This window comes from Brevibacterium sp. CFH 10365 (assembly GCF_009299785.1).
Classification (GTDB): Bacteria; Actinomycetota; Actinomycetes; order Actinomycetales; family Brevibacteriaceae; genus Brevibacterium; species Brevibacterium limosum.
Map to the genome: position 1 here is coordinate 1 of NZ_VIGO01000011.1, position 57,671 is coordinate 57,671.

Here is a 57,671-nt window from a genome sequence, read left to right on the forward strand (position 1 = left end):
TCGCGATGCGATCCTCGCCATCCCCTCGACACATGCGCAGCAGAGTTCGGCGGACGGGCCGCAGAAGCCGGCGACTCATACGCAGGCCAACCCGACCGGAGCGACCCCGATCGCACCCGCGTCTCCGACCTCGCTGGCCGACCACCGCGAGTCACGTCGTCGCTCATGGCTGCCCTATGCGGCCGCCGCGGCCGCGCTCATCGTCGCGGCCGGCTCCGGAGTGACTATCTGGCAGCAAACACAGCGTCAGAACCAGCTCGAGGAGGACCTCACCACCGCGCAGCAGCAGCTCGACGATTCCACACGGCTGATGCAGGCCGATGATCTGCACACGAGCACGGCCGAGCTTCCGGAGGGAGGAACGGTCACGGTTCGATCCTCGGAGTCCGAACAGCTCATCCGGCTCAGTCCCGACGATATCGGGCAGCCTCCGGCCGGGAAGTCGATGCAGATGTGGGTGATCGGCGATGACGGCCCCGCAAGCGCCGGACTGATGACCGGTGAGCCGGTGACGATCGCCGGCCACGAGTTCTCTACCGACAGCGTCTTAGGTATCACCGTCGAACCGGAGGGCGGATCCGACCAGCCGACCACGGACCCGGTCGTGGCGATCGACCTGTAAGGCCCGAGGTCGACCTCGACCAGGCCCGCGCAGCCGACTTCGACCATTGCCGCGAGAGCTCGTCCACATCTCATTCCGAACACTTGTGGATGGGTCACCAACTGTCAGATCCTATGACGCACTGCAGCCCCCTGCCGGCCTCATCCCCCGGAGGCACAGGAGAACCCTGCACCGCACGGACGCAGTGAAGAGCACTTCACGAGGCCCTTCCAAAATGGCGATAGCTCGCGCGGAAGTTGTGCCGCGTGCCGCGGGGCCGGCATCCCAGTGAGGGTCGCACTCAAGGGGGCCAAGTGATTCACCGGGTTCGCAGGCACAGAAGCGGCGTCCTTCGCTTTGATCACCATCGTGACCAGCGTGCGGCCGTCGTTCTTGACTACGGTGTAGGCGCTCATATTCTCGCCTCCATTGACCGTGGACTTCGCAAAATGGCCGCCGAGGCGGGCAGCTGCGACGTACTTCCACGCTTATGCCGTGGGAGCGCCTACGCATGTGTTCGTCCCCTGAACTTCTGTTGGTCGACGCGGTTGATTCGCGACGCGGCTGGGCACCGAGATTTCGAGCCGGATTCGCTAGTCTTGTACTGACTAACCACAGCCGATGAAGAGGAGCCGAGTGGCCACCCAGCGGGACATCGACAAGCTGCAGACGCAGCAGCGCATCGTCGACTCAGCGCTCGAGCTGTTCGAAACCGCCGGCTACGAAACGACGTCGATGGTGCAGATCGCCCGGCACGCTGAGACGAGCAGGGCAAATCTGTATCTGCACTTCACCAGCAAGTCGCAGATCGTGCTGCACCGCATGCGCCAGTTGGAGTCCGAGGTCCTCGGACTGTACAGCGGACTCGACGGTGTGGAAACCACGGTCGACGGTGTCATGACTTGGCTGGAGACGGCCGCACAGCTGTGGAAGACACATCGCGCCGAATTCGACGCCATCTCACGGGCAATGACCGTCGATTCCGCAGTGTTCGACGAATGGCTCGAACTCCACCGACGGATCACGCGCTCACGGTCCGCGACCCACGCTGGGCCCCGGACCGGTGACGACCGCGATCAGTGGGAAGCACACCTCATCACGCTGATGATCGGCCTGGAGCACAACTTCTACTTCCTCTACGTGCGCGGACAGTCGATTTCGGAGAAGCTCATCCTGCGCAGCCTCGCCGAGCAGTGGTCAGCCTTCCTCGACTGAGACATCATTTATCGAGCACCAACAGCGGGCAGGTTCCCTGAGCGCGGGAGACGCAGATCATCATCGTCTCGTTCGCCGCCTGCTCGGAGGTGCTGAGAATCGAATCCCGGTGATCGACATCGCCGGACACCACACGGGTCTCACACGTGCCGCAGGTGCCTTCCTCACACGATGAGATCACGGGGAGACCCGCCTCCGCGGCCGCCTCGAGGATCGTCTGATCCGATCCCACCTCGACCGACACTCCACTCGCCTCGAACCGCACTTCGAAGGGTGTATCCGGCTCGGTGCGCTCGACTGTCTTGGGAGCGAATCGTTCGAGTCGAAGCGCATCATCGGGCCATTCACCCATTGCCTGTTCTGCGGCATCCATCAGCGATTCGGGCCCGCAGACGTACACCAGGCAGTTGTCCTGGGCATGCTCGAGAAGTCCGGACAGGGACAGACGCCGACCTTCGTCGCCCGGATAGAGGGTGACACGATCCCCGAACTCCGCGAGCTCGTCGAGGAAGACCATGGTTTCGCGCGCTCTGCCCGCATAGTGCAGCTCCCACTCCGCGCCGGCAGCATTCGCCTCTCGAATCATCGCCAGCATCGGCGTGATCCCGATTCCGCCGGCGATGAAGAGATACTTCTGCGCCCCGGACAGCCGGAAGTTGTTGCGCGGCCAGGACACAGTCACCTCGGACCCCGCCTGCAGCTGCTCATGGGCAAGCTTCGAACCGCCCCGCCCGTCGTCCTCGCGCAAGATCCCGATGCGATACCGCGAGGCCTCGGCCGGGTCGGATGACAGCGAGTACTGTCGCACCAGCGGTTCTCCGTCAGCATCGGCCAAGGTCACATCGATATGCGCGCCCGCCTTCCACCGCGGAAGGACACCGCCGTCCGGATGCTCCAAAGTGATGGCCGCCGCCGAGGCGGTCAGCTCGGTTCGCTCGGCGACCCGAAGATTGAGCTGCCGGATTGTCTGCGTGCGATTGCGGTGCACATCCGTAACGTCCCAGTGCACGTGCAGCGAGCGACGGACCGGCAGCAGCGGCAGCCGTGCGAAGTCGAGCTCGTGAATGTCATCCGGTCGCAAGGAGGGCAGCCGTTCGAAGAGCACTCGCAGACCCGTGGCACCCTGCACCCGGGCAAGCGGATTGCCCAAGCAGGTGTGACGCCCCGAGGTGAACGCGAGATGGTCGGTCGGGACCGGTCTGTGGATGTCGAACTCGAAGGGATCGCGCACATAGGTCGGATCCGTATTGGCCGATGCCAAGCCGACGAAGATCATGTCACCGGGCGGGATCTCGACACCCGAAAGAGTCACCGGGCGGGTGGCCTTGCGGGAGGTGAAGGTCGAGGACGGGCGACGACGAACGGTCTCCTCGAAGACGTTCGACCACAGCTGCGGCTCCACCAGGGCGTCTTCAAGAGCTTCGGAATGCTGCGTCACGAAGAGCACGGCATTTGTCATCGCCTGTGCGGTGGTGTCGGTTCCCGCTGCCGAGAATTCCGAGATGTGCAAGCCGATCTGTTCCGACGACAACGCGAATGATCCATCGGAGTTCCGTGACGAGGCCATCACCGAGATGAGGTCGTCGGCCTCCGAATCGCGTCGCTGGTCGATGATCTCGCGGAGAACTAGATTGGAGTCGACGAAGCGGTCCCAGACGACGGACTTCTCGGGTTCGTCCATCGGCGCGTGAGCCGAGGAGAGGATGGCGAACAGGTCGTCACGGAGTTGGCGCAGCATGCCCTCGTATTCGTAGTCCAATCCGAGCAGCGCCATGATCGTCTGTGTGGTCAGTTCGAGGGAGTACTCCTCGAGGAGGTTCGCCGACCCCTGTTCCTCGAAGCGGTCGATGATGCGGTTGGCACGGGCCTCGATCTCGGGTTGGAGTCGATCCATCCGGTCCTTGACGAAGCCCTTCTGTGCCACCGACCGTGCCAGCGTGTGGTCGGGCGGATCCATGCCGACGATCATCTTGGCCACCAGTTCCGGAGGGTAGACGCTCCGGTGTCGTTCGGGGACATCCGCTGCGGAGTTCGACGCGGAGGAGAACGTCTGCCAGTCCGATAGGACTTCGAGACAGTCCTCACGCGTGGTGACGATCCAAGCATGCAGGGGCTCGTACCAGAAGACCGGAGTCTGCTCTCTGTATTCGGCCAGGTGGACCGCGGGATCCGTGTAGTAGGCGTCGCCCATGACGTCGAAGCCGTGCGCGATGGGGCAGCGACCGACCGGGTGTGAGTCGTGAGACGTGGTTGTCATAGTGGTCGGGATCTTCCTCTCTGAAGTCCGTTTGGTTCGGTCAGTCGATGACCGCTGAGGCGACGATTGATGACAGACGTTGGAATCTGGCCACGTTATCGGCCTCATCCATAACGCCGCTCGACAGGAAGCAGAAGCTGACATCTGAGACCGGGTCGACCCACAGAAGGGACGAACCCGCGCCGTAGGAGCCGAATGTCCGCGGCGACACGAACGGGCCGAAGAAGCGCGCATAGGTTCCGGTGCCCGCCAGCGCCATTCCGAGTCCCATGTTGCCCTCAGGAGCATCCCAGTGCCGTGCCGCTGCGACCATGCCGTAGAGGTCGTTGATCTGATCGCCGGTCTGTTTCGTGGTGGCGAAGTCGAGCACCGTCGGACTGAAGAGGAGTTCGCCCGAGGCGGAGCGGCCCCGATTCCGCAGCAGCTCGGTGAACGTGAAGACGTCATCGATCGTGGAGACCGCTCCGACCCACGGCATCTCTGCGTCGGGGCGGGCGATGACGTCATTGAGCACTTCGATGTCCTCGGGCTTCAACCAGGAGTCGTTGGCGACGATCACCTCGAGAGGGACCGCCCGGTCCGTCCAATCCTCGGGCAGGCCGAAGCGCGTCGTGTTCATTCCGGCTGGTGCGAAGATCTTGTCGTGCATGAGGTCTCGGAATGAGGCTGCGCCGTAGGCCCTGCGCAGCATCTCGCCGATGAGTGCGTGGTTGATCGCAGCCGAGTAGTTGAGGTTCTCTCCGGGCTCATTGACCACATCCACGGAGCCGAGGGCGTCGATGACGTCTGCAAGCACCGCAAAGGACTCCGGCCCCAGCCCTGGGTTGGGCGTCGCAGGCATTCCCGCGCGGTGGGTGAGCAGGTGCGCCAGATTGATGCGCTCTTTGCGCGCTGCCCGGAACGGCTCGGTGCCGAAGAATTCCGGGATGAGGTCGACGACACGGGTCGACAGCATGATCCGCCCCTCGCTCAGTGCGCGGTAGACGAGGGCGTTGGTGAACCCCTTGGACATCGACAGGATTCGGTAGACGTCATCGGGGCCGGTGGCACGACCTCGGTGACGATCCGATTGGCCGTACGTTCCCTTCAGCGCGATCTCGCCGCCCCGGGCGACGACCACGCTGGCTCCGTAGTAGGACTCCGTCTGCAGGTCTTCTGCGATCGCCTCGTCCAGACGGCTGATGAAGCGAGCTTCCATGCCGGCGATGTCATTGATGACGACGTCTCTGTGCATATCCATCTGTCTGTTCCTTTCGCTGGGGAGGTTCACATCATCACCGCGCCGCCGGAGGGCGACAGCGTCTGACCGGTGTAATGTCCGGATTCCTCGGAGGCGAGGAACAGGACGGTCTTGGCGATCTCTTCCGGTTCGGCAACGCGTTTGAGCGGCTGCAGTGCCAGCAGAGCGTCCATGTGCTCGTCACCGGAGGCGGCGAACATCGCAGTGTTGATCCCCGCCGGGGCGAGAGCGTTGACACGGATATCGAAGGGGGCGAGCTCGGCCGCGATGGCCTTGGTCATCCCCACGATCGCGGCTTTCGAGGCCGGGTAATAGGCGGGCATCGGCAGACCCATCAGCCCCGCAACGGAAGCGAAGTTGACGATCGATCCTCCGGTCTCTTTCATCAGCGAAGCAGCTTCCCTGATCATGAAGAAGGTGCCGTTGAGGTTGATGTCGATGACTCGACGAAAATCATCGTCGGTGGTGCCTGAGAGGAAATCCGGGTGGTATTCCCGACCTTCCTTGGCCGCATTGATCATCTCGTGGTTGATGTCGTCGACCCAGCGCTGTTTCTCACTGTTCGGGGTGGAGACGCCCGCCGCGTTGATCAGCACATCGAGCCGCGACTGTTCATCCTCGACGCGGCGAAGAGCGCGGGACACCGCTGATGAGTCGGAGATGTCCAGGGCGATGGTCCGGACCGATGCCTCGGATTCGAAAGCCTGGAGAAGCGGTTCTTCACGCAGATCGATCGCGTAGACCGTTGCGCCGTTTCGGACCAGCTCCTCGACGGCGGCTCGCCCCATACCTGATGCCGCTCCTGTGACGACGGCAACCTTGTCTGCCAGCTTCATTGCTCTGCCTCCTTGGTGTGATGTAGGAAACAGTCTTTAGCTTCAGTAGACACATGTCAAGTGAAATTTCTTGGCGCTACCCGCCCCGCGTCACGACGACCCTCGTCTTCGCCCCGACTCCAACATCCCTCAGCCTCAGCCCTGTCATCGGTCGCCGAGCACGGCCGAGGCGAGCGCCGCATGGATTTCGGGTGAGTCGAGCAGCGCCACATGACGGCTGGGCACGGAGATGCTCACAGCCGCCACCGCGGTGCCGTCGTCATCGCGTACAGCCATGCCGAGGGCCGCCACACCCCGCTCGGTGCGTTCGCGGTTGAGGGCCCACCCGACCCGGCGGATGGACTCCAGTCGCCTGCGGAACCGGGCGAAGGCCGCGTCATCGAGGAAGTCGCCCGAGGTGCGTGCGGAGTTCGACCGATAGAGGCTCTCGAGTACGGCCGACTCGAGCTCGGCCAACAGCACCTGTCCCCCGGAGGTCAGGGACGCCGGAAGGATCTCACCTGCCCGTGACCCGATGCCCAGCCGGTCAGCGCCCTCGTGGCTGTCGAGGAACCGCGTGGTCGTGCCCACCCGCACCATGAGGTTGCAGGTCTGGCCGGTGACCTCGGAGAGCTCGGCGAGCCTGGGCCGCATCCTCAACAGCACACCGCGATGCGACGACTGCGCCTGCGCATTCGCGACGATTCCCGGGCCGGGATGGTAGACCCGCGACTCGTCCCTGACCGCGAACCCGCGATAGACGAGCATGCTCAGCAGCCGATGAGCCGTGGAGACGCTGATGCCGAGTTCACGAGCGGCATCGGTGATCCGCAGCGCACCCGTGTCCCGCAGGATCTGCAGCAGCCGCAGGGCATTGTCGACCGAAGCGAGCAGATGAGTCGGCTTCTCAGCAACCACACGGCGTTCCATGGTTCGACTCTAGTCGTTTTCCACTGTGCAGAAAATGCTTGCATCGACCTCGGGATGACGCGACGGTGATCGAGAGCACGTCGCCGATCAACGACGATTCCCAGACGATTGGAGCACCATGCAGTTCTACCTCGACGGATTCCGTCCCGGAGATCCCGAGATCCGCCCCGCCGCACCGACGGCCGACCGCGAACCCGCCGAGGTGGCGTCCCCCGCTCCGGACACCCACCCCGCGAATTCCGCTGAGACTGTCGACGTCCTCATCGTCGGCACGGGCCCGGCCGGGACCGTGCTCGCCGCACAGCTGGCCGAATTCCCCGATATCACCACCAAGGTCATCGAACGCCGAGGCGGCCCCCTCGAACTCGGTCATGCCGACGGCGTCGCCTGCCGCACCGTCGAGATGTTCGACGCCTTCGGCCTCGCCGACCGGCTGATCCGCGAGGCCTATTGGGTCAATGAGACGACGTTCTGGGGACCCGATCCCGCTGATGCCTCCCACATCGTGCGCACCGGCCGCATCGATGACGTGGAAGAGGGCCTGTCCGAATACCCGCACGTCATCGTCAACCAGGCCCGCATGCAGGACTTCCTGCTCGAGCACATGGCGAAGTCCCCGACCCGCCTGACACCCGACTACGGTCTCGAGGTCCAATCCGTTGACATCGATGAGACCTCGGATCACCCGGTCACGGTGACCGTGCTCCCGACTGGCACCGGCGACGAGGAGGCCTCGCCCCAATCGACCGAGACAGCCGCCCCGACGACAGTCCGGGCGAAGTACGTCGTCGGCTGCGATGGTGCCCGCTCGGCTGTGCGTCGCAGCCTGGGCATCGAGATGACCGGCGATGCGCGGAACCATGCCTGGGGTGTCATGGACGTCTTCGCCGTCACGGACTTCCCGGACATCCGCCTCAAGTCAGCCATCCAGTCGGCGACCGGCGGCAGCGTCCTGCTCATCCCCCGCGAGGGCGGCTACATGGTCCGCCTCTACGTCGACCTCGGCGATCTCGATCCGACCGACCCGGCAGCCCGCGGTCGGTTCACCTCGGATGAGATCATCGCCGCCGCACAGCGCATCTTCCACCCCTACACGCTCGAGATCAAAGACATCGCCTGGTGGTCGGTCTACGAGGTCGGCCAGCGCATCGCCGAACGCTTCGACGACGTCGTCGAGGCCGACCGCGGCACCCGGCATCCCCGCGTCTTCATCACCGGCGACGCCTGCCACACCCATAGTGCGAAGGCTGGACAGGGCATGAACGTGTCGATGCAGGACGCGTTCAACCTCGGCTGGAAGCTCGCCTCGGTGCTGCGCGGACTCAGCCCGGAGAGCCTGCTCGACACCTATGCCGAGGAACGCCACGCGATCGCCCAGGAGCTCATCGACTTCGACCTCACGTGGTCGGAGGCCATGGCGGCCAAACCGGCCGATCCGAATGCCCCAGAGGCAGGAGGAATGAGTTCACAGGAACGACAGGAGATCTTCACCGCGGGAGGACGATTCACCGCAGGCTTCGCCACGGACTACCCGCCGAACATGATCACCGGCACCGACGAGCACGAGCATCTGGCCACCGGATTCCCGATCGGCGAGCGCTTCCACTCGGCACCGGTCATCCGCCTTGCCGACGCGAAACCGCTCGAACTCGGCCATGAGGCGAGCGCCGATGGTCGCTGGCGTCTCTACCTGTTCGCCGATTCCGCCGATCCGCAGTCTCCGGATTCGCCCATCGCCGAACTCTGCCGCTTCCTCGCCGAGGATCCGAACTCCCCGGTACTCCGCCACACTCCGGCAGGAGCCGACCCGGATGCCGTCTTCGATGTGCGTGCCGTCTTCCAGCAGGGGCACCGTGATCTCGCGCTCGAGCGAATGCCTGACTTCCTGCTGCCGCACAAGGGGCGTCTCGGGCTGGTCGACTACGAGAAGATGTTCTGTGCGGATCTCGCCGCAGGCACCGACATCTTCACGCGCCGCGGCATCGACCGCGGCCGCGGCGCAATCGTCGTCGTCCGACCCGACCAGTACGTCGCCCACGTGCTGCCGCTCGACGCCTACGCACAGCTGGCCGAGTTCTTCACAGCCATCATGTGTCCGCAGCGTTGAGCACACCCACGACAGGACCGATCGCGGCGAGGGCGAGAGGAAAAGGACGCTGTGAGCTGTCCTCGATCGAGCTTGTGGCGTCTCGCCCGGCAGAGCCGGCGTGAACGGAAGCGTGCATCTGCACACTGCTAATTCGCTGCGTGTACCCGTGCCTGGTCGATGACCGTAGAAGCGATGTCGTTCGGATGTGATTCCGGGAGCCAGTGAGACGCACCCTCGAGAGGGACAAAACGAAAGAGCCCTTCGACGTAGCGGGCGCTGAGCTCTGCAGTTCTGCGGGAAAAGGCAATGTCCTCGCTGCCCCACACGAAACTGGTGGGCACTGTGATGGGAGTGCTCCGCGTCCGATCACTGCCATCCATCGCCTGGTAGTACTTGAGCACAGACAGGAAGGCACCCGGCTCACTGAATCGACCAACATTGGAAGCTGCGAGATCGTCGGGGACGACTCCGCCATAGAGATCGACCAGCCGCTTGCCGTCATTGCGCAACAATGCTCGAGCAACTCCCTCCGGGTGGTCTTGGATCGAACGCATATAGCCCATTCGCTCGTATTGATCTTCGTCCGTCTTCAGCTGTTTGCCGAGAGCGATGGGATGCGGGGTCGACACGACGGTGCAGGTCCTCAGACGCTGCGGGTGGTTCGCGGCAAAAGGCCAAGCGACCAGTCCGCCCCAATCATGACCGACGAGGTGGAATCGTTCGAGCCCCGCCGCGCGGGAGACTTCGTCGAGGTCGGCGACCAGGCGCGCGATTGCGTACTGCCCCACTGATTCCGGACGCACCCCCGGCGAATATCCTCGTTGGTCATAGGCGAACACACCCATTCCCTGTGCGAGGAGCAGCGCAGCGGTCCTCTCCCAGCAAGAAGCGTATTCCGGCCACCCGTGCAGAAGGATCGCCTCGCCGAGGTCAGGATCCGGGCGCGTTGGCGACGCCCGGAAAGCGGCGAACTCCCCTTGATCAGTGGACACCGCCAGCGCCTCGGCTTCGGCGGTTGTCGGCAGCTCCGCCAAGCGCCCGGCCACCGACGCGTTGTCGAACGGGGCACCGCTGTGGGGCTGAGACATCGTCGGTGTTGTCATGGGCCAGCCTCCTCGCTGATCACGGTCCCTTGACTATCGGCTCTGGTCACCGGTCATTGCTGAGCACCGGGTGCCTGAGGACTGCGACGAGACCCGTCGGTGGGAATGCCCAGCGCGTTGACCCACAATTTAGTCGCGGTCTCCACAAGCAATTCGTCGCTGCCCCAGTCCGGTTCCTCGACCGCATATTTGAAATACGCCATCCGTCCGACCATCGCTGACAGCGCCCGGGCGGACATGAGAGGGTCGAGGCTCGGGTCCACATACCCTTCGTCCTGAAGCTTTTTGATCCACCGGCAATTGCGTCCGGAGAAGGCCCGGGACCGGTCGAGACGCAATCGACGGAAGTTCGCGTCGATCGCGGCAACCTGTTCGAGCAGGAGCATCAGCTTCGCATTGCGCTTATACGACTCGACGTAGGCACGATGTCCGGCTCGCAGCTGCTCGATGACGGTGCGTTCTTCGTCACTGCTGTGTGGCGGGCCCGGATGGAGCATGTCCTCCTGAGCTTCGTTGAGCACGGCTGCGAAAGCCTGCTCTTTGCTGTCGAAGTAGGTGTAGAACGTGCCCGTGGAGCACTTGGCCTCTTTGGTGATGTCGGTCAGCCGAGAATCGATGAAGCCATCGCGTTCGAACACGACTCTGGCAGCGGCGACGAGGGCTGCCCGGGTGCGGACTCCTCGCGTGGTCGTCGGGAGATCGCGCAGAAGCGCGGTATCCACGAGCGTGGGAGGATCCTCAGCTGAGTCTTCGGTCGTCGACATGACAGCCAATCCTACAATCCATTTCTCGGGCACACCCAAAGTGCATGCTCATGATGCCAGCCCGCTCTCCCGCGCAACAGCCCATCCCTGATCAATGATCGCCTGGATGTCGCGGCCCGTGGGCACTCCGTGATCAGCGGCGTTCTCAGGGTTGTCCGCAACGCGGCGACGGATGCCCTCGGCGATGATCGCGATCTTCCACAGCCCCAGTGTGTGCCAGAAGCCGAGTGTTCGCCCGCTGCGACCCGAGGCAGCCAGGTATTCGGCAGCAATCTCGGCCCGGGTCGGGAATCCGTCCACTGCGGTCGGGGCCAGGGGGTCATTGGGCATCTCGCCCGGCTGGGTCCAATACGCCAGCGAGCTGCCCACATCTGCCAGTGGGTCACCCAGCGTCGCCAGTTCCCAATCGAGAACCGCTCGGATGTTACCGGTGGCGTTGTCGATGATGACATTGCGGATGTGGAAGTCGCCATGGACCAAAGTGATCTCACCAGGATCGGGCAGGTGCTCGGTCAGAACCGTCGTGAGAGCGTCGAGATCGGGGCGGTCCTGGGTCCGGCTCTCCTCGAGTTGGCGGCTCCACCTCTTCAGCTGCCTCGGCGCGTAGGGTTTCCGAGAGGCCAGGTCCCCCAAGTCCGCAGCGTCGATGTCGACTGCGTGGATCTTCGCCAGGGTCCGAGCAAGTTCGAGGCCGAGACGTCTGCGCGCCTCGGGGCCGAGCTTTCGGGCGGCCTCCTCATCGTCGATGACGGTTCCCTCGACGTGTTCCATGATGACGACAGGAACATCGGCGACTGCGGAATCCTCACAGACACCGATGGTGACTGGGACCGGCACTCCAGTTGGCTGCAGTGCGGAGATGATCCGGTGCTCCCGGGCCACGTCATGGGCCGAGGCGAGAAGATGTCCCAGCGGGGGACGACGGGCAATCCACGACCGGCCCGCCTCATCGTCGATGCGGTAGGTGAGGTTCGACTGCCCATGACCCACACGGACCGCGCGGAGCGAACCTATCACCGTCTCGCCCGCGTCCCGTATCCACCTCGCCAGGCTCGACAGATCGAGTTCGACGCTCATCGAGACTCCCGTGCGTTCTTCCTCCGTCGCAGTTCACGCCGCGCGATCGAACGTTTGTGAACTTCGTCGGGACCATCGGCCAAACGCAGTGTGCGCTGATGAGCGTAGAAGCTGGCCAACGGAAAATCGTCTGTGACCCCTCCGCCGCCGTGGACCTGGATAGCCCGGTCGATGACAGTCAGCGCCATGTTCGGGGCCTTGACCTTGATGGCCGCGATCTCCGTCGCCGCCTCCTTGTTGCCGACCGTGTCCATCATCCACGCAGCCTTGAGCACGAGGAGGCGGGTGGCTTCGATCTCGACGCGAGACTCGGCGATCCAATCCTGGATGTTCGCCCGCTCCGCCAGCGGCTGTCCGAAGGTGACTCGTTCCCGGGCACGGTCGATCAGAAGGTCGAGGGCCCGTTCGGCCATCCCGATCGAGCGCATGCAGTGGTGGATGCGGCCCGGTCCCAGCCGTGCTTGGCTGATGGCGAATCCGTCGCCTTCGCCGGAGAGCAGAGCAGTCTTGGACACTCGCACATCGTCGAAGATGATTTCTGCGTGGCCTTCCCGGTCGAGGTAGCCGAACACCGGCAGTCCCCGGACCACGGTGATGCCGGGGGTGTCTTTGGGGACGACGAGCATCGACTGCTGTCGGTGGGCCTCGGCGTTCGGGTCGGTCTTGCCCATGACGATGAAGACCTGACAGTTGGCGTGCAGAGCGTTCGAGGCGAACCATTTTCGCCCGTTGAGCACATAGTCGTCTCCGTCGGAGGCGATGCTCATCTCGATGTTCGTCGCATCGGAGCTCGCCACCGCCGGTTCTGTCATGCAGAACGCTGAGGCGATCTCACCGTCGAGCAGCGGTTTGAGCCACTTCTCCTTGTGCTCGTCGGTCCCGAAGAGCGCAAGGACCTCCATATTCCCGGTATCAGGTGCGTTGCAGTTGATGGCCTCGGGGGCGATCTCCGCACTGCGGCCCGTGATCTCCGCCAGATGCGCATACTGCAGATTCGTCAGTCCTGCTCCCCATTCGTCGTACGGCAGGAACAGGTTCCACAGTCCCTGGGATCGGGCCTCACGTTTGAGGTCTTCGAGGACGGGCGGATGGAAGTTCGGGTCCCCAGCCTCGGCCCGTTGCCGGTGGTAGACCGGTTCGACGGGGTAGACGAAGTCGTCCATGAAGGCGTTGAGCCTGGATTGGTAGTCCCGGGTCGTCTCATCTGGTGCGAAGTCCATAGTTCCTGCTCTCTCGGATGGTTTCTGGCGTGTATGTGGTTTCAGGCCCGGTGATTATGAATGCCGGCGCTGTCGGTCTCGCCTCTGACTTCGAGGACGACCTTGCCGCGCACGGATCGGGAGTCGATGAGCTCGAGAGCTTCCTGCGCCCTCTCCAGCGGGAGCACGGTGTGAACGACGGGATCGAGTGCTCCCGAAGCCAGATATGGCCACAACGTGTCCCACTGGGCGGCGACCATGTCGGGTCGTCCGGCCAGAGCCGCACCCCACCCCACTCCGGCCACGGAGATGTTGCCCAGCAGCAGACGATTGACCTTGACTTCGGGGATGGATCCTGCGGTGAATCCGAGAACCAGGAGAGTGCCGAAGGTCTTCAACGTGCGCAGTGAATCGGTGAACCGGTCGCCGCCGACCGGATCGGCGACGAGGTCGACACCCTCGGGGAACAGGTCCTTGACCGCGTCTTTGAATTCTCCGGCGAAGACCACATGCGAAGCGCCGAGGCTGCGCACCGTCTCGGCCTTCTCCTCGGTCGAGACCACGCCTACGACTTCTCCGCCGTAGGCGCGGGCGATCTGGACGAGGGCGCTGCCGAGTCCGCCTGCGGCGCCGTGGATGAGGACCGTCTGACCTGGCTCGAGTCTCCCTCGCACACGCAGCGCGAAGTCCGCGGTCAGGAGGTTCATCGGCATTCCTGCTCCGTCGGTCAGCGATACGGTCTCCGGAAGCGGGAGGACGCTGGCGGCCGGGACGGCGACGGACTCCGCGTAGGCTCCCGTGTTCGCCACCCCGACGACGCGGTCGCCGACACTGAGACCGGTGACGCCTTCGCCCAGCTCACCTACGAGCCCGGAGACCTCCGACCCCATGGTGTAGGGCAGCGCCGGCCGCATCTGATATTGACCGCGGGACTGGAGGAGTTCGGGGAAGGTCACGCCGGCATAGGCGACGTCGATGAGGACCTCGCCGGGCCCGGGCGTCGGAGTCTCGACGTCACGAAGTTCGAGGGAGCCGGGGCCGTCGGTGGCTCTCAGCTGCATTGCTCTCATGATGGTCGGGTGTCCTTTCGTCTGGTTTCGCACACGTGCGTGATGCTGTCGAGTCGGATGAGCGGAAGCGTGTCTGCGGGACGGTGTATTCAGAGACGAGACGAGGCGACGACACCGCCATCGACGACGATCGTCTCTCCCACGACGTAGTCGCCGGCCCGAGAAGCGAGATAGGCGGCGACTCCGGCCATGTCCTCATCTGTGCCTATCCGTCCCGCGGGGATCTCCGTCTTCACCTCGTCGCCGTGGTCGCGGGCGTCCTTGTTCATCTTCGTCCCGAATGCTCCGGGAGCGATGCCGCTGACGATCACTCCCTCTGGTGCCAGCCGGGAGGCCAAGCGTTTGGTCAGGTGGATCACCCCGGCCTTGGACGCGTGGTAGCTGTAGGTCTCCAGCGGATTGGGTCGGATACCGTCGATGGAGGCGACGTTGATGACCTTGGCGAGATGGCTCCCCGAGGTCGCGGCGGCCCGCAGATCCGGCGCGAGTGCCTGCGTGAGGAAGAACATCGCTTTGAGGTTGAGGTCCATGACCTTGTCCCACCCGTCCTCAGGGAACTCGTCGAACGGCGCGCCCCAGGCGGCACCGGCATTGTTGACGAGGATGTCCAGACTGGTCTCGTGCTCACGGAGACGGGCTACCACCGAAGCAAGTCCCTCTTTCGTCGAGATGTCACCGGGCAGGGACACGCATGTTCCCTGTTCGGACAGCTCGGCCGCGGTCGCGTCACAGGCCTCGGCCTTGCGGGCGGTGATGTAGACGCGCACGCCCGACTGCACGAATCCCTCGGCGATCATCCTGCCGATTCCGCGCGAGCCGCCAGTGATCAGCGCACTGCGCCCTTTCAGCGCAAACAGTGTCGACATATCCATGGAAACTCCCTTGTTAGGTGTGACTGCACGGTCTGCCCGGCCTCCATTCGCCGGATGACAGCGATTCAGATGTCTGCGTCGTGTTCGGTGAAGTAGCCGATTGATTCGGCGACGCAGATCGGCTTCTCGATCCCCTCTGCTTCGAAGGTCTGGGTGGTGGTCACCTGTGCGGATCCGGTGCCGCGCGGATCGACGGCGGAGATCGTGGCCCGCATGCGCACCTTCGAACCCACTGGTCGCGGCTGCGGGAATCGCACCTTGCCGTAGCCGTAGTTGAGACTGTGCGCGAATCCGTCGAACGCCATGAGCTCCTCCATGAACCCCGGCCCCAGCGACAGGGTGAACAGCCCGTGACCGATGGTGCCGCCGAAGGGACCATCGGCGGCACGATCCTCATCGACGTGGATCCACTGGTGGTCGTTCGTCAGGTCGGCGAATGAGTTGATGTCGTCCTGGACCAGCGTATGCCAGCTAGTAGGACCGAGTTCCTTACCGACGAGCGCGTCGATGTCGGCGATGGTCGTGGGCCTGATGGGAGTCGTCATTGTCTGCCTTTCGGTAGGTGCGACGGGTCACGCGCGATCCGAGAAACCCGAATCACTACCCTATTTGAAATTGAGTTCAGATTCATTACTCTGAGACTAACCGTGTGCGCCGGGTCACTTCAAGGTGGAACCGAAACACGCCACACGGATGTCTACGCAAAGGAGCGGCACCCATGGCAGAAGTCCAGACCGTCACCGGCACCATCGACAGCAGCGAACTCGGCAGGACCCTTGTCCACGAGCACATCTTCGTCCTCAGCGAGGAGATGCGGCAGAACTATGACACGACCTGGGACGACGAGGAGAAGATCGCCGATGCTGTCGCCAAGCTCAATGACCTCAAGGACGCGGGGATCGACACGATCTTCGACCCCACGGTCGTGGGGCTCGGTCGCTACATCCCCCGGGTGCAGCGAGTGGCCGAGCAGACCGACCTCAACATCGTCGCAGCCACCGGACTCTACACATTCACCGATCTCCCCCACCAGTTCGAACATCGCGGTCCGGGCCTCCTCATCGACGAACCGGAACCGCTCGTGAAATTGTTCGTCCGCGACCTCGAGGAGGGCATCGCCGACACCGGCGTCAAGGCGGCATTCCTCAAATGCGCCATCGAATCCCCCGGGCTCACCGAGGGCGTCGAGCGCACGATGCGGGCGGTGGGTCAGGCGAGCGCTCAGACCGGCGCTCCCATCACCGTCCACACCAATCCACGCACCGGGTCCGGCCTGGTCACGCAACGAGTGCTCAGGGAAGAGGGCGCAGAGCTGGAGAAGGTCGTCATCGGCCACTCGGGCGACTCGACGGACCTCGACTACCTGTCTCAGATCGCCGAGAACGGATCATCCTGGGCATGGATCGGTTCGGCATCGACGCCTATCTGCCGACCGAATCACGCGTCGACACCATCGTTGAACTTGTCCGCCGCGGTTATGCCGAACGCATCACCCTGGCCCACGATGCGGCGTGCTACATCGACTACTTCTCTCAGGAGGAGAAAGCGCAGATCCAACCCAACTGGCATTTCCGCCACATCAGCGACGACGTCATTCCGATGCTGCTGGACAAGGGCGTGTCCGAAGACGACATCGACACCATGCTGGTGAAGAATCCACGCCGTTACTTCGAGTGACACCCATCGACTACATGCACTGAGGGACCATTTTCGACGATGAAGGGAATCCCATGTCAGTCAACGCACAAACCATCAACCCGCAGCTGAAACCGGCCAAGCACGCAGGCTTGAGAACAGCCGGCCTCGTCGGCTCCTCGATCGAATGGTACGACTTCTTCCTCTACGGCACAGCGGCCGCCCTGGTCTTCCCTCAGGTCTTCTTCCCTGACTCGAGCGGAGTCACCGGCACACTCCTGGCGTTCTCGACGTTCGCCACCGGATTCATCGCGCGGCCAGTCGGCGGACTCGTCGCCGGCAACTTCGGGGACAAGATCGGCCGCAAACCCATGGTGGTCATCGCCCTGCTGGGCATGGCCGTCTTCACCTTCCTCATCGGCTGCCTGCCATCGGCCGGGAGCATCGGCATCATCGCCCCCGTCCTGCTCGTCGTGTGCCGATTCATCCAGGGCATCGCCTGCGGCGCCCAGTGGGGTGGGCTGGCGCTGCTGCTCAGCGAGTCCGCTGGGCCCAAGCACCGGGCATTCTCCGGCTCGTTCATGCAGGTCGGCGTTCCCACAGGAGCCCTGCTGGGCAATCTGGCTTTCGTCATCGTCTCGTCCGCGGTCGATGAGGCGGCCTTCGTATCCTGGGGCTGGCGGATCCCGTTCTGGGCAACGGCGCTGCTGGTGCCGATCGTCATGTACATCCAGCTCAAAGTCGAGGACTCCCCCGAGTTCAGAAAGCTCGAGAACGAGGTGTCTGCGGCCAAGCCGAAGGTCGTGCAGGCACCGCTGTGGCAGGCCATCAGATCGCATTGGAAGACGATTCTGCTGGCCGCGGGCACACTATCGGGAACGAACTGCGTCTTCTACATCACGATCGCCGGAGCCCTGTCCTACGGCACGAGCTACTTGGGGATGGACTACGGGCAGATGCTCATCGCCGCCATGCTCTCTTGTGTGGTCGGCATCGCCACCATTCTGATCGGCGGCAGGCTGGCCGACCTGATCGGTCGACGTCCGGTCATCATCATCGGCGGCGTCGGCCTGCTGGTGTGGGCATTTCCCTATTTCGCCCTGATCAATACGACGAGCATCGTCCTCTTCGCGGTCTCGATCAGCGTGGCCAGCGTGTTCCAGTCACTTATCTACGCCCCAATCGCCGCGTACTTCGGTGAATTGTTCGCCCCGCAGATCCGCTTCTCCGCGGTCTCCCTGGCCTACCAGCTCAGTGCGATCGTCGTCTCGGGCTCGACGCCCATCGTCATGACTTGGCTGATCGCGAAGATGGACGGTTCGACGTTGGGGATCACGCTGTTCGTGTGCGCGATGGCCGTGATCACGATCGTGTCGACGTTGGCTCTGGAGGAGACCAACCCGAAATCCGTCAGGCAGTCACAGACAGCTGTTCCGGGTGAACACCTGCGCACGGAGACTGTCGAGGTCGGGTCCGTGTAGTCGGCTCACCCCGCAGCGCCGCTGCCACGCAGCTTTGCCTGGTAGCGGCGCATCCCGCGGATCCAGCGATCATAGTCGAAGCCTTTCAACCGGTACATGTCGAGAACTTCGGGATGGGGCAGGATGAGGAAGGTTCCGGCTTCGACCGCGGCCATCACGGTCGCGGCGACATCTGCCGGCTCGAGAACGGTGCCGGCTTCGGAAACGGCCCGTTGGGCGGCGAGTTCCTCTGCGGTCAAGGAACTGGGATCTTCTCCCCATAGGATCTTGGTGTTCACTCCCATCGGGGCGAGCACGGATACACCCACTCCCTCGCCGCCGTAGGTCACCGACAGCCATTCGGCGAATGCGAGCGCGGCATGCTTGGTCACCGAGTAGCCGGCCTGACCGATCTGAGTGAGCAGTCCGGCCGCCGAGGCGGTGACCACGAAATATCCTTCTCCCCGAGCCTGCCACCGGGGCACGAGCCGTTCGGCGGCACGGATGTGAGCCCGAAGGTTGACGTCGAGGATGCGGTCCCAGTCACTTTCGGCACCGAGCCCGGAGGCTCCGGCGATTCCAGCATTGGCGAAGTAAAGATCGACGTCGCCGAGTTCGCGTCCGGCGGTGGCCAGCAGATCGTCCACCCCGGCCGCAGTGGAGACGTCCCCGGTCCAGTACGGCTGGCCCAGTTCCGCCGAGGTGTCCACGACCGCCTCGGCGAGGTCGGCAAGCAGCACCCGGGCGCCGCGCTCGTGCAGAGCTCTGGCCAGTGCAGCACCGATCCCCGCCGCGGCTCCGGTGACAACAGCAGTGCGCCCCTCGATCTCCATAGTCCCCTTCTCCCTTCGCACACCCCGTTGTCTGCGATGCGTGATCGATCTATAGTTGAACCTGTACTCAAGTTCAAGTATTTCAGCATCCACGTGGTGCTGTCGAGCCCCGCGCGGGCCCGTCCTCGTCGTGATCCGAAGGAGTTTCATGGCTGCGAAGTCGCGCACATCGATCATCGACCTGCTCACCCCCTGGGCAGAGAAGTACCCGGAGTCCGTCGCAGCGGCCACACCACCGGGACCAGATCGGGTCACACTGACGAAAGCGCGCCTCCTCGGCGAGATCGGTGCCGCCCGACACCGCTACCTTACCGCTGATGTCCGCCCGGGTGATCGAATCGTGCTCATCGCGCCGACATGCCCGGAGTTCCTCATTGAGTTCTTCGGTGCGCACGCTGCGGGGCTGGTGGTCGTAGCCGTCAATCCGCTCTCGACGGTCAGGGAACTCGACTACATCCTCGCCGACTCCGAGGCCCGCGTACTCGTGGCTCATCCTGCCGCGGCAGAGGCGGGGAAGACCGCGGCCGCACACCACGATGTCGACTTCCGCACACTGGCCGTCGTCGGCAATGAGGGCCCGCAGGCCGAGGTAGGAGCCGAGTCCGATGTCACCGTCGATCGTGCCGATTTCGCCTGGGACGACATCGCCGCGCTCCTCTACACGTCGGGCACGACAGGCAAGCCGAAGGGGACGATGCTGACCTTGGGCAATTTCATTTCCGCGACCGACATCGTCCGAGAAATGATCGAGACCACCCCGTCGGACCGATCCGCGACAGGCCTGCCGCTCTTCCACGTGTTCGGCCTGGCGGCCGTCACCCTGCCGGCGATGAGTGCCGGTGCGCCGGTGACGCTCTTCCCTCGCTGGGACCCGCAGGCATTCATCAATTCGCTCGCCGAGGATGAGACCACCATCGTCTCCGGCGTACCGACGATGTGGATGTCCGTGCTGGCGAAGGCTGCCGAGGGCGAAGCGCCGGACCTGCGCATCATCAGTTCGGGAGGCGCCTCGATCGCCGCGGAGGTGGTCCGTCGGGTCGAGGATCGTTTCACTGCGCCGCTGGCAGAGGGCTACGGGCTCACGGAGACGTCCGGCCTGGGGACATTCAACCCGCTGCACGGGACACGGAAGCCTGCGAGCGTCGGTCCGGCGGTTCCCGGATTCGAGGTCAAGACCGTCGACTCCGGCGGCGAAGAACTGCCTGTCGGCGAGGTGGGCGAGGTGCTGCTGCGTGGACCCGCGGTCATGGCCGGCTATTGGAAGAAACCCGAAGCCACCGCCGAAGTGCTCGATGCCGAGGGCTGGTTCCGCACGGGCGACCTCGGCCGGCTGGACGAGGACGGATATCTCTTCATCGCCGACCGCATCAAGGACCTCATCCTCCATGGCGGGTACAACGTCTACCCGCGCGAGGTCGAAGAGGTCCTCTATGAGATACCCGATGTCGCTCAGGCCAGTGTGGTGGGTACTCCGGATGAGAAGTACGGTCAGCAGGTGACCGCTGTCATCGCCCGCACCCCAGAGTCCAACCTCGAGGTCGCTGACGTCGAGCGGATCTGCCGGGAGAATCTCGCCGCTTACAAGATCCCCCGGATCATCGAATTCCTCGACGAGCTCCCCAAGGGTCCCAGCGGCAAGATCCTCAAGCGGGAGATCGTGCGTATGTACACTCCGAGTTCGTGACTGCTCATGCTGGGGCGTCTCACAGGATGGGCCAGCCCAGCCGGTTGCGGACTTTCACCGCCATGACACGGACATCGTCGTGTTCGAGCGTGTGGGAAAAGTTCGGCGTTGCCGGAAACGCTGAGGCGGCTCGGGTGAACGGCGCTACCGCCGGGTCGCCCAAGACCGTTGAGGGGACCCAGAGACCGTCAATCCGCTCACACAGCTGGGCATGGATAACCGCGGCCCACGCCCGGCACGTGTTCTTCGAGGCCTGCGGAAGCGATGCAGAGGCGCCATGGCGTATCGCCAAGTCCCCAGATCCTTCACCTCCGGTCAGGTTCACACACCGCCGGATGCGGGCCCGACGTCGTGTGGATCCGCCACAGAGCCCCGGTGTGCTGGTAGACGGTTTCCGGAGGAAGCGTCAACGGGACCTGCGGGCCGCACGGGTTCCTCGGCCGAGTGGGGCTCACTCGTATCCCAGCTCAGCAACCAGCGAGACCACAGCCTCGACGGCGCCGCCGGCCATCAACCACTCGACAGCCGACCTGCCGTCCAGTTCCTCCCTCTCCTCTATCATGAACTGCTGAATAGTCAGCGGGTGCACGTACTGCGGGAAGTTCGGGATGATCCTCCGCAGCCCCGGAACGACTTGGTTGCCCTCGAACTGCCAGGCCGGAAACAGTGTGGTTCGTCCGTTGCTGGCTGGCAGGACGCACAGGTCACCTGCCAACATCGAGCGAAGGATGCTGGCGCCTTGTCGCCCCAGCAGATCGGAGACCTCACCAGTTGTCAGGGCAGAGTCACGTGCCTCCTTTTCCGCGAGTGCTCGATCCTCATCGACCTGGATGCGGGCAGCTTCATGAGCCTGCGGGGTCAGATCCTCTTCTGAGAGGTCAGTGGCTTCGAACAGGAAGGCGCGCTCACCCGTAGACAGGGGCTCCGAAGCCGGTTCGCTCATCTCCCGGAGGATGTCCATGAAGGCATCGACGCTCATTGGATTGCCCCGACGGTTCAGGGCAGACTCCAGACGCGACGTGTGGTCGAAGGCGTCAGTGCTCACGCACACTATGCTACGCAACTCGTCGTAACCCCATGAGCGGCGAGCGTTGCCGCGGCACGAGCAATGCGGCTGGAACTGACAGCGTCGGGCCGAACCCAACAGCTTCGTCTAGGCAACCGTAATATCCACGTAGGCACAGCACAGAGCACCACTTTAATTTTCTGTGGCACTATAACCTCAGCCACGATGGCCGCTTGTGACCGCAGCCGTTCTCTTACTTACTTAGAGTCGCGCGGTGATGCCTATAAGAAAGAAGCCAAGGCGCTGACCAGTAACTATGCCCTGTTGCTATAAATTTCTGTTGCTTAGTTCTCTAGCAGCTGAGGGATCTTAAGTAAGCTTCCACCGTGGTTTGGACCGACTGCCTGCGTTCACTATCTCGCCTGATGTCCTCATCTTGGTTAACAAGTTCATCACCTTATTGCGCTTCTGATGATCGTCAAGAGCATCGCTCAACTTGCTCCACAGCAACTCGTTAAGTTCCTTCCGAGTGGCTTCTCCGAACTCGTTCAAATAGTCCACGACGAGTTTCGCATAGTGCGCATCTGATTGAGCACGAGTCCGTATATATTCCGCACGGGTGTCTGATGCTGCAGCTACGACTGAAGACACGTGCAGTTGGGGGCGTCGCCCTTCTACTAGATGCGACCGCTTCAACCTTGCAGCCGCCTCACCGCTGATCGGCAAATTCTTCTGAACTCGGTCAAGAGCCAGCACATCACCGAGAGGCAAGTCGCTATTTCGCATAAGCTGCTCTGTGTAGTTGTCATCAATGGCAGCGCCATAGATGGTCAGAGCCACCGCGTTCGGTCCACTCAAATCATAGTCTGGCAATGGCAAAAACCTCTTTACCTGAGACAGATTGATGCGCTGAATCCCGAAGCCCATTCGGTCGATCATGTTGAGCTCAGTCATCGCGTTGACGAGGAGCGGATTTCGGTAGCGCTTCGGTGTCCTCGTCTCAACTACGTAGTCCTGAGGTTCCCCGTCATAAAAGAATCCTGCATTCTCCAGCACGATTCGATCATGTCGTTCGGTCACGACTATACGTGCGCCCGAACGATAGTCCGCGTGCGCCAAACAATTGTGGATCCCTTCCAAGATACTCAAACGGTCGTACTTCTGAATCTCTGTCTGAAGAAGAGTGCCTGGCTGCATCAGCCGCACTTGCACATTGCGGATCCGCTCGTACACTTTCGACGTGCTGAGCAGGAACGGCAACCCAAAATGCTCATACGCTTGTTCCGGCTCATCAAGTTTCCACGTAATTTCGGCCAGAAGGGGAGAAAGCAGGTGAGCCGAACTCTCCCTCCCCAATAAAAGCAGTGCCGCGCGAGTAATGCCTCCGCTGATCGTCAACTTCGCTCGTTCGAGAAAGGTCGCATTATCCCAGGAAGCGACCTCCTCTTCCCCAATCCTCGGGTGTCTCGCGCTGAACGCATTGCGAGCAGCAAGAAGTGCTTCTCTATCCAAGTCTTCGACAGTCGCCTGTGCCACCACGGCCGCCGACCAATCGTCATCTGCCCCTTGGCTCCGTATCTCATCTATCTTGCCGAGGTCGAGAGAACTAAGACTCTCTCCATTGCGGGCGTAATAGTGTCCATTCCAAGAGATTGGTATGCCGCGTGGAGCTGCTGGAACTTCGAACAACAACACGCGCCCATCGCTGTGGTGCAGTTCGTGGATCTCTCGAAAAGTCAGACTAGGCTGGCAGCCGTTTGCGATATCGTTCTTCAGCCCTTGAAGACGCTCCGCACCAGGACGGTATTGAGTACCCACAACAGTTCGGGACGAGTTATTGACACCGAATACCAGCCAGCCAGAATTATCCCCGCGCAAGTTCGCCTCGTTGGCTAACGCCGAGAAGTACTGTCCGATCTTACCGGTCGAGAAATCCTTACCCGCCTGTTTGAATTCGACGAGCTCATTCTCCCAATTGTCGATAAGGCTGCCTAGAAAGGACGTCAGATCGTCAAATGCCACTTCTGCTCCGTCGATGTGATAGTGCTTGCTGTTTCGCTAAGTCAGACACCGGAGGTGTGCCGGTGAAGTGAGTGTTGAGTCCATCATATGCGTCGCATCTGACATGAAGAATGCTGTTCGTACAAAGTTACTTCGCCTAAGTGGGGCAGTTGCGATCTCAACTGGGAGGCGCCTAAAGTTCGTGATGACCACGCCAGACCGAGCGATATCAGGGCCGATGCTTTCACGCGCGGCAACGTAGTCGCTGCTGGCCAAGTAGCACGTCCCCCACGGCTCGGAGAGATTGAACCGTCCTTTCCCATCAGAGGAGAAATACCACGGTTCGTTTTCCCGCCGGTGGCCCCGTCTCCACCGCGTCCCGGCCGCCACCGGTCGCGAAGGGAAGGTGCTCAGATCGCGATCTGGATTCGGAACACGCTGCGCAACAGATTCTCTGTCCACCATGCGACGTCGACTTACGCAGACCAACGAGATGCGCTGCGCTTGGCCAGGTTCTCCGCCAGAACACCATCTCCGGTGTCAAGCAGCTCAAGAGGTGTGCGATCCTCGGCTTCGAGCAACGGAGTGCGAAGCCACTGTGCGATAGTAAACGGATCAGCTGAAGCACGCAGAAGGCTGACGATGTGCAGCACGTCCTCCCGAACCCGTTTTCCGTCGAACTGGAACACCGGAAACAGATTCTTCCCCTGGACGTACAACGCGAAAAGGCGTCCTTCGTTCGCCCTCTTGCTCACCCCTTGACGGGTGATGCCCCACATCGTCGTCAATGCGTTCGTAGAGTACACGGGGCCTATGATTCTGCCCAGCGGACCGCCCGTGTTCCGGGGAACCATGGCGACCATCCTGGAGCCGAGCGCCGCGGCATCCTTGACGTTTTCAAGGTCTGCCGCCGGAACTTCAGCGAGCTCACGCCGGACGGCCTCAAGAATCTCATCAGCGCGCAAGTTCGCATCGCGTCGCTGCTGCTCAGCAGTCGGTGAGTTTATGACCAGACCTCCACCCGAAGTGTTGTCAACCGTGTCAACTAGTCTTCCACCCCACAGTCAGGCTGTCGACCATGTCAACTTCGACCTTCCCTGCTGCTCATGCGACTCTGAGAATTCGATGGCCTCAATCATCGATCAGGTTGATTCATGACTTCGGCGGTGGACCCACCACCACGAGGTCGAGTTCTGCCTGGGCCTTCTCGAATCCCGCGGCCGGGAAGTGCGGCTCTCCGCCCTCGACGTGGACGTACTCGTCGGTGGGGTCGTTCATGTACTCGAAGAACGGTTCGAACACCGGAGGCGTGAGCAGACCGAGCATATGCGTGTTGTTCGCGGCGAGGGAGAAGCTGTGGATCGTGCCCGCCGGCGCATGGAGAAAGTCACCGGGGGCGAGGACCACCTCTTCGCCGTTGGCATGGAGTCTGACCCGCCCGCCGAGGCAGAGGAAGTTCTCCGAATGCTCCTGGTGGAAGTGCAGCGGAATGTACGGTGCCTTGGCGCCCCTCGTGTCCATGGCGAAGAACCTGCCTCCGGTGTTGCGAGCGCGCACCGGGTAGGCGTTCATCTGTTCGAAGGTCTCGAAGCGATCGCCGTGCCCGGCCGCATTGACGAAGGGCACCTCACCGTCGGGCAGTTGATTGCCAGGGCGCTTCGCCTCGGCCCCGCCGGTCAAGGATTCCTCGCCCTCATGGATCGTGATGCCAAACCCATCGGTGAGTTCGCTGCGCAGCAGTTCGGAGACCGCCGAGGCGGGGCGTCTGGAGAAGATGTGCGATCCCGTCGATTCCCCGGCCTCGCTGGCCAAACGGTGCAGCCACTCCTCGGTGGAGTAGAGGAAGAGCGAGTTGAGCGTCGCCCCACCCGCGATCGAGAACCCCACTCCGGCCGGGATCGATGCCGAATCCCCACCGATGAGGCGATGGGTCCGTCCGTCGAAGGTCAGAGTCACCTCGCCCTCGATGACGTGGACGAACGAGTGCCCCGGCACCGACAGGGCCGGAGAGACCGACCCGCCGGGAAGAGCGATCCGATACAGCGAGAACTCCCCGCCGGTGTCCGCGTGCCGCGCCATCGTCGTCACGTGCCAGTCGCCGAGGTGGTGGCGCAGGCCTTCGCCCGAGGACAGCGTGAACGGGGCGAGCTCCCCGGGAAGTTCGTCACGCAGCAGAGCGGTCTTCTGGATGCTCTCCCAGTCGAATGCAGCAGTCATTGTCGGCCTTTCGTCGGTGGTGGAATGTGTGTTCGGCAGTGCCCGGTCAGTGCTTCGGCGCGCCGATATGGTGGGCGAAGAAGTCGCGGACGAGCGTGAAGGACGGGTGCCTCCCACCCGGATCGAAGTTGCCGCGGTTGTCGGCGGTGAAGGGAGTCTCGGGCTCGGCCTCGAGGCGGCCGTTGTCTAGTCGGATGCCGGGGCCGAGCTCGAGCACTTCTCCGGGGTTGAAGAATCCGTGGCCGAAGCCTTCGATGAGGTAGAGCAGGGACTCACCGCCGCGTGCACTCAGATATTCGTGGAGGCTGCGCGATTGATCAGCGGGCACCGCGGTGTCCGCGGTTCCGTGCAGGATGAAGAAGGGCGGCGGGTCGCTGAAGTCGAGGAGCACAGGGCTCGCCTGGCGGGCACGCTCACGCAGATCCTCGTATGCGGAAGCGGTGGGAGGAAGTCCGCCGAGGAGGTCCTCCTCGGGAGTGGCCGCGCGTCGTTCATCCGGCGCCGGCTCTGACTCCCGTCCTGGTTCGGCACCAGGGAACCCGGGCAGCAGAGCCGCGATATCCGCAGGGCCGTAGCCGTCGACGACGCAAGCGACCTCGGTGCTCAATTCCTCGTCGTCGGCCGAAATCGATTCCCCAGGAAGCCTCGGTGTGTGCGCACTCAGAGCCGTAAATGCGGCGATGTGCGACCCTGCCGAGGAACCCCACAGGCCGATCGACTTGCTGTCGAGGCCGAATTCGCCGGCATGTCCGCGCAGCCAACGGAGCGCTTGACGCAGGTCGAGGACTTGGGCCGGATGCGGATGCTCGGGCGCGAGGCGATAGTCGATGGAGACCATCGCGAAACCGGCGGAGCAGAAGTGCCGAGAGAAGTCAGGACGAGCTGTGCGATCCTGCAGCCTCCATCCGCCTCCGTGGACCCAGACGATGACGGGCCATCCTGTCTCCGGTTGCTGGCCGGTGGGAACGGCGAGGTCGAGGAGCAGCTCGGGGTGGGTTGGGTCGAATGCGATGGTGTGGGTCATGAGACCTCCCTATGATAGTCTGCGCCTCGCGGCGCTGAGTCGTCCGATCTGCTCGCTCGGTCTCCTGTCGTCGACATCCCGACCGCCGTCAGCAGTGCCGCGGCGAGAACGGTATCCGGTGACGTCCCGTCGTCGCCCGCACCGTCGTCACCCGCTCCGTCATCGTGCCCGTCGTCCGTCTTCGCAGAGGCCGACGCTGTGGCCGCAATGTGAAGGTCCGGCCTCACGAGCACGAGGTCCTCACCCCAGTGCTCACGCGCCGCGTGGGCATCTGGTCCAGACAAACGGACGACCCGCAGCGGGATCGAGTGCTCTCTGGCCGTGCGTTCGAGTATTTCGGTGGCGAGGTGTGCGGAAGCATCGCCGGTGACGAACACGGTGAATCCGCGCGCATCCGGGTACACGCTCGCTCCGCCGGCGAGGCGAAAGTGCGGAAGCAGGCATCCGGGCAGAGCCTGGGGCCGGTATTCGACGGCGTCGACGAAAGGAGTGGGACCAGGAGCGACGCGGGAGGTCCCGGCGTACTCGTATCCGAGGACGAGACCTTCGGAATGGAACTCGCTGTCCTTGACCGCCAATGCCTGGCGGATCCGTGCGCGCACCGCATCGCCCTGCGCACTCACCTCGTCGAGCTGCGGGTCGATGAAGTCGTAGGCGAGTGCCTTGCCGTTCGCCGCAGCGTCGGCGATCATTCGAGCCGCCACTGGACGGCGTTCCTCTTCGTAGCTGTCGAGGAGGCTCGGGTCCGCCCACCCTTCGTGGACGGCGATGAGCTTCCACGCGAGGTTCTCTGCATCGGAGATGCAGGTGTTGAACCCATGGCCGCCCCACGGCGGATTGAGATGGGCCGCATCTCCGACGAGGAAGACGCGACGGTCGCTCTCCGCGCCGCCGTAGGAGTCGGCGAGCAGCATCCGCGCGGTCCACGAATCGGTGGCGAGCACCTCGATGTCGACGTCAGAGCCGACCCCTGCCATCGTCCTGATCGCTGCGGCCACCTCGGCGGGGTCGTTGATGGGCTCGCAGCCCTGGAGGATGGCCCACCAGGTGCCGTCACGGTCGAGTTCGCCGATCATCCCGGAGATGGTCTCGCTGACGACCCACCACTGCACGGCCGGGGCGATGCTCACCTGTTCGCGCAGTCCCGCCGAGGTGAAGACGACGTTGAAGTTCGGGCGCGGGGCACTCGTTCCCTGAAAGGCGATGCCCAAGGATTTGCGCACTCGCGATGTTCCTCCATCAGCGCCGATGATCCACCTCGCTGCCAATACGACAGTGCCGGCTTCGTCATCATCGGCCGAGGCAACGCTGATCGTGGACGCCGACGGATCCGTGCCCAGTGCTCGCACTCCGGTGACGTAGGTGATGTGTTCGCTGCCGGCAGCTGCATCGCGCAGCACCTGCTCGACCTGAGGCTGAGGGATCTGCTGGCCGGCTTCCGGAGAGAGTTCGTAGTCGGCGTCGACGAGTTGGAACGCGTGGTGGAAGCGTCTCAGCTCGTGTCCCTTCAGGCTCGTGCAGAAGATGACGTCCTGCGAATAGGACACCGGCAGGGCAGCTGTCTCACGGACTCTTTCCGCCAGCCCGATGCCGGCCAGCAGCGACATAGTCCGCGCGTTCGTGGTCTTGGCACGTGGCCGCAGCTGATCGATTTCTGCTCGTGGTTCGATGACAACCGAGTCGATGCCGGCTGCCGCCAGGCGCAGGGCCAGATAGGTTCCGCTCGGGCCACCGCCGGCGATGGCGATGGTCGTTCGAGCGGGAACCTGGTTGAGCCCGTGGACGATGGTCACGAAGCGACTCCTTCAGCGGACGTGTTCTCTGCTGTCGGCGTCGATGCCGCTTTGTCACACAGCGGCATGGCGATGGCTGCAACTACGCCGAGCACGGCGGGGATTGCGAACCACATGGCCGCGGCTCCCGGTGAACCGCCGACGGTGGCGGCGACTGCACCATAGGTGGGCCCGGCGATGGCACCGAGGCGGCCGGCGGCGAGCGCCCAGCCGAGCCCGGTGGCACGGACCTCTGGCGGATAGTACTGGGCGATGTGATCGTTGATCATATTCTGTGTTCCCATTCCGCCGACACCGGCGAAGAAGATCGCCGCGAAGAGCAGGAGGTGGTTCTGGGTCATCGAAACAGCCAGCAGTGACAATGCGGCGATCGAGAACCCGAGGATGACCATATACTTCGGGGCCGACTGCTGTGCGATCCATGCGATGACCACGGTTCCGATGATGCATCCCACTGAGTAGATCGACAAGAACGCGATCGAGGACTGTGCGGCAAATCCGGCGCCCTGCATAATGACGGGAAGCCAGGTCGTGATGCCGAACATGGTCAGCATGCTGATTGCGCAGACGATCCAGAACAGCAGCGTCGGTACGAGCTGACGAGCGGTGAACAGTCGCGAGACCCCGGAGGCGCGGACACGACCAGCGGTCGCTGGTGCGGCCCTTGCTGCGAGGAATACTTCGGATTCGGGCAGCCACCGCCACACGGCGAGCAGCAGGATGAGTGAGAGTCCGCCCAGAGCGTAGACGGGTCGCACGCCGTGGTCGACGACGAGCGCGGTGGCTGTCAGCGCTCCCACGAGTGAGCCCACAGGCGGACCGGTGAGCACGGCTCCGACAGCGAGAGAGACCTTGCCCTTGGGCGCGGACTCATTCGCGATGGCCACGGCAGTGGGCAGGACCCCGCCAACTCCGATGCACGTGATGAACCTGAAGATCGCGAAGACCGTGAAGTTCGGGGCCAGAGCGCACAGGATCATGCCGACGCTGAAGATGCCGAGCGAGGTCATCAGCAGCCTCCGTCGACCCAACCTGTCGGTGAGGGTGCCCGCTGCCAGAGAGCCGAGCAGCATGCCGATGAGGGCGATGCTGCCGACGGTGCCGGCGAGGCTCTTGGTCACGCCCCAGTCGGGGTTGCCGAGGAAACCGGGCAGAGTGGCGCCGTAGACGTAGAGGTCGTATCCGTCGCAGAGGAGAGCGATCCAGCAGATGAGGAGGATCGCCCAGGTGGGGGTTCGCAGCTGTGTCATTGATCTTCGCCTTTGAAGTGGTGGTCATCGGTCAGGGTGGATGGAGAATGCCGCGGGCTCAGTTCGAACGCGCGATTATGCGGTTCCGCAGGGTGCCGAGCTTGTCGACCTCGACTTCGACGGTGTCGCCGGGGTGGAGGAGCCATTCTGGTTCTCGCGTGTAGCCGACTCCTTCGGGTGTGCCTGTGGCCAGGAGGTCGCCGGGCTGCAGAGTGAAAGTGCGCGAGATGAGGGACAGCGTCGAGGCGGGAGAGTAGACGATGTCTGATGTCTTGCCGTCCTGGACGGTCTCACCGTTGACTCGTGTTTGTACGCGCAGTCCGTCGGCAAGGCTGCCGACTTCGGATGCAGGGATGATCGGACCGAGCGGGCCCGAGTTGTCACCATTCTTCCCGAGGATCCACTGGGAGGTGAGCTTCTGTGCGATCCGGGAGGTGACGTCGTTGAATGTCGAGTAGCCGACGATCGCTTCCTGGGCTTCGTCCTCATCGGCCTCGGCGAGGGTGGCGCCGACGTACGCGACGATTTCGCCTTCCCAGTCGAGGCCGCGTTCGTTGGCGGGTACCGGGATTTCGGCGCCGTCGACGCTGAGACTGCGCGTCCAGCGCGCGAAGAGCGTCGGGTGTTCGGGGAAGGCTTCTTCCTTGAAGCTGCCTTCGGCGTGATGAGCACGATAGTTCAATCCGATGCAGATGACGCGCGCCTCGGGCAGCACGGGCGGAACGACCCGGTAGTCGGCGATGGGGACGATCTCACCGGAGGCTCCGTCGTCAGCAGCACCGGCCGCAGCGATGTGGTAGTCGGCATCTGACCAGAACTCGCGAAGCTCTGCGATGACCCGCGCCTCGGTCGCAGACACCCTGTCGGCAACGAAGGTGGTGTGGTCGGCTTCCAATCCGATGAGTTTCACTGCATCTCCTCGCAGAGTAAAGAACTTAAACATATGTATGTTTCATGTGGTTAAATAGAAATATGGCACAGATCACCGACGATGTCCAGAACTCCGCCGAGGCCCTTCTCCCCCGATCGAGCAGCAGTTCGCGTCCGCTCTCCCGCGGCGAACACCTTGCCGAATCGATCCGTGAGGCGATCCGCGAACGCGAGCTGAACGCAGGCGATTTCTTCGGCACCCTCGAGACCATCCGTGAGGAGACCGGTTTGGCTCGGACCACTGTCAGCGAGGCGGTCAAGCTGCTCCGCGATCGCGGTGTCCTTGTCGTCAAGCCGGGCCGGGGCGGCGGGCTCTTCGTGGCGAAGACGACCCCGATCGTGCGTCTGCGCCACACGCTCATGCGCGTCGACGGCGATCCGGCGTCGGCCGCGGACGCCATCGAACTGCGGGAATCGCTCGAGGAGCTCATCGCCGTCAAAGCCGCAATCCACCGTTCAGCGGCCGACTGCCGAGAACTCGAATCGATCCTCGCCCAGATGCGCGAGGCCGTGAGCTGGGACGACTTCATGCAGAGCAACTGGAAGCTCCACGCGGCGATCGCTGCGATCTGCCCGAACTCGATGGCCCGCCCCGTCTATGAGAGCACTTTGGGCTTCCTTTCCGGTGCCCATGCCGAGCAGGACGGAGAGGTCGATTCGAGCTACTGGGACACACGCGTGCGAGTGCATGAGAACCTCGTCAACGCCATAAGTTCAGGCGACCTCGAGGCCGTGCGCGCGGCCGTCGCCGCCCACGCTTCCTCGCGCAGCTGAGTGTCGGAGGAGAGACCAAGATGACCGATGAGAATCCCACCCCGTTCCGGCAATTCATGTACCCGCCGGGCCACCCGCGCATCGACGACCTCAAGGAGCTCGACGCCTACGAGTATCGGGAGGTCGCCAAGCAGCCGGGCACTTTCACCGGCGGCCTCATCGCCGGGTGGAAGCCGCTCTATCTCAACGACTTCACCGGCGTCACGGCCGACGGGCAGATCATCGAGGGGCTCTATCCCTTGGCTCCGGCAGAGCCGGGCGAGGAAGCGCCTGTCGAGGACATGCTCACAGCGGTCGGGGCGCTGTTCGCCGCCTGCTCTGCAGATGAGGTGGAGAAGCTGCGTTACCCGGTCGATGCGGTCGAGTGGCAGACCTGGGCCAATCCCGAGTTCATGCAGTTCGACACCGGCCTGCGGCTCGAGTTCACCTCGGAGGCGGTGCGGCAGGCCGCTTTGGACCTCGTCCGGGCGAGCTTGAGCAAGGAGGGCTTCGAACTCACCCATGCGATGATGCTCATCAACGGATTCCTCGGCGAGGTCGTGGGTCTGGAGAACATCCTCGGGGAGTTCTCATACAACTTCGCCGTCTACGGCACTCCCGATGTCAGGGCTCCCTGGGGCTGGCAGCTCTATGGCCATCATTGTGCCGTCAACTGCCTCGTCGTCGAGGGCCGGATGACGATAGCCCCGGTGTTCCACGGCGCTGAGCCGAACGAGATCGACGCGGGGCCGCACGCCGGCCTGCGATCCTTCGACGATCGCGTCGACGCAGGCACTGACCTCATGGCGCTGCTGAGCGAGGAACAGCGCGCCGAGGCGGTCGTGTACGAACAGATCATCGATCCCGCAATGCCCGACGGGCGCATCCATCCCGGCGATGAGCGCCATCTTGCCGGAGCGTTCCAGGACAACCGGGTCATCCCCTATGAGGGGGTGCAGGTGGGCACACTGGATACTCGGGCGCAGGAGGCCGTCGTCGACCTCGTCGCGACCTTCCTCAACATCCTGCCCGTGGGGCCGCGACGTACGAAGGTGCGAGAAGTCAGGGAACACCTGAACGAGTCGTATTTCAGTTGGATCGGTGGGACCGAGCCGGGAGATGTGTTCTACTACCGATTCCAATCACCGGTGCTCATCGTCGAACTCGACCACCACTGCGGAGTGTTCCTCGACTACGACGTCCCCCAGCGCTTCCATGTGCACACGCTCATGCGCGTGCCCAACGGCAACGACTACGGCCGCGCCTGGGTTCGCCAATGGCAGCGTCGAACCGACGGCCAAGTCGAAAGCAACACCCGCTGAGCACACTCAGAGGGTGAAGTCGGGGTCGTAAGCTGACACCAGAACCCGGTCCGAAAGGAACATCGCCAACTATGAACACGATGAAGATCGCCGTCATCGGCGGAGGAATCGCTGGTGTCACCACCGCCTACGGGCTGGCGCGACGGGGCGCGGCCGTCACCCTGATCGACGATGCCGCATCGGGTCAGGCGACAGCTGCCAGCGCCGGGATCATCGCTCCCTGGGTATCTTCCTCGAGCGGTGCCTTCTACGAAGCGTACTCAGCTGGAGGCAACTACTATCCGGAGTTCCTCGCTGGGCTCCATGACCTGGGGATCCCCGAATTGGGGTACAGGCGATCCGGCGCCCTGATGGTCTCGCGAGACGATGCAGAACTCGACGCCGTCGAAGACCGGATAGCCCGGCGCGTTGCTGAGTCCGGTTCCGTCGCAGGAACGCTGGAGCGCGTCGACCGCACACAGGTCAACGAACTGTTTCCAGCCCTCTCCCCCGACCTGAAGGGCTTGTACGTCTCCGGCGGCGGACGGGTCGACGGCCGCGTTCTCAGAAATGCGACGTTGAGTGCCGCAGTCACTCTCGGGGCGGGGCACCGTGAGGACGCAGTGATCGCGATCAATCCACTCGGCGACACCGGATGGCGAGTGCAGACGATGCGCGGACCGATCGGCGTTGACTCTGTCGTCGTGGCAGCAGGGGCAAGGACGCCAGAGCTGCTGCTCCCCCTCGATGTGAGCTGCCCAGTGAGCCCGCAACGCGGACAGATCACCCATCTGAATCTTCGTGGAGTGAACACTTCACAATGGCCGACGGTCCACCCTTTCACACCCAACTACATGACCCCGTTCGATAATGGCAGGATTGCAGTCGGCGCAACCCGCGAGACCGGGAGCGGTTACGATCCCCGCGTCACCGCCGCAGGACAGATGCAGGTCCTCCAGGACGCACTGAGCCTGGCGCCTGGACTGGCCGATGCCACTGTCATCGAGACCCGGGTCGGCATCCGCCCTATGGGCGAAGACAACCTGCCGATCGCCGGAGAGGTGCCAGGCAGATCAGGCCTATGGACTATGACGGGTTACGGAGCGGGCGGGTTGACGCTCGGGCCGCTGCTGGGCGATGCCGTCGCCCGCAGCATTCTCGGAGATCCCGCGCCGGAACTGACTGCATTTCCCACAGCCATGCCGATGTGACGGTGCCCTCCGGTTGACCGACTTGTAGGTGTGAGCGTAAAGGTGCGGTCCAGTCGGCGCACCACCGCCGGCTACCAATCCTCAGCCCTTGGACATCACAAAAACTGTCACCGAGCTCCCGGTCAGGTCAATCTGCAGCGTCCCATCCCTTCAGCGCCACTCTGTGCGGGCGAGGTACTCGAACCGGCCGAGGCATTAGCGGAAGAACTCGAAGCCGTCCGCTCCTCCCCACTAGACGGAACATTCTCAGGCAACGGATTCGCCAGCAAGAGCTGCGTAGCGCTCCTGACATCATTCGACGCCGCGAACACATGCCTCGCCTCCCCGACGGTGAAGCAGCCCTCGGGCATCGACAGCGTCACGGGATTGCATCCGACCTTCGCAGCGTCATTCGCGTTTATCACCGTTGTCACGAGTGTGCAGCCGTCGTTCTTGACCACGGTGTAGGCGCTCATGTTCCCACGCCCAGAGACCGCCGTTCGAGTGAACCCGCCGAGGCTGGACACAAGCAGCCGCAGCCCGAGCATGTTCGGACGCACCTGGAACCCATTCGACTGTTGCCTGCCCGTGGTGTTTCGTCTCCGCTGGCCGAGGTGGTCCCACCCGACCGTCACTGCGCGACGTATCCGCCGTCGACCGACCAGGTGGCGGCGTTGACGAATGGCGCGGCGTCCGAGGCGAGGAAGCAGACCACCTCGGCGACCTCCTCGGGAGTGCCCAGACGACAATTTGGCATGCGCTCGATCATCTTCTCGCGCACGGATTTATCCAGCCCGGCGACGAGCGGGGTATCGACATAACCCGGGGCCACTGCGTTGACTCGGATTCCGTCCTGCGCATACGTCAGCCCGGTGGAGCGGACCAGATTGACGATCGCCGCCTTCGACGCCGAATAGGAAGTCGACCGGGCCTGACCGACCAGCCCGAGGATCGACGCCACGGCCACGATCGACCCGGAACCGACTGACCTCATATACCGCAGCGCATGCTTGAAGCACAGTGCGGTGCCCGTGAGATTGATGTCGATGATCTGCCGCCACCGGGCAACGTCGAGGTCATCGATCGGCGCCTTCGGCTCCGCGATCCCCGCATTCGCAACGAGGATGTCGAGCCCACCGAAGGTTGTCGACGCGTGGTCCATGAGCGCCTCAACATCCTCCTCACTCGAGGCATCGGTCGGAATCGCGGCAACTTGCAGGCCGTCCGCTGCCAGGTCATCCGCACGTTGCTGGGCCTGCTCGGAGATGTCACCGATCATCACCTTCGCGCCTCGGCGAGCGAGCATCTCCGCGATTGCCGCGCCGATCCCCGAGGCGGCCCCGGTGACGACAGCGGTGCGCCCTTCAAACGTCTGTGTGCTCTCTGGGGCGACCTCCGTCGCCAGTCCCGCTGCGGTCACGACCGCACCTGCTCGGCACGTGCAGCGGCACTCCGGCCGCCGGTCACAGCTGCGAGATCGGCGATGTCACGACCCATCCGGTAACCGAAGACAAGCGCGGGACCGATATGAGACCCATAGCCGGGGTAGCCTCCACCGAAGGCCGACACCGCCGAGGCGCCCACAGAGTACAGTCCGGGAATCGTCGTTCCGTCTTCGCGGACAACACCCGAATGCGCATCCGTCTGCAGCCCGGCGAAGGACCCGAGGTCACCCATCTGCACCTTCGCCGCATAGTAGGGAGCCTTATCCAGCGCAGCCAGATTGGGATTCGGCTTGTGCTCGGGGTCGCCCCGGAAATGGTTGTAAGCCGTCGACCCGCGCCCGAATTCAGGATCCTCGCCGACCCGAGCCCCTTCGTTGAAGCTCTCCACCGTGCTCCGCAGGTTCTCGGCAGTCACTCCGAGTTTCCCGGCCAGCTCCTCAAGGCTGCCACCGCGAATGAGGTATCCGGTGTCGTAGAAGTACTTGCGGGGGATCGGCCAGGGCTTGGCATAGCCGATCCCGTATTTGTGCATGCATTTCTCGTCGGCGATCACCCAGGCCTCGGTGTGGCGAGCGCCCTTCTCGTGTTCGAGCATCGCTCGGCCGAAGTCGTGGTAGCTCAGTGCCTCGTTGCCGAAGCGTCTGCCCTCGGAGTCGACGGTGATCATGCCCGGCAGACCGATCTGCCGCAGGTGCGGGAACAGCCGCTGTCTCCCGTCCAGGTGCTTGAACACAGTCACCGGAGCCCACGAACCCGGAGTGAAGACATCGTTGTTGATGTAGCCCCCGGCGCTGATGGCCATTTCCGCCGACGTCCCATTGTGTCCCTGCGTCGGGGTGAAGTGGTTGTCACCGTTCGGGTCATGGGGGAAGTACTTCGTCCGTAGCGCCTCGTTGCCGGTGAATCCGCCTCCGGCGAGCACTACACCGAGGCGAGCGCGTACAGTGCCCGCATTCTTGCCCGACAGCTCCGCACCGATCACCTCGCCGTTCTCTTCTTGGATGAGGCAATCTACAGGGGTCGAGGTCCAGATCCGCACCCCGAGCTTGAGCGCCGAAGCAACCATCCGGGTGATCAGCGCCGAACCGTTCGTCCGCTTCAGCGGCTGCTGGGACACGGCCTTGTCGGCCCACGTCTTCAGCAGCTTGCGGGCGACATAGGTGAACGACTTCACCGTCTGGTTCGCGTGGAAGAACTCGTTGAGGTCCGGCCCGACCTGAGGCATGTAGCCGAACACCGTATAGGACGACAGATACGGTTGCAGCTCCTTGCGCCGGTCCCCCAGCATCCGCACGTCCGCATCGTCGGGGAGGATGGCGCGGCCTCCGATGCGAGCTCCGGGAAGGTCCATCTGATAGTCAGGGGCCTTTTCCGGGTAGACGAAGTTGACCTCGGTGTTGTCCTCGAAGAACGTGATCGCCTCGGGCACGGTGTCGAGGAAGTCAGAAACCCGTGACGAGTCGAAGGTGTCCGGGGACAATGCCCGCAAATAGGTTTCAGCTTCTTCGCGAGTATCCTCGGTGCGTTCCGCTCCCTTGGGGTTGCCGGGCACCCAGGCCCATCCCGCCGAGATCGCGGTGGTCCCGCCGAAGTGCGGTGCCTGTTCGGCGACGATGACATTGAGACCCTGGTGGGCCGCGGTGATCGCGGTGGCCAGGCCCGAGGCTCCGGAGCCGACGACGAGGACGTCGCAGATCGCATCGGCACCGTCGATGAGGTCGCGGTGGGAGGTGGAAGTCATGGAGTGAGTTCTCCTTCTGTGTTGCTTGTGACGGATCAGAGGGTTGCGGCCGGGGCCGGAACGGGACGGTCGTCCCATTGGCCGGTGGCGCGCAGGTAGGGCTCGCCGAGGCGGTCGATCGGAACGTGCGCCGTTTCCCTGGCGCTGATGCAGGCGACGAGGGCGATCGCCGAGCAGATCGCACCGAAGACGGCCACAGGAATCCACCCGTGCACACCTTCGCCCATCATCATTCCGGCGATCGAGGGACCGAACCCTGCAACGACGAGGCCGAGCTGGTTGCCCATGGCCATGCCGGAATAGCGGACGGGGGTGGCGAAGAGCTCCCCGAAATACGAGGTCCAGATGCCGTTGAAGATCGAGTACATGATCGTCATGAACGCGAACGAAGCGAGGGCGACGAGCCAGATGCTGCCCGAGCTCAGCGCCATGAAGTAGAGGAAGAAGGCCACCGCAGTACCGATGATGGATGCGATCAGCAGAGGGCGGCGTCCCCATCGGTCGCTCAGCGCCCCGGCGAGAGGCATGACGAGCATCGAGAGCCCGATGGAGACGGCGTTGATCGTGAGGATCTGCGCCTGCTCGAATTGCCCTGTGGTCGTCGCGTAGGAGAGACCGAAGACGGTGAAGAGCGTCTGCATCACCATGAAGATCGACATTCCCACAACCCGCAGAACGTCGAATCCCTGGTAGCGAAGCACGTCCTTGGCCGGGAGCTTCTTGACCGCGCCCTCTTCCTGCTTCGCTTCGAATTCGGGAGTCTCGTCGAGGCGACGACGGATCCAGAACGCGATGACGAGGACAACTGCCGAGAGCCAGAACGGAACCCTCCACCCCCACGTCATCATTGCTTCTTCGGGCAGTGCCGTGACCGGGATGAACACGATAGTGGAGAGCACCATGCCGGCGGCGTAGCCGTTCATGACGAAGGAGGTGAAGAAACCGCGGCGGCCTTCGGGCGAGTGTTCGATGGTCAGGGATGAGGCGCCAGAGGATTCCGCTCCGGCGGAGAAGCCCTGCGCCAATCGGCAGACGACGAGGAGGATGGGAGCGATGATGCCCACAGTCCCGTAGGTCGGCAGCAGTCCCACTCCGAGTGAGGCCAACCCCATAATGAGCAGAACCACGAGGAGAACGTTGCGTCGTCCGAGACGGTCACCGAAGTGCCCGAGAACAAGACCGCCGAGCGGACGGGCCACATACGCGACACCGAACGTGGCGAACGCGGCCACGGTACCAATAGCCGGGTCCTCCGTGGGGAAGAACAGCTTGGGAAAGACCAGCGCGGCCGCGGTCCCGTAGATGAAGAAATCGTAGTATTCCATGGTCGATCCCATGAAGGCAGCCAGCGCCGCCTTACCCGGGGTCTTGCGCACTTCCACTTCGGCGTAAGCATCGCGTGAGAGGGACTTGGTCATGAGGTATCGCCTTTCGGCATCAGAGCTCGAAGTCCACGTAGGCCAGCTGCTCGACGTTGGGCAGCGAGAACGGCTTGATGGCTTCATGAGCTGGATGGGAGTTGTAGACGTCGATGTCTTCTTTGGCAGCGAAATCGGCAATGATCACGTGGTCCCATGACTTCGCGGTGTGCAGAACATCGGGACCGTGGCTGAGGGAGATGAGGCCTGGGACCTCGTCGGGCAGTCGTTCGAGACCGGCGACCCATTGCTCCCGGATCTCGTCGGTGAAGGTCGGCTTCCAGCGGAACATGACGATATGTCGGATCATCCGGCGACCGCCTCGGCGAGGTGCTTATTCCGGACAGCAGGAGCGCGGTACGCGGCAGCCTGCCCTGTCATCGTCCGGCCCGCCAGGTAGGCCATGGTCATGAGCGGTCCGAGCGTGGCCCCGGCGCCGGGGTATCCGGCGGCATAGGGTGATTCGGTGACGTTGCCGGCGGCGAAGAGACCCGGGATCGGTGCGTGGTCGGGATCGAGTACGCGACCATTGCCGTCGGTGGCGAGGCCGCCGCAGGTGCCGAAGGCTCCATTGACGACGGACATCGCGTAATACGGTCCGCGCTCGAGCGGCGCCAGTGACGGGTTCGGCCACGCGTTGTCGTGGTCGCCCCAGTACCGATCGTAGGCGGATTCGCCGCGCCCGAAGTCCTCGTCGATGCCGCGTTCGGCCTGGCCGTTGAATCGGGTGACCGTGGACTCGAGGTTCTCGGTCGGCACGTCGAGCGCCTCGGCGAGACCAGCGAGAGTGTCCGCGACAGTGAGGTAGTCGGGCAGCGGGTCACCGGCTCGGTGATCAAGCACTCCGTAGCGGTCGAGGTAGGACTGGTCGAAGACGACGTAGGCGGGGGTGCTGAGGGTCTGGTTGTTCGCGGAGTCCCAGGACTGGAGGACGCGGGCCAGATCGTTGTAGTTCTGGGATTCGTTGGCGAATCGCTTGCCATGCCGGTTGATCATGATCGATCCCGGCCCTTGCCGTTCGAACCGCAGCAGTGTCCCCACGGGGTCGCCATCGCGCAAGGTGCCGGTCACGGACATCGGCGCCCACCAGGCTTCGCGGGTGCCGCGGACGGTGGCGCCGATGCGCTGGGCCATCTTCAGTCCGTCGCCGGTGTTGGTCGGCGGTGAGCACTGCGTGTACAGGCGGGAGGCCAGCAGCGAGTCGGCAAGGCCTTTGTCCCATTCGAATCCGCCGGTTCCCAGCATCACGCCCGATTTCGCGGTGTAGGCGGTTCCGTCGTCGAGGACGACCCCGGTGACGCGTCCGCCCTCGGTAGTCAGACGATCGACTCTGGCGTCGGCGGCAAAGGTGACACCACGGTGGGCGCAGGCGGTCATAAGCATGGAGACAAGCGCGTGGCCTTTGGCCGCGAAACCCTGCTCCCTACGCCGTTCGAGTTCGTCCCAGGGGAATCGTGTGAAGGCTCCCCACCGTTCGTACTCCTGCATGCTGAATGGCAGACGGCCATCGGTGCGGATGTGATCGAACAGTTCGCCAAGATTCTCCCGGGCGTTGAAGAGTCCCGGTTCGATGGTTCGTCCTCCCGCGGCCGCGCCAGGCAGGTCCTGCCGATAGTCGGGGAAATCGTCAAGGAACAGGAACTCCAGTCCCAGTTCGGTTTCAGCGAAGCGGAGCATATCGACTCCGTGATTGAGCGCCGCGTCGAGCAGCTCCGATCGTCCGCGTCCGCGGGCGACCGCCTCGGTGTAGGTGCGGCCCGCGCTGATGGAATCGGTGATTCCGGCTTCTCGGGCGTAGTCGTTGGCGACGATCCACAGCATTCCGCCGGAGACCGCCGATGTTCCGCCGAGGAGGTTCGACTTCTCGAGGACGAGAACCTCGAGTCCCTCGTCAGCGGCCGTTGCCGCCGCGGTCAGTGAGCTGGCTCCGGATCCTACGACGACGACGTCGTAGTCGTGGGTGTCTGAATGATGCGCGTTATCTGCGTTGAGTATTCGCATTGTGCCTCCACTCCTCTCTGATGTGGGCTTGGGGACAGATTTGTCGACATCGGCGAGCCACGGCAGAGGTTGTTCCGTTGAACGAAGCGCGGTGTTCAATTCATCGATACGGCACCGATCAGGGCAATCCCGCTCGAAAGCGGAGGAGGCGGTGCCTCGAATCAGGCGCCGAGGCGGCCGCAGAGTTCACCCCATCAGTCGGCGGACCCGGTGTGAGTCAAGGACAACGCCGAGGCGTCGGCTGGTCGCGCGGGAGGCGAATCGCAGCTGCGGGACGATCACGTTGAGGTCCTCTTCTCCGCGGTGGCGAATGACTGTCAGTGCGGCGATGACCTCTCCCCCGCGACCATAGACCGGCACGGAGATGCCGCTGGATTCGGGAACGATAATGCCTTCCATGGCCGCGTAGCCCTGTTGGCGGATGCGGGCGAAGAGTGAGCGCAGCTCGTGGGGATCGGTAATGGTATTTTCGGTGAGTTTGTCGAGCCGACGGCGGAGCATGAGCTCCTGCTGTTCTGTGGGCCCGAATGCGGTGAGCATCAGCCCGGCGGAACAGGCGTGGGCGGGAAGGCGGCCGGCCACCTCGGTGATATTGACGACGAATTCATCGGGAGCGAGCCGTTCGACATAGAGCGCATCAGTTCCGTCGAGCACCGACAGCGAAATGTGCACCTGGAGCGCTTGGACGACGTCTTCCATCGGCGGCAACGCCGCCTTGCGGAGGTCAGAGGCCTCAGCGCCTCGAGAGGCGATTTCCCATAGTCGGTTGCCGTGCGTCCAACGACCCGATTGGTCGCGGCTGACAAGACCCTCGACTTCAAGCTCGTTGAGGATCCTGTGGACCGTACTCACCGGCAGATCGGCTTCACGAGCTATTTCACGTAAGCCCCGGCTCTGAGCTCTCGGGCCGAACACGGAGAGGATCCGTACGGCACGATGGATGACCGATTCTCCCGATGACGAGTTCGCCACTGACACCTCCATTGGTTGAGCCAAGATTAATTGAACCCGACAGGCTCTCACGATCCGTTTCGTGATCCGTTGAACGGAACGCTCGCATGGATGAGGGCCGCCCCGTATCTAGCCTGTGACCATGACTGATTCTCTCAACGCCATTTCCCCGGCCGGACGCGTTTCCGGCAAAGTCGTCTTCATCTCCGGAGCCGCCCAGGGCATGGGTGCTTCTCACGCCCGGGTGCTCGCGTCCGAGGGCGCCAAGGTCGTCATCGGTGACCTACAGGAGTCAGCCGCCGAGTCGCTTGCCATCGAAATCAATGAGTCTGAAGGACGCACGGCCGCAGCCAGCGTCCGACTCGATGTCACCGATCTCGAGTCGTGGCAGCTCGCGATCGAGACCTCCGTGACAGCATTCGGACGCCTCGATGTGCTCGTCAACAACGCGGGTATATATACGCCGGGCTCGGTGCTCGACGCCGAGGTCGATGACTGGCACAGGACGATCGATATCGATCTCACCGGCACGTTCTACGGGATGAAAGTCGCCACTGCAGAGCTGAAGGAGCAGTCCACAGCGTCGATCATCAACATCTCATCCATCGCCGGCCTCGTCGGGTTCAAGCACCGGGCTGCCTATGCCGCAGCAAAGTGGGGCGTCCAAGGTCTCACGAAGACGTCCGCGCTGGACCTGGGCGAATACGGAATCCGTGTGAATTCGATCCATCCGGGATCGGTGAGCACTCCGCTGACAGCGGGGCTTAAACGAGGACTAGGACAGGTGCCGGCAGGACGGGCCGCCGAAGTTGAGGAGATCAGCAGTCTCGTTCTATATCTGGCCAGTGATGAGGCCCGGTTCGTCAACGGAGCGGCGATCGCCATCGACGGCGGCGAGACCGCCGGGAACAACCTCCGTGCCGACTCATAGAACCTCACCCACTCACTGCGGTTAAGCGCAGACTCGGTGGTTCCCGAGAGACGTCACTCCACCGCCGGTCTGCAGTCGCACCGCCCCGAGCTGCTCGACGGAATGGGCGTCATCGTCGGCATCGACAAGTTCATGTCCGAGCGCCGCGCACTGACGAACTTCACCGGCAACGCCGTAGCCATCCTGCTCATCGGCAAGTGGACGAACGAGATCGACCTCGACGTCGCCCGCGCCACCCTGTCGGGCCAGAACCCGTTCGACGAGCTCTCACTCGAACCGGACGTCCACGGCACGTCGACCAGCACCGAGGCGGCTCGCCCCGCCGACGGCAAAAAGGTCGCCGTGAGCTGACCTGCGGTCGCTCCCGCTCCACAACCACCACAGATGCCGATGTCCTCATCGTGAGGACGCCGGCACCCGTGGTGTTTCGTCTCCCCTCGCCGAAGCGGCTGACGCTGATTTTGTTTACAGCAGAGCCGTTAATAATAGGATCGGAAATCGCCATACTCGAGTCTTCGGAAGAATCTCGGTGATGCCGGGAGTGCCAAGGCGGCTCAAGCGAAGAATACGATTGCCGGATCACCTATCACCGTAGACCTGGCTGGATATTATCGACCCAACTTTCAGCCGGCATCTGACTTCCTTTGACAACAGATCGTCGTGTCAGCAATCCTTTGACTCAAATGTTGGCTTTAGGCTGGTCAGCAGGCACTTCCCTCTGAGCGGTCGAACGACCCAACGCATTCTTGGACGCTTCCAGTATCCGAGCGACATGTCGCTGCGCAGGCTCTTCCTTATGTGCCCCCTGCTCGAGCGCAGAAGACAACCATCTTGGTCCTTTGCGTTCTTCTACCGCAGGCGCCAGCTGCTCGAGTTCGCCTGCTTGAACCACAACCACTCCAGCTTCAAGAAGAGAGTCAATCAGGCGTCTAACCCTCGAGTATTGCTCCCCCTGGAAAGCATTAATCCCGCTCATTTTAACAGTTTTCCAGTACGAATCTTTAGTTCGGAGATATCTATTAAACTCCTTCTTTACGCCAGCATCGAAATCATCAGCACTTCTGTCACCAAAGGCCTCACCAAGCATTTTCAACACATCCCCAACGGTGACACTATTTAGGGATCTGGAATTAACATCCGCAGAAACGATCCCGAGCTCCTTATCCATGCTGTCGCTCCAATTGGATCCCAGCGATTCAACCAGGGAAGAAATAATAGCCTTATCGTTCAATATATCTATATCGGCGACAGCAATGACCGGCACAGATGCCGCTCGGAGAGTTCTTGCGACTTTAGACATTGCAGACTTTCCGCCCGTAGGAATGAACAAAATGTCACTCTTCGGGAAACAATCATTAGCATCTATAGTATCCAATACAGCGCGAAAGAACCCGCAGTCAGTTTCAGCCTCCGCCAGGACGACGACCTGGTGAAACAATCCGTCCAGAACATTTGAGTACTTCACTATCGGGTCATTCCAAACATCTCTGAGTTGGCTCGAATCCAATTGCGATACCCTTGGACAGCCGCTTTCGCGAGTAAGACGCACGACTGACACGTCTGTGTCCGTCTCCAGCAGTCCAGCCAGAAAGTTCTTGTCGTGAGTCGCCGCGATGACCTGAGCGCCCGTTGTTCCTGCGAAGCTTCCTAAATACTCCCCGAGCGCCCGAGCTTGCGGCGGATGCAGGAACGCTTCAGGCTCATCAAGTAGGACGATGGGGAACGCGCCAGTGACCACCGGTAGAACCTGCCCCATGAAACTCTTTACGCCATCTCCTTGCATGGAGACTGGCGGTAGCGCAGCCATCGCATCTCGGTATTCCGGCGGAATATAGTCCAGCTTAGGCGTTTCCATATCGATTCTACCGATGCGTAGATTCAGCCGGTAATTAAGGGGATCAAGTTCAAGCGGATGCCCAAATACTTTCTGAAATATCCTCGAAATATCTTCTCGGAGCTCGACATCTCCCTGGAGGTATTGGATTGGCTCGCTTGGTCGCGATCTATGAGGATCGTACTGCTCCGCCTCATGTATCGCCCTAAATCTGTTTTCACCATCAGATGCATAAATGACTTTTGACTCAATTACACCCAGCGGATGATCTCCTGAATGAAATGACCGCATCAGACGAATAGGATCAACTTCATCGCCTTCGCGTAAACGTATCACTAGGCCATAATTCCCGTGCACAATGTCTGCACGACCCGCAACCCACGCGATCATATCTTCTGGCTTGCCTTCGACTAATGTCTCAAGTGACTGAACGGACTGTGTGATGTTTCCCGGGCTGGCGTACCCCTTCCCGGTAAGCTCTTGTCTGATTTCTCGAAGCAGCGTGGACTTGCCAGAATTGTTGCCTCCAACGACTACTGTGACGCCAGTCCTACTAGGAGTGAAGGAGCTACCCTCCTTCATTTTCACATTGCCAATTCCCACAGTGAATCGTTCTGCAATACCGTCTGCGATGCCGGGTTGCCCTTCACCAAACGCTGCTTTGAGCTCATCGCGCCATGTTCTGTCCATACAGAAATAGTTCCAGACCGGACTGACATCGGCAGCACGGTACACGCCGCGAGAGCGTTCCAACCGCCCCTGCTCGTCACTGAAGGTCTCTTTCTAGGACTGGAAATTCATCTCTCACGCATCGAATCACCCCCTCGCAACCGCTATCAACGCCATGTACGCAAACAGGTGGTCAGCTTCCACTGTCGGTTGGGCTGCTTATACCACCGTCACAAGATCTATGGGCCCTAGCCACTGTTCTGAATAGTGCGATGATTGCGGCCCGGCGCAGTTTCTTCTTCGTATGTCCAAGGCTCCGCCGTACCAAAGCTCACCCTTTGCGCATCACCAACACCGTCACGGAGCTCCCGGCCAGGTCGATCCGCAGCTTCCCGTCATCGCCCATGCCGCCTTCGGCCTGAGGCGAACCCGACGCATCCGGCGAACTCGACGCCGACGCCCCAGCCGACTCGGAAGCACCACCGGTCCCCTCCCCACTGAACGGCACATCCGCCGGCAACGGGTTCACCGGAACAACCTGCGTCGCACTCTTCACATCATTCGAGGCCCCGTAAACCTGCGACGCCGAATCGACAGCAAAACCCGAAGGCATCGACAGGGTCAAAGGATTCCCACCCACCGAAGCCGCGTCGTTCGCGTTGATCACCGTCGTCACGAGGGTGCGGCCGTCGTTCTTGACCACGGTGTAGGCGCTCATGTTCCCACCGCCAGCAACATCAGTCCGAGTGAAATGTCCGCCGAGGCTGGGCACGAGCAGCCGCAGCCCGAGCATATTCGGCCGCACCTGGAACTCATTCGACCGATCCCCGTGATCGGCCGGATCGCAGATGAGCGACATCGGAGCTCCCCCGCTGCAGGCTCCGAGCATCGAGTGCATGGCCATGCGCTCGACGCCAAGGGTGGCCGCGTACATCGTGTAGTCGGCCGCCCACAGTGCCGAGGCATTCGTCAGTGAGGTGTCGTTCGTGCCCGGGCAGCTCGTCGGCCCGGTCTCCTCTAACCACAGCGGCAGCCCCGCAGCATCGGCTTTGTCCTTGCCGATGCCGAGGTTCTTCTTCGCCGCCTGCTTCGCCATCGGGTCGATGAGGTTCGCCGCCTGCGGACCTCGGCCAGGAACCTGAGTCGAGTCGCATTCGTAGAGCTGATACCAGTGCTGGGAGATCGCGGCCTTGTGCTTGGCACCAGAGTCCGCGAAGGCGTCCATCCACGCCCCGTCGTAGACATCGGGGCCGATGATCGGCGCCTCGGGTCGTTTCGCGTGAATCGCTTTGGCATAGGCTTCGAGCTGATCCACGTACTTGTCCTTGTTCCAGCCCTTGCCGCGCACGGCACCGCTGGGAACATCGTCGACGGTGTACCCGTTCGGTTCGTTGCCGATTGCCAGACCGACAAGAGAATCGCCGAGGATGTCGACGGCGTGCGCGGCCATGTCCGCTCCCCGCCCCGGATCATAGGTGCCCAGGGGAATTCCGATGGTGACCGAGGAACCGGTGGCATCGACGAGTTTCTTCAGCCTTTTCAGGTCATCGGGAGTAATGGTGACCTTCTCACCGTGCTTCGGCTTCTCCCCCTTCGACGTCCAGAACGTCCTCCGATCGAGAGCATTGCCGCCGAACCGCAACGCCGGTGACCCGAGGGAGTTCAGCTGCTCGTCGAGGTTGGATTGCGCCGGATCGAGCCGGGGGTCGGCGAGGTCGGTGGCTTCGAAGGAGACCCCGACATTGTCAGCGGTCAGCCCAGCCCCGGTCCGCTCTGCCGTCGCAGTGACTTCGGCGGCCTCACCGGAGACGGCGTCGGCAAACGACTGCTCGAATTCGGTCGGTGTCGGGCTCGGCTCAGGAGTCTGTTCCGCGGACGGCGACGAACCGTCCGAATCGGACCACGAGCACCCCGACAGCACGAGGGCGAGCGCCACGACGCCGCCCTGGATGCTCCTTCTGAGGTTCACTTCAATAACTCTGCCCTGTCCCCGCAGAATCAACAACTTCCACAGTGCGCACAGAGATACCCCGCAGACCGCAACACCGCCCATCCCACCGAGACGACGCCCCTGTCCGCACCCCGTCCCGCCGAGGCGACCGCCCCGAGCTCATGGCATCGTAGAGGTGGAGATCACGCCACCTGCAGAGAGGAACCACTGTGCCCGAGCACCCCAGCAGTTCCTCCCTCACCCCCATCCGCGGAGCATTGGGCCTGTCGGTGGCGATGGGCATGGGCCGGTTCTTCTACACCCCGGCACTGCCTCTCATGGTCGCAGCCCTGCACTGGACCTCCTCCCCCGGCGCCTGGATCGCGACCCTGAACTACGTCGGCTACTTCATCGGCACACTCGTCATCGCCCAAGGCTGGGTCGAACCCAACCGCTTCGTCTACCGCCTCAGCCTCATCGTCTCCACCGTGGGCCTGGCCGCGGTCGCCCTGACCCCGAACCTCATCTGGCAGGGCGGCATCCGCACGATCGCCGGAATCGCCTCGGGGCTGATCTTCGTGTGCGTGACCCAACGCATTCCCGCGAACTCCCGCAGACCCCGCGACGGCGGCATCTCCTACGGCGGAGTCGGCTTCGGCATCCTTGTCTCCGGGGCCATCGTGCTCACCGCCGGCAGCTTCACCGACTGGCGGCAGCTGTGGCTCATCTGCGCGGCCGTGTCCGCGATCTTCTCGATCATCGCCTGGACGTGGCCGATCCCGGCCCGAATCCCACCACACACCATCGCCGAGGCGGCCGACCCGACCGAATCAGGTGCCCCGACCGGGATCGACCCCGACCGCTCCCCCGCCGAGGCGGCCACCCCGTTCGAGACCAACCGGCGCCGAGCCATGCTCATCCTCTCCACCGGCTACTTTTTCCAAGGCGGCGGTTACATCATCATCGGCACCTACCTCGTCGTGCTCGCCGGTCCCGTCTTCGGCGCCACCGCAGCCGCCTCGACGTGGCTCATCGCCGGGATCGCGACAGCGGCTTCCCCCCTGACGTGGTCAGCAGTCGCCGCCCGCATCGGCACGGTCAAGGCACTGACTCTCTGTTATTGCCTCCAGGTCTTCGGTGCCCTGCTCGCGGTGTTCGGCTCCAGCCCGATCGTGCTGATCATCGCCGCAGCCCTCTTCGGCTTCACCTTCGTCGGGGTCGTCATGATGACGATCGGCGTCGGTACGCAGATGGGTGTCGCAAACGCCTCGGCGAAGCTGACGTCCTGGTACAGCATCGGTCAGATCGTCGGCCCGGCCATCGTCGCGGCGGCCCTGAGCGAGCACATCGCCGCCGCCTTCATCGCCTCGGCGATCGCTCTGGCTATCGCCATGGCGCTGACCTTGGTCGGTGTCCTCGCCGGCGACGTCGACCGCTGAGAGGCTGACTCAGCGCACCGTCCACGATCGACAGATCTTTCACGATCACCCTTGCCAAAGCGCTCGCCCAATAATAATATTGCCGTAATATTAAAACTGCTCAACGACGAGGAGATTGACACGTGTCATCACTGTTCCCAAACCTCTTCAGCCCGATCGATCTGGGCCCGCTTCGTCTGCGAAACCGGATCGTTTCATCCGGCCACGACACAATGCTGGCTGACGACGGTCTGATCGGCGCGGACCTCATCGCCTACCACGAACGCAGGGCAGCAGGCGGCGCCGGATTGATCGTTCTGCAGGTCTCGGGAGTTCACGAAACCGCCCGATACACCAGCCATGTCCTCATGGCAACGGATCCCGACGCCGCCGACGGGTACAGAGCCGTAGCGGATGCAGTTCACAAGCACGACTGCGGAATCGTCGCACAGCTGTTCCACCCTGGGCGCGAAGTCATGGACGGAGAGCAGGGGATGGCGCCTCAGGCGGTAGCGCCCAGCGACCGCCCGCAGGAACGATTCCACGTGGTACCCCAGGAACTGTCGACGCAGGTCGTCGAAGAGATCGTGGATGGCTACGGTCAATCAGCCGCTCTTATCTGCCAAGCCGGTGTCGACGGAGTCGAGGTCGTCGCCAGCCACGGCTACTTGCCCATCCAGTTCATTAATCCTGCCGTCAATGACCGAACCGACAAGTACGGAGGATCACCGGAGAACCGACTGCGGTTCCTCCTTGACGCAATTGCCAGCGCACGTCACGGCGCTGGCGAGCACAAGGTCGTCGGCGTCCGCATCTCAGGCGACGAACTCACCAGCAACGGTCTCGTCGATTCAGAAGTGCTCGAGGTCATCAAAGCAATCGAAGACCAAGGAATGGTCGACTACATCTCCGTCACGGGTGGAGATTCCTCCACCCTGCAGGGAGCCCAGCACATCGTTCCGTCGATGCAGTACGAGCCGGCCTACCTCGGCCAGCTGTCGGAGCAGATCAAGAAGTTCACCGACCGACCTGTGATGGTGGCTGGCCGAATCAATCAGCCGCACGAGGCGGAGAAAGCCATCGTCGACGGTCAGACAGACCTGTGCATCATGACGCGGGCCATGATCTGCGATCCGGAGATCGCAGGCAAGGCTGAACGAGATGCGGTGGAGGAAATCCGCGCATGCATCGGCTGCAACCAAGCCTGCATCGGACACTTCCAACAGGGGGTCGGCATCAGCTGCATTCAGTACCCCGAATCCGGCCGAGAGCTGACGTTCCTCCCCCGGCCGACAGTACGAGAAGCATCACGACTGTTGGTCGTCGGCGGTGGACCTGCCGGACTGAAAGCCGCAGCGGTTGCCGCTGAGGCCGGCGCGCACGTCACACTGCTGGAGAGAGAAAAGGCTCTCGGTGGGCAGGTTCTCCTCGCCGAGAAGTTGCCGCACCGCTCCGAATTCGGAGGGGCAGCAACGAACCTGACTGCCGAAGCGAAACGGGCCGGAGTCGAGATCCGAACCGGCACAGAGTTCTCCTCCTCGAATCTCGACGAGCTGCGGCCCGATCAGGTGATCTTTGCGACCGGGTCGGCAGATCGCGACCCGGACTATGAGGTCGTCGACTCTCCCCTGGTTCTGACGTCCCGACAGTACCTGACCGACATGCCAGACCTCCCACAGGGAGGTGTTCTCATCGCGGATTGGAGGGGTGACTGGGCAGGGTTGGGCCTGGCAATCATGCTTGCACGCAAGAGGCAGGTCACGCTGGCCACGGCAGCCAACTTCGCCGGCGCCGGGATTCAGCAGTACACGAGAACGGCGCTCATGCCCGAGCTCATTCGGTCGAAGGTCAATTTCATTAATGATGCACGGTTGGCAGGGGTAGACGAAGACACCGTCTATCTGCAGTCAACACTGTGCGATGAGGTCATCGAAGTCGAGGGTGTTGCCACGACCATCGTCAATCATGCGTCCCGTGCTGTGGTGCCCGAAGTCGACTTGAACGGAATCCCCTATGTTCGGATCGGCGACTGCAAGGCACCTCGTACCGTTGAAGAGGCAGTCTACGAGGGACTCACGGCCGCGAACGAGTTCATTCTCAACACCGGTCGCCGAGCATCGGTCAGCGCCTGATGAGCACCAAGCCGGGCCGACCGTCCCTGTCACAGGACGAAATCGATGACCGCAAAGGCGCAGTGATCACAGCCACGCTCAGCCTGATCAGTGAGCGAGGCACAAGTGGGATCCGCCTCAAAGATGTCGCACGGGAGGCAGGCATCTCGGTCGGGACGATTCAGCACTACTTCGATTCCCGCGAGGATCTCATCATCAGCGCGTACCAGCAGCATTCGAAGAACGTCATCGCTCTGATCCGACAGTCGTTCAGCGACACAGCCGATCCCTGGACCAGCCTCGCCCAAACGATCCACGATTTCCTTCATCTCGCAGACTTCTCAACTCGAACTCGTCTGTGGATTGAGTTCGTCGCAGCCGCGACGAGAAACGACGAGCTTCGCTATCTGCTCGACGAAGTCTTTCTTGCGTGGAAACAAGTCATTCGGCGCATCGTCGAAGCTGGAACTGCCGACGGAAGCTTTGCACCACAGGTCGATGCCGAAGTCGCAGTTGACGCTCTCCTGGCGCAGCTCGACGGCTTTGAAATCGCGCACGCAACGGGTGCCACCGGCACGAACGTTGAACGAATCGAGTCAGTGCTCAACCAGACGGCCCAGGTTCTTCTGGGCGCACCCAGCTTTCCAACGTTGGAACCTGCGGAAACCTCGTCCGCACTGTAGGCGCCAATCGCCCCAACTTTCGACCGATTGATCCAAGGAAGGAACATCTGATGTGGGGATCTATAGCAGTTGCGATCGTGTACGCCGTTGTACCGATCTGCTGTGTACTCATCGGTTTCGGTCTCATTCGCAGAGACTACGGAACCCCCGAATCCACCGAAACGACCAGCCCGCAGGACCGCTCGAGCGAAGAAGGGGAACTCTGACATGTTCGCTGTCGCCATCTTCGGAAGCTTCCTCCTCTACCTCGTCATCGGCGCGGTTGTCGGCCGCAGAGTGAAAGACAAGTCCGACTATTATGTGGCCGGCCGAGCCGCTCCTACCTTCTTGGTCGCAGGAACCTTGGTCGCTTCGTTCCTATCCACCGTTTCGTTTATGGGAGAACTGGGATTCTCTTATGACGGATACCCCGTCGTCATGCTGCTGCTGACAGCATTCAATATCTCCGGCTATGTCCTCGGCGTCATGCTCTTCGGCCGATACCTGCGGCGCTCCTCGGCGCTGACAGTGCCTGAGTACTTCGGGAAGCGCTTCAACTCCCCCGGCCTCCAGGCGTTGGCCGGCGTGATGGTCGTCGTCGGCATCGGCCTCTACCTCGTCGCCGTGACTCAGGGCCTGGTTCTGGTCGTCGGGCAGCTCGTCGACATTCCGAGTTGGGCGATCCTGTTGATCGTCTGGGCCTCGTACACGATCTTCCCCTTCCTGTCCGGATCCCAGGGCGTGCTGGTCAACGACACCATCATGTTCGTCGTCTTCTCCGTTGCGGCGATCCTGGGGATGGGCTGGATCATCGGTGCTTCCGGAGGGCCGGTCACGGCCATGCAGAAGATGGCCGCGCTGACGAGCAAGCCAGACGGCATCTCATGGCACGGGCTGACTGGACCGGACAACTATATCGGCACCCCGACACAAGCTGTCATCTATGCGGTGACGTTCGGCATCGTCTGGTGCACTGTTGTCGCCGTGAGCCCGTGGCAGTCGAGCCGCTTCCTCATGGCCAAGAACGAACACGTCGCCATTCGCTCGGCACTGTTCGCTACCGCAGCGCTTGCTGTCACCTATCTCTTCCTCACCTTCGGCGGATTCTCCATCAATCTGTTCAACGACGGAATCGACCCGAGCGAAATTGCCTTCATCTGGGCTGGGCAGAACGTCCTGCCGTCGCTGTTGGGTGTCATCGCCGTTACGGGCATTGTGGCCGCTGGACTCTCGTCCGCGGCATCGTTCTTGTCACTCATCGGCTTCTCGGCTGCCAACGACGTCATGCCGTATCTCACGGGTCGACGGGTTCGGACGCCGGAATTCGCAGCGTCGTCTGCGGGCTCGCAGCGGAACACGGTCCCGGCAGCTTCATCAGGGGCGAATACCGGGATCGCGACTGCCCTGGGCGAGCCAGCCGATGAAACAGGTGGCGACTCGGCAGACGATGATCGACGCGGGCTGCAGATTGCGCGTTGGACGATGGTCGTGGCCGGGTTGGTGGTTCTCGTGGTCACATGGGCAGCTCCTCCGGCGGTGTTGACGATCGGCTACTTCGCGGCGACTCTGTTCGCCGCTTCGTGGGGACCTATTGCTTTCTGGAGTGTGCGGTCGACGAGGCTGTCTGCTCGCGCGGCAGCCGTGGGCATGATCGCAGGATTTGTCGTGGTCGCAATCTTCGAGTCTCTGTCCGAGTTCGCCGGCTTGGAGCTGCCTGATCTGCTCAATCCCACCATCCTGGGATTTGTGGCCTCCATCGGCGGCACATTGCTGGGCAACATCGGCACCCAGCCGTCGAAGCTGGGCAATCAGTTCAGGGAAAGGCTGATGGAGGTACCGGCAGAGGACCGAGACCCGAAGAGATATCGACGGACTCGGGCGTGGGTGATCGGAACTGTCGTAGTTCTGTTCTTGTGCGGCCTCACCATGTTGCTGCTCTACGCAATTCCGTACGCTTCAACTCTGGCCTGATGAGATTCCCAATCCGCCACTGACAATGGAGCAATTCCAAGCGGGCCGCGGGTGCACATTCCAGCACCGGCGGCCCGTGCGGCGTTGAGGCCACCGCCGAGCAATCCCGTCCACGCCACCACCGAGGTGGCACACGTGGGGTTACCCTTCCCCGTGGAGTGCCGCGCAAGCCAATCGCCGAGGATACCGAGCACAATCGCGACGATGTCGGCTCCTCGTGCCGGATCGGAGGTGCCCGGGGATCGAGGGCCACAACCGAACCAGTGACGTCAATGAGCATTTTCAACCGTTGGAGATCCTCGGGTCCGACCGTCATCTTCTCCGCACGATAGGACCGCTCCTCCAGGCCCAGGCAGAACCCGACAGGTCGGTCGCTTCGCCGCGACTGGCGGGGCAGCCGATCAGAAGGCTATGCGCAAGTCGGGCTCAGCAGTGAGAATCTCTCCATCGAAGTGCTCGCCTGCATCGCAAGCAGACGCTGAACGGTCAGTTCCTGGCCAGAACTGAGTGAAACAACCGCTTGGCACCGGCTCTGTGAGCCCACGACACCGGCTTGGCGTCCACAGTGCTCGTCAGAGTATCGAGACCGATCGCCAATCTCACACCGCTATGATCTCGTACACGACCCGCCTGTGAGAGGAGAAGGTATCGCTCACGGTGTTTACGCTGTAATCTTCTCGGCGAGTGTTGTTCATGGTCGGCAGACTTGGTGGGTGAAACGGCACATGGAATTACATCCGCCGGCAGACCAAGAGAAGGGCAACACTCCGACGTCGGTTGCGCTCAGCCTCGGCGTTGATCAGATTCCGCACCGGCTATCGATCCGATGGTGCCACGCTCACAGCGAAACCGATAAGGAAGAGAAATTATGGCTATTGTCCTATGGATCCTCGCCGCGCTGCTCGTCGTCTCGGGCGTCTTCGCAATTTTGCGCAAACAGATTCTTTGGGGCGTCGTCCTCATCGTCGTCGGCTGCCTTGTTGGGCCAGGAGGGGTGAGCATCTTCGGCTGATCTGCTCCACCTTCACGTGAGGCGCCCCTCCCTGCAGGGGCGCCTCACGTGAAGCCCGGTAGGGAGACAACACCATGCGGTGCACTGCCGACGAGGAAAGGCTCCGACTTCACTTCGACCGGAAGAAGGCACCACGGCTTCAGGTCAGTTGACGCAAATAGCTGCTGAACCCGCCGCGCGTGCGACCGGACAGACGAGCGGACGTGAGCACTCTGCAGTCGTCGGTTCTGCGAATGCGGCCGCCCTCCCGCTGCACCGCATCGACGATTGCTGCGTCCTCACCGCACACCAGCGGAGGCACACCTCCCATAGCTTCGAGCGCGCTGGCGCGCAGACCCATGTTCGCTCCAAATATGTAAGGGTGGTTCTCGAGCAGTTCGTGGTTGGCATGCCAAGTTGCGATCAGTTCGGCCGATGCTGTCTCAGGGCGTGGGGCCACAGTGCCCACCAGGCAATCGACTCCTGTTGCGGCGAGGTCAAGATGTGTGGTGATCCAATGGTCGGGCACTCTGCTGTCGGCGTCTGTGAATGCGACCCACACCGAGCCGGAGTCTTCCCCGGTCGTCAATTCCTCCGTTTCCATGAAGTGCCTCCATCCGAAGTCGCGGGCTCGCCCAACGGACTGAGAAGAAGTCGTGAGGACGATGATGTCGAGATGTCGAGCGGCATAGTCCGCGACCAGATCCAACGTGGCATCGGTACAGGCATCTGCCACGACGAGGACTCGAAACCGACATGTGATGCCTGTCTCGGCAGCGTATGAGAGTGATCGCTTCACCGACTCGAGGCACCCGAGAATATCTTCCTCTTCATTGTGAGCCGGAATGATCACACCCAAGCGGGTGATCATGCGTGCCCCTCGGCCGCGGATGGCTCGAAATCTTTGTCGACCGTGATGATGTCGAGAAGGTAATCCCCTTCATACAGGTATTCGACCCGATGATGAGGCCAGGCGCCTAAGCAGATGCGATGCACTTCATCGGCGTCCAGTGGCCAATCGTTGATCTCGCCCCTCCAGTGGCAGAGTACAAGGACGAAACGAACCGACGTGGAGCCATCGATCTTCTCCAAGGTGTCGAAGAGCTGGGAACGACTGAGGTAGAAGCCGGTCTCTGACAGCACAACGCAGTCGAAGGTGCCCTGAGGCCACTCGAAGGGAATGGTGGCATGGACGAAATCGATATCCGTTGCAGGGACCGACCGTCGGTGTCTGGCAATTCGCAGAGCCTGCGAACTCGCGTCGACTGCCGTCACCTGCGCACCGAGACCAGCGAGGTCATGAGTCAAAGCGCCGACCGAGCAACCGATCTCGAGGATACGAGCGTACGGAACCGCAGGCAGATGGCTGAGGAGATTCCTGCGTTTGGCGATTTCATATTCGGAACTCCACACCTCCCAGGGGTCGCACCGTAGGGCGTGAACTTCATCAAAGACCGCAGAGGCCGCACTGGCGTCGTGGAGCTTCGCTGAACCGTCGCCGCCACAGGGAACCGGATCCGCATCGCCGCTGAAGTCCGAGACCGCGAAGGTGTCTCCCCCACGACGGAAGTGATCGAGATGAGCGGGGCTGACGATTGCTTCGTCTCCGGGCTGATCGGATAACGCCGACACCTGCGACGGGTAGCAATCGAACACTGCCTGTCTGTCGAAGTTCGTGGGATCGGGTACGAACGACCAGCTGCGCCACGCCATGTCGGCGGGGTCTGCCCAGTGCCAGTACCAGATCGGGTACTCGAGCACCATCGTGTGATGGTCACGCCCCACCCGCAGGGCCGCCGCACCGATGGCCTCATGATCACCATGTCCGTCCCGACTGTAGGGTGAGACGAGCACGACGTGCCCCTGGTGCTGGTCCACTTCGACCGCGATCTCGCAGACGATCCTCTCGCTGAATGCGCTCAGCTGCCCATCACGCAACCCCACGAAGCGGCGGGACAGACTCTGGTGATCGAACAGATCCAGTGCCGCATCGAACTCGCGCAGACGAACATCTCTGAGTTCCCTCGTCGAATGGGTGGGAGAAGCCGGATGGGATTGTTCCCCTGCGGTGAAAAGCAGAACGACGACTCGGTAAGCGGACCGACGCAGGCGGGCCAGCAGGCCAGCAGCGCCAAGGGCTTCATCGTCCGGATGTGCGGCAAGGATGATGAACGTGGCCTCAGCGGGCATAGCCTCGACCCCGAGAGCGGGAAGATTCTGCACGCCGGCTTCCGCCCAGGAGGCTTCGGACGTGCCGGGGTCACGATGGTCAAAACCCATCTTGGTCGACCTTCGTGCGAAGTTCCGTGCCGAGAGCGGCTTCATCGCGTGGACCGTGGTGCTGACTGATGTAGACGGTGAGATCAGCGTCGGCTTTGGCGAAGCCGACATCACCTGTCAGCGCAGCCGGTCCCGCGATTTCTCGGCTCAGGTGCTGGATCCGGCGGACTCCTGAGTAGACGATATTGCGCACTGTCAGGGCCACAGTCCAGGCACGTGCACGGGAATACTCGTCACACCCGTCGGCGGCGGCCGCTGCCTGCGCGAGCACGCTGCGAATCGAGAAGATCTCAGCTTCGAGCTGCCCGATCAACATCTCACCGACCGAGGATGGGTCAGAGCGCTTGCCGTGACGCCGCACGGCGTCTCTTGCCAGTCCTACGGCTGCGCCGAACCAACACGCTGCCACCCGGATGCCTCCCCATGCGAACGCAGGTCGCTCCAGGTACCAGTTCGGCGGCCCGACGACGGTGACGGGTGCTTGCGTGAATGCGACGCTTCCGCTTGGAATCTCCTGCAGCCCCACGCTCGGCCAGGCAGTCGGCTGGGCCTGCACTCGGGGGTCCCTGAGATCCACGGCACAGGCGCGCGATCCCCCGTCGCCGCCGGCGACGACGATCGCGTGCGAGAGCTCGGCTGCCAAGGAACACCAGGCTTTTTCCCCATCGATCACGGGCTGTTCGGCATCTGTACACACGGTGAGGACGTGGGCTGGAGCTTCGGCGGCGTAGACACCCCAGGTCGAGCCATCAGGTGCGTCGTGTCCGGCTTCAGCAAGGATGCCCAGCGCATCCAGGTGGGGTTCGAGCATCCGAGCGACAGCGACATCGATGGCCGCCACCTCGACCAGCGACTCCCACTGCCGCATGCGAGACGACGTCCCGGTGAGTTCGAGAAATCGACCTAAGGCGCGAACCTTGTCAGCGGTCTGCGCGTTGCTGGTGACCAGCTTCGTAAGATCATCCTGGCAGGCAGGTTCGTCGCGCCAGGAGCTCAGAGGCGCTGAAAT

General features: G+C 62.7%; 46 protein-coding genes and 3 pseudogenes (1 of these 49 running past the window's edge). 17 read left to right on the forward strand and 32 right to left on the reverse strand.

Going from position 1 to position 57,671, the window contains the following annotated elements:
- Together FHG09_RS17925 and FHG09_RS17930 are read left to right on the forward strand one after the other, a co-directional pair.
- On the forward strand, nucleotides 1-622 hold a 622-nt coding region (locus FHG09_RS17925; protein WP_152349008.1), incomplete at its 5' end, for an anti-sigma factor.
- Between the two features lie 600 nt (nucleotides 623-1,222).
- Nucleotides 1,223-1,816 carry a TetR/AcrR family transcriptional regulator gene (locus tag FHG09_RS17930; RefSeq protein WP_152349009.1) on the forward strand — a complete coding sequence of 198 codons (594 nt, stop codon included), beginning with the start codon at nucleotides 1,223-1,225 and terminating at the stop codon, nucleotides 1,814-1,816.
- Nucleotides 1,817-1,820: 4 nt separating this feature from the next.
- Here the strand turns inward: FHG09_RS17930 and FHG09_RS17935 are convergent, their stop codons facing one another.
- From FHG09_RS17935 to FHG09_RS17950, 4 genes are all read right to left on the reverse strand, one after another.
- The gene (locus tag FHG09_RS17935) at nucleotides 1,821-4,073 is read right to left on the reverse strand and encodes a cytochrome P450 (RefSeq protein WP_152349010.1); all 2,253 of its coding nucleotides are present in this window, start codon (nucleotides 4,071-4,073) and stop codon (nucleotides 1,821-1,823) included.
- Between the two features lie 40 nt (nucleotides 4,074-4,113).
- Nucleotides 4,114-5,313 carry a serine hydrolase domain-containing protein gene (locus FHG09_RS17940; RefSeq protein WP_152349011.1) on the reverse strand — a complete coding sequence of 400 codons (1,200 nt, stop codon included), beginning with the start codon at nucleotides 5,311-5,313 and terminating at the stop codon, nucleotides 4,114-4,116.
- Between the two features lie 26 nt (nucleotides 5,314-5,339).
- Entirely contained in the window at nucleotides 5,340-6,149 is an 810-nt protein-coding gene (locus tag FHG09_RS17945) for an SDR family NAD(P)-dependent oxidoreductase (RefSeq protein ID WP_152349012.1), read from the reverse strand.
- Nucleotides 6,150-6,293: 144 nt separating this feature from the next.
- On the reverse strand, nucleotides 6,294-7,058 hold the full coding sequence (locus FHG09_RS17950; RefSeq protein ID WP_152349013.1) for an IclR family transcriptional regulator: 765 nt from the start codon (nucleotides 7,056-7,058) through the stop codon (nucleotides 6,294-6,296).
- A gap of 118 nt (nucleotides 7,059-7,176) precedes the next feature.
- On the opposite strand from FHG09_RS17950, the gene FHG09_RS17955 reads away from it, so the two are divergent.
- The gene (locus FHG09_RS17955; protein WP_152349014.1) at nucleotides 7,177-9,165 is read left to right on the forward strand and encodes an FAD-binding monooxygenase; all 1,989 of its coding nucleotides are present in this window, start codon (nucleotides 7,177-7,179) and stop codon (nucleotides 9,163-9,165) included.
- 128 nt (nucleotides 9,166-9,293) lie between these two features.
- On the opposite strand, the gene FHG09_RS17960 is transcribed toward FHG09_RS17955, so the two are convergent.
- From FHG09_RS17960 to FHG09_RS17990, 7 genes are all read right to left on the reverse strand, one after another.
- Nucleotides 9,294-10,250 (reverse strand): alpha/beta fold hydrolase, encoded by a 957-nt coding sequence (locus tag FHG09_RS17960; protein WP_152349015.1) that lies wholly within the window; start codon nucleotides 10,248-10,250, stop codon nucleotides 9,294-9,296.
- A 53-nt stretch (nucleotides 10,251-10,303) separates the two neighbouring features.
- Nucleotides 10,304-11,014, reverse strand: a complete 711-nt coding sequence (locus FHG09_RS17965) for a TetR/AcrR family transcriptional regulator (protein WP_152349016.1) — start codon at nucleotides 11,012-11,014, stop codon at nucleotides 10,304-10,306.
- 48 nt (nucleotides 11,015-11,062) lie between these two features.
- Entirely contained in the window at nucleotides 11,063-12,091 is a 1,029-nt protein-coding gene (locus tag FHG09_RS17970) for a phosphotransferase family protein (protein ID WP_152349017.1), read from the reverse strand.
- Nucleotides 12,088-13,311 (reverse strand): acyl-CoA dehydrogenase family protein, encoded by a 1,224-nt coding sequence (locus FHG09_RS17975; protein WP_152349018.1) that lies wholly within the window; start codon nucleotides 13,309-13,311, stop codon nucleotides 12,088-12,090. Before FHG09_RS17975 ends, FHG09_RS17970 begins: the two co-directional genes overlap by 4 nt.
- Before the next feature lie 41 nt (nucleotides 13,312-13,352).
- The gene (locus tag FHG09_RS17980; protein WP_152349019.1) at nucleotides 13,353-14,360 is read right to left on the reverse strand and encodes an NADPH:quinone oxidoreductase family protein; all 1,008 of its coding nucleotides are present in this window, start codon (nucleotides 14,358-14,360) and stop codon (nucleotides 13,353-13,355) included.
- 89 nt (nucleotides 14,361-14,449) lie between these two features.
- The gene (locus FHG09_RS17985) at nucleotides 14,450-15,232 is read right to left on the reverse strand and encodes an SDR family oxidoreductase (RefSeq protein WP_152349020.1); all 783 of its coding nucleotides are present in this window, start codon (nucleotides 15,230-15,232) and stop codon (nucleotides 14,450-14,452) included.
- 65 nt (nucleotides 15,233-15,297) lie between these two features.
- Entirely contained in the window at nucleotides 15,298-15,777 is a 480-nt protein-coding gene (locus tag FHG09_RS17990; RefSeq protein ID WP_152349021.1) for a MaoC family dehydratase, read from the reverse strand.
- 173 nt (nucleotides 15,778-15,950) lie between these two features.
- Between FHG09_RS17990 and FHG09_RS20220 the strand changes: the two are divergent.
- The 3 genes and pseudogenes from FHG09_RS20220 to FHG09_RS18000 form a co-directional block, all read left to right on the forward strand.
- A pseudogene (locus FHG09_RS20220) lies at nucleotides 15,951-16,562 on the forward strand (phosphotriesterase); the annotation flags it as partial.
- Nucleotides 16,563-16,630: 68 nt separating this feature from the next.
- Entirely contained in the window at nucleotides 16,631-16,909 is a 279-nt protein-coding gene (locus tag FHG09_RS20225; RefSeq protein WP_264674077.1) for a hypothetical protein, read from the forward strand.
- 53 nt (nucleotides 16,910-16,962) lie between these two features.
- Nucleotides 16,963-18,348: an MFS transporter gene (locus tag FHG09_RS18000; RefSeq protein ID WP_152349022.1), complete on the forward strand. Its 1,386-nt coding sequence runs from the start codon at nucleotides 16,963-16,965 to the stop codon at nucleotides 18,346-18,348.
- 5 nt (nucleotides 18,349-18,353) lie between these two features.
- On the opposite strand, the gene FHG09_RS18005 is transcribed toward FHG09_RS18000, so the two are convergent.
- A complete protein-coding gene (locus FHG09_RS18005) occupies nucleotides 18,354-19,160 on the reverse strand; it encodes an SDR family oxidoreductase (RefSeq protein WP_152349023.1) in 807 nt (268 codons plus the stop codon).
- 148 nt (nucleotides 19,161-19,308) lie between these two features.
- On the opposite strand from FHG09_RS18005, the gene FHG09_RS18010 reads away from it, so the two are divergent.
- Nucleotides 19,309-20,844, forward strand: coding sequence for an AMP-binding protein (locus FHG09_RS18010; protein WP_152349024.1), 1,536 nt, complete (start codon nucleotides 19,309-19,311; stop codon nucleotides 20,842-20,844).
- Nucleotides 20,845-21,295: 451 nt separating this feature from the next.
- Here FHG09_RS18010 and FHG09_RS18015 read toward each other — a convergent pair whose 3' ends face one another.
- The 8 genes from FHG09_RS18015 to FHG09_RS18050 all read right to left on the reverse strand — a co-directional run bounded on the left by FHG09_RS18015 (nucleotide 21,296) and on the right by FHG09_RS18050 (nucleotide 31,045).
- Nucleotides 21,296-21,889 (reverse strand): hypothetical protein, encoded by a 594-nt coding sequence (locus FHG09_RS18015; RefSeq protein ID WP_152349025.1) that lies wholly within the window; start codon nucleotides 21,887-21,889, stop codon nucleotides 21,296-21,298.
- A gap of 330 nt (nucleotides 21,890-22,219) precedes the next feature.
- On the reverse strand, nucleotides 22,220-23,872 hold the full coding sequence (locus FHG09_RS18020; protein WP_152349026.1) for an RNA-binding domain-containing protein: 1,653 nt from the start codon (nucleotides 23,870-23,872) through the stop codon (nucleotides 22,220-22,222).
- Nucleotides 23,873-24,327: 455 nt separating this feature from the next.
- Entirely contained in the window at nucleotides 24,328-24,816 is a 489-nt protein-coding gene (locus tag FHG09_RS18025) for a hypothetical protein (RefSeq protein WP_152349027.1), read from the reverse strand.
- 187 nt (nucleotides 24,817-25,003) lie between these two features.
- The gene (locus tag FHG09_RS18030) at nucleotides 25,004-26,068 is read right to left on the reverse strand and encodes a cupin domain-containing protein (protein WP_152349028.1); all 1,065 of its coding nucleotides are present in this window, start codon (nucleotides 26,066-26,068) and stop codon (nucleotides 25,004-25,006) included.
- A 46-nt stretch (nucleotides 26,069-26,114) separates the two neighbouring features.
- Nucleotides 26,115-27,092 (reverse strand): alpha/beta hydrolase, encoded by a 978-nt coding sequence (locus FHG09_RS18035; RefSeq protein WP_152349029.1) that lies wholly within the window; start codon nucleotides 27,090-27,092, stop codon nucleotides 26,115-26,117.
- Nucleotides 27,089-28,885 carry an FAD-dependent monooxygenase gene (locus FHG09_RS18040; protein ID WP_152349030.1) on the reverse strand — a complete coding sequence of 599 codons (1,797 nt, stop codon included), beginning with the start codon at nucleotides 28,883-28,885 and terminating at the stop codon, nucleotides 27,089-27,091. The genes FHG09_RS18035 and FHG09_RS18040 overlap by 4 nt, the downstream gene beginning before the upstream one ends.
- A complete protein-coding gene (locus FHG09_RS18045; protein WP_152349031.1) occupies nucleotides 28,882-30,135 on the reverse strand; it encodes an MFS transporter in 1,254 nt (417 codons plus the stop codon). The genes FHG09_RS18040 and FHG09_RS18045 overlap by 4 nt, the downstream gene beginning before the upstream one ends.
- Nucleotides 30,136-30,193: 58 nt before the next feature.
- The gene (locus FHG09_RS18050) at nucleotides 30,194-31,045 is read right to left on the reverse strand and encodes a fumarylacetoacetate hydrolase family protein (protein WP_227492858.1); all 852 of its coding nucleotides are present in this window, start codon (nucleotides 31,043-31,045) and stop codon (nucleotides 30,194-30,196) included.
- 62 nt (nucleotides 31,046-31,107) lie between these two features.
- Here FHG09_RS18050 and FHG09_RS18055 point away from each other — a divergent pair, with 62 nt between their 5' ends.
- From FHG09_RS18055 to FHG09_RS18065, 3 genes are all read left to right on the forward strand, one after another.
- Nucleotides 31,108-31,839 (forward strand): FadR/GntR family transcriptional regulator, encoded by a 732-nt coding sequence (locus FHG09_RS18055; RefSeq protein ID WP_152349033.1) that lies wholly within the window; start codon nucleotides 31,108-31,110, stop codon nucleotides 31,837-31,839.
- A gap of 20 nt (nucleotides 31,840-31,859) precedes the next feature.
- Nucleotides 31,860-33,140 carry a DUF3500 domain-containing protein gene (locus FHG09_RS18060; protein WP_152349034.1) on the forward strand — a complete coding sequence of 427 codons (1,281 nt, stop codon included), beginning with the start codon at nucleotides 31,860-31,862 and terminating at the stop codon, nucleotides 33,138-33,140.
- A gap of 71 nt (nucleotides 33,141-33,211) precedes the next feature.
- Nucleotides 33,212-34,330 carry an NAD(P)/FAD-dependent oxidoreductase gene (locus FHG09_RS18065; RefSeq protein WP_227492859.1) on the forward strand — a complete coding sequence of 373 codons (1,119 nt, stop codon included), beginning with the start codon at nucleotides 33,212-33,214 and terminating at the stop codon, nucleotides 34,328-34,330.
- Between the two features lie 610 nt (nucleotides 34,331-34,940).
- Here the strand turns inward: FHG09_RS18065 and FHG09_RS18075 are convergent.
- From FHG09_RS18075 to FHG09_RS20400, 7 genes and pseudogenes are all read right to left on the reverse strand, one after another.
- Entirely contained in the window at nucleotides 34,941-35,729 is a 789-nt protein-coding gene (locus FHG09_RS18075; protein WP_227492860.1) for an SDR family NAD(P)-dependent oxidoreductase, read from the reverse strand.
- Nucleotides 35,726-37,495 (reverse strand): FAD-dependent oxidoreductase, encoded by a 1,770-nt coding sequence (locus FHG09_RS18080; RefSeq protein ID WP_152349035.1) that lies wholly within the window; start codon nucleotides 37,493-37,495, stop codon nucleotides 35,726-35,728. Before FHG09_RS18080 ends, FHG09_RS18075 begins: the two co-directional genes overlap by 4 nt.
- A gap of 35 nt (nucleotides 37,496-37,530) precedes the next feature.
- Nucleotides 37,531-38,913: an MFS transporter gene (locus FHG09_RS18085; protein ID WP_193627436.1), complete on the reverse strand. Its 1,383-nt coding sequence runs from the start codon at nucleotides 38,911-38,913 to the stop codon at nucleotides 37,531-37,533.
- Nucleotides 38,914-38,932: 19 nt separating this feature from the next.
- Nucleotides 38,933-39,223, reverse strand: coding sequence for a Dabb family protein (locus FHG09_RS18090; protein ID WP_152349036.1), 291 nt, complete (start codon nucleotides 39,221-39,223; stop codon nucleotides 38,933-38,935).
- Entirely contained in the window at nucleotides 39,220-40,914 is a 1,695-nt protein-coding gene (locus FHG09_RS18095) for an FAD-dependent oxidoreductase (protein ID WP_152349037.1), read from the reverse strand. Before FHG09_RS18095 ends, FHG09_RS18090 begins: the two co-directional genes overlap by 4 nt.
- Nucleotides 40,915-41,100: 186 nt before the next feature.
- Nucleotides 41,101-41,613 (reverse strand): IclR family transcriptional regulator, encoded by a 513-nt coding sequence (locus FHG09_RS18100; RefSeq protein WP_227492867.1) that lies wholly within the window; start codon nucleotides 41,611-41,613, stop codon nucleotides 41,101-41,103.
- Between the two features lie 105 nt (nucleotides 41,614-41,718).
- Nucleotides 41,719-41,898: pseudogene (locus tag FHG09_RS20400) on the reverse strand (helix-turn-helix domain-containing protein); the annotation flags it as partial.
- A 109-nt stretch (nucleotides 41,899-42,007) separates the two neighbouring features.
- Here FHG09_RS20400 and FHG09_RS18105 point away from each other — a divergent pair.
- Both FHG09_RS18105 and FHG09_RS18110 read left to right on the forward strand, forming a co-directional pair.
- On the forward strand, nucleotides 42,008-42,796 hold the full coding sequence (locus FHG09_RS18105) for an SDR family oxidoreductase (RefSeq protein ID WP_152349039.1): 789 nt from the start codon (nucleotides 42,008-42,010) through the stop codon (nucleotides 42,794-42,796).
- 63 nt (nucleotides 42,797-42,859) lie between these two features.
- Nucleotides 42,860-43,147: pseudogene (locus FHG09_RS18110) on the forward strand (C4-dicarboxylate transporter DctA); the annotation flags it as partial.
- A gap of 328 nt (nucleotides 43,148-43,475) precedes the next feature.
- Here the strand turns inward: FHG09_RS18110 and FHG09_RS18115 are convergent.
- Together FHG09_RS18115 and FHG09_RS18120 are read right to left on the reverse strand one after the other, a co-directional pair.
- Nucleotides 43,476-45,320 carry an ATP-dependent nuclease gene (locus FHG09_RS18115; protein WP_152349040.1) on the reverse strand — a complete coding sequence of 615 codons (1,845 nt, stop codon included), beginning with the start codon at nucleotides 45,318-45,320 and terminating at the stop codon, nucleotides 43,476-43,478.
- Between the two features lie 310 nt (nucleotides 45,321-45,630).
- Nucleotides 45,631-47,268 (reverse strand): hypothetical protein, encoded by a 1,638-nt coding sequence (locus FHG09_RS18120; RefSeq protein WP_227492861.1) that lies wholly within the window; start codon nucleotides 47,266-47,268, stop codon nucleotides 45,631-45,633.
- A gap of 191 nt (nucleotides 47,269-47,459) precedes the next feature.
- Here FHG09_RS18120 and FHG09_RS18125 point away from each other — a divergent pair, with 191 nt between their 5' ends.
- The 5 genes from FHG09_RS18125 to FHG09_RS19880 all read left to right on the forward strand — a co-directional run bounded on the left by FHG09_RS18125 (nucleotide 47,460) and on the right by FHG09_RS19880 (nucleotide 54,403).
- Nucleotides 47,460-48,668, forward strand: coding sequence for a YbfB/YjiJ family MFS transporter (locus tag FHG09_RS18125; protein WP_152349041.1), 1,209 nt, complete (start codon nucleotides 47,460-47,462; stop codon nucleotides 48,666-48,668).
- Between the two features lie 122 nt (nucleotides 48,669-48,790).
- Nucleotides 48,791-50,779: an FAD-dependent oxidoreductase gene (locus FHG09_RS18130; protein WP_152349042.1), complete on the forward strand. Its 1,989-nt coding sequence runs from the start codon at nucleotides 48,791-48,793 to the stop codon at nucleotides 50,777-50,779.
- Nucleotides 50,779-51,441 (forward strand): TetR/AcrR family transcriptional regulator, encoded by a 663-nt coding sequence (locus FHG09_RS18135; protein WP_152349043.1) that lies wholly within the window; start codon nucleotides 50,779-50,781, stop codon nucleotides 51,439-51,441. The genes FHG09_RS18130 and FHG09_RS18135 overlap by 1 nt, the downstream gene beginning before the upstream one ends.
- A 207-nt stretch (nucleotides 51,442-51,648) precedes the next feature.
- Complete coding sequence (locus tag FHG09_RS18140) at nucleotides 51,649-53,391, forward strand: sodium:solute symporter family protein (protein WP_152349044.1); 1,743 nt, start codon at nucleotides 51,649-51,651, stop codon at nucleotides 53,389-53,391.
- A gap of 868 nt (nucleotides 53,392-54,259) precedes the next feature.
- Nucleotides 54,260-54,403 (forward strand): GPGG-motif small membrane protein, encoded by a 144-nt coding sequence (locus FHG09_RS19880; RefSeq protein ID WP_164743305.1) that lies wholly within the window; start codon nucleotides 54,260-54,262, stop codon nucleotides 54,401-54,403.
- A gap of 139 nt (nucleotides 54,404-54,542) precedes the next feature.
- On the opposite strand, the gene FHG09_RS18145 is transcribed toward FHG09_RS19880, so the two are convergent.
- The 3 genes in view from FHG09_RS18145 to FHG09_RS18155 are tightly spaced (each overlapping or abutting the next) and all read right to left on the reverse strand, a layout consistent with a single transcriptional unit that may run on beyond the window.
- The gene (locus tag FHG09_RS18145; protein WP_152349045.1) at nucleotides 54,543-55,253 is read right to left on the reverse strand and encodes a glycosyltransferase; all 711 of its coding nucleotides are present in this window, start codon (nucleotides 55,251-55,253) and stop codon (nucleotides 54,543-54,545) included.
- Complete coding sequence (locus FHG09_RS18150) at nucleotides 55,250-56,707, reverse strand: PIG-L family deacetylase (RefSeq protein WP_227492862.1); 1,458 nt, start codon at nucleotides 56,705-56,707, stop codon at nucleotides 55,250-55,252. The genes FHG09_RS18145 and FHG09_RS18150 overlap by 4 nt, the downstream gene beginning before the upstream one ends.
- Nucleotides 56,652-57,671: the 3' portion of an acyl-CoA dehydrogenase family protein gene (locus tag FHG09_RS18155; protein ID WP_227492863.1), read on the reverse strand. Its footprint extends 3 nt past the window's final position; the window shows 1,020 of its 1,023 coding nt (coding positions 4-1,023); its start codon lies beyond the right edge, outside the window; the stop codon is at nucleotides 56,652-56,654. The genes FHG09_RS18150 and FHG09_RS18155 overlap by 56 nt, the downstream gene beginning before the upstream one ends.

Coding starts and splice junctions, on each gene's coding strand:
- FHG09_RS17930 (WP_152349009.1), top strand. CDS start 1,223: ATGAAGAGGAGCCGAGTGGCCACCCAGCGGGACATCGACAAGCTGCAG.
- FHG09_RS17935 (WP_152349010.1), bottom strand. CDS start 4,073: ATGACAACCACGTCTCACGACTCACACCCGGTCGGTCGCTGCCCCATC.
- FHG09_RS17940 (WP_152349011.1), bottom strand. CDS start 5,313: ATGGATATGCACAGAGACGTCGTCATCAATGACATCGCCGGCATGGAA.
- FHG09_RS17945 (WP_152349012.1), bottom strand. CDS start 6,149: ATGAAGCTGGCAGACAAGGTTGCCGTCGTCACAGGAGCGGCATCAGGT.
- FHG09_RS17950 (WP_152349013.1), bottom strand. CDS start 7,058: ATGGAACGCCGTGTGGTTGCTGAGAAGCCGACTCATCTGCTCGCTTCG.
- FHG09_RS17955 (WP_152349014.1), top strand. CDS start 7,177: ATGCAGTTCTACCTCGACGGATTCCGTCCCGGAGATCCCGAGATCCGC.
- FHG09_RS17960 (WP_152349015.1), bottom strand. CDS start 10,250: ATGACAACACCGACGATGTCTCAGCCCCACAGCGGTGCCCCGTTCGAC.
- FHG09_RS17965 (WP_152349016.1), bottom strand. CDS start 11,014: ATGTCGACGACCGAAGACTCAGCTGAGGATCCTCCCACGCTCGTGGAT.
- FHG09_RS17970 (WP_152349017.1), bottom strand. CDS start 12,091: ATGAGCGTCGAACTCGATCTGTCGAGCCTGGCGAGGTGGATACGGGAC.
- FHG09_RS17975 (WP_152349018.1), bottom strand. CDS start 13,311: ATGGACTTCGCACCAGATGAGACGACCCGGGACTACCAATCCAGGCTC.
- FHG09_RS17980 (WP_152349019.1), bottom strand. CDS start 14,360: ATGAGAGCAATGCAGCTGAGAGCCACCGACGGCCCCGGCTCCCTCGAA.
- FHG09_RS17985 (WP_152349020.1), bottom strand. CDS start 15,232: ATGGATATGTCGACACTGTTTGCGCTGAAAGGGCGCAGTGCGCTGATC.
- FHG09_RS17990 (WP_152349021.1), bottom strand. CDS start 15,777: ATGACGACTCCCATCAGGCCCACGACCATCGCCGACATCGACGCGCTC.
- FHG09_RS20225 (WP_264674077.1), top strand. CDS start 16,631: ATGGATCGGTTCGGCATCGACGCCTATCTGCCGACCGAATCACGCGTC.
- FHG09_RS18000 (WP_152349022.1), top strand. CDS start 16,963: ATGTCAGTCAACGCACAAACCATCAACCCGCAGCTGAAACCGGCCAAG.
- FHG09_RS18005 (WP_152349023.1), bottom strand. CDS start 19,160: ATGGAGATCGAGGGGCGCACTGCTGTTGTCACCGGAGCCGCGGCGGGG.
- FHG09_RS18010 (WP_152349024.1), top strand. CDS start 19,309: ATGGCTGCGAAGTCGCGCACATCGATCATCGACCTGCTCACCCCCTGG.
- FHG09_RS18030 (WP_152349028.1), bottom strand. CDS start 26,068: ATGACTGCTGCATTCGACTGGGAGAGCATCCAGAAGACCGCTCTGCTG.
- FHG09_RS18035 (WP_152349029.1), bottom strand. CDS start 27,092: ATGACCCACACCATCGCATTCGACCCAACCCACCCCGAGCTGCTCCTC.
- FHG09_RS18045 (WP_152349031.1), bottom strand. CDS start 30,135: ATGACACAGCTGCGAACCCCCACCTGGGCGATCCTCCTCATCTGCTGG.
- FHG09_RS18055 (WP_152349033.1), top strand. CDS start 31,108: ATGGCACAGATCACCGACGATGTCCAGAACTCCGCCGAGGCCCTTCTC.
- FHG09_RS18060 (WP_152349034.1), top strand. CDS start 31,860: ATGACCGATGAGAATCCCACCCCGTTCCGGCAATTCATGTACCCGCCG.
- FHG09_RS18065 (WP_227492859.1), top strand. CDS start 33,212: ATGAACACGATGAAGATCGCCGTCATCGGCGGAGGAATCGCTGGTGTC.
- FHG09_RS18080 (WP_152349035.1), bottom strand. CDS start 37,495: ATGACTTCCACCTCCCACCGCGACCTCATCGACGGTGCCGATGCGATC.
- FHG09_RS18085 (WP_193627436.1), bottom strand. CDS start 38,913: ATGACCAAGTCCCTCTCACGCGATGCTTACGCCGAAGTGGAAGTGCGC.
- FHG09_RS18090 (WP_152349036.1), bottom strand. CDS start 39,223: ATGATCCGACATATCGTCATGTTCCGCTGGAAGCCGACCTTCACCGAC.
- FHG09_RS18095 (WP_152349037.1), bottom strand. CDS start 40,914: ATGCGAATACTCAACGCAGATAACGCGCATCATTCAGACACCCACGAC.
- FHG09_RS18100 (WP_227492867.1), bottom strand. CDS start 41,613: ATGGAAGACGTCGTCCAAGCGCTCCAGGTGCACATTTCGCTGTCGGTG.
- FHG09_RS18105 (WP_152349039.1), top strand. CDS start 42,008: ATGACTGATTCTCTCAACGCCATTTCCCCGGCCGGACGCGTTTCCGGC.
- FHG09_RS18115 (WP_152349040.1), bottom strand. CDS start 45,320: ATGGACAGAACATGGCGCGATGAGCTCAAAGCAGCGTTTGGTGAAGGG.
- FHG09_RS18135 (WP_152349043.1), top strand. CDS start 50,779: ATGAGCACCAAGCCGGGCCGACCGTCCCTGTCACAGGACGAAATCGAT.
- FHG09_RS18140 (WP_152349044.1), top strand. CDS start 51,649: ATGTTCGCTGTCGCCATCTTCGGAAGCTTCCTCCTCTACCTCGTCATC.
- FHG09_RS19880 (WP_164743305.1), top strand. CDS start 54,260: ATGGCTATTGTCCTATGGATCCTCGCCGCGCTGCTCGTCGTCTCGGGC.
- FHG09_RS18145 (WP_152349045.1), bottom strand. CDS start 55,253: ATGATCACCCGCTTGGGTGTGATCATTCCGGCTCACAATGAAGAGGAA.
- FHG09_RS18150 (WP_227492862.1), bottom strand. CDS start 56,707: ATGAAGCCGCTCTCGGCACGGAACTTCGCACGAAGGTCGACCAAGATG.